Here is a 42111-nt window from a genome sequence, read left to right on the forward strand (position 1 = left end):
CTTAGCCAATACCTAGGCCAAGAATGCCAAGCCGCCTGCGGAATGCAAGTACAGAAATCTGCTCATCAGACGGAATCTCGATAAAACCTCGCAGTTCCCATGTCTTGGCCCATTTTTCCTGACCACCTTCCGGAATCACTGGGTTTCGCGGGCAGGAGCGCGCGCCTCCCCCACCGCAGGAACGTGGTGCAATGCATTTAGCGTGCTGCTGCCCGGCGCGGGCACACCCATCTACTGGCCAGCGTAATAAGCGTCAACCTTCGCGGCGACATCCTTGTATCCGATATCGATCTCGTAGATTTGCTTGAAATGCTCCACAGCCTCGTCGCGCTTGCCCATGCTTTCGAGCATGCAACCGAGTTGGTAAATCAAATCCTTCTTCTCGTCGTCGAACCCCGGTTTTTCTTTGATGGCGTTCTGCAACGTGCGCGCGCCAAGGTCATACATCTTCCGTTTGCCAAAGCACTGCGCCAGGTAGTTCATCGCGGCAATGCGCTTGTGCGGGTTCTGTTGCGCCTTTTGAAATTCCTGGATGGCCTCCCCAATCTTTCCCGCCTGAAAATACAGAACACCCATTTCAAAACGAATGGCCAGATCCGTTGGAAATCGTTCCACGCGGCGCTGGCACTCCGTAACCTGGTAATTCAACTTCTCCGCCTGGATCGCCGCCACTTTGTCCGGGTAATCCGCTGCGTGCTGATCCAACAAAGCGATGTCATTATCGAATCGCCGCACGGTGGTCTCGGCTATCGCGCGGTCGACGCTGGAATCGCCCGAGCCGGCATCGGTCGCCTTGATCTTTTGGTAGTAGCCCAACGCCTTTTCGAACAATCCCTTCTGCGTGTAAAGTTCCGCGAGGGTTCGGAGGATCTTGAGGTTGTTGGGTTCCTGCTTCAGCCGCGCCTCGTTCTCGGCGATCAGCCGCTCGGCAACATCCTCGGTCTTTTGGACGCGATTCTCCTGCTCCAGCGACACCGCCTCGCCTTCATTGCGAAGCATGTCGCGATAGGAACCTTCGCCCGACGCAGCCGCCTTATACCCGCCTTCGTTTAATGTCTTGCGCGCGGAAACATCCTTCAGCGCCTGGGCGATGTCCGGGTCGCGGGGAAAATTCCGCTCGAATTCCAGCAATGCTCTTTCGGCGCGTTCGGGTTCGCCGATGTTGCTCAATGCCTCGGCAAACTGGATCGCGACGTGTTTGTCCTTGGGAGAATTGCGATGCAGAATATCCAGCGACAACACTGCGGTCCGCGGCATTTCGAGTGCCGCTGACGCATCGACAACAATGCGGTGCGCGCCGGAATTATGGGGATCGTTGTTGAGCACCTGTTCCGCCATTGCAAGGGCTTCGGCCGGGTTGTTGCGAACGGTCATTTGCCCGCGCGCTACGAGCGGTGACGAGCTGGCGCTGCCCCATGCGCGCTTGAAAAATCCACCGCCAGCCGCGGCGGCCTTCTTATTCTGGGCCAATCGCAGCGCCTTGCGCGCATCGAACAGCGTGGGCTCCTTCTGCAGCACCTGATTGAACAAATCGACCGCGTAATCAAAATTATCCCGTTGCAGGGCATCGTGACCTTTCTGATAGAGGAGGCGCACGTCCCTTGTAATCTCACTGAGACTTTTCTCTGCCATGACGAAGCATAGTATCCCGCCGCGAAAAAAATCCATAGGAAAGGATTACGGTGTGCTGGAGCGCCGAGTTGCAATCGGTTTGGAATGCCACCCGGAGACCGCGTTTTCGTGGCTATACCTCTTCCCGTGGCCAAGCAATAACCTCACGCGAAGGACGCGAAGAAAGAAAGTTTGAACAGGAGGACGCACGGATAACACAGAGAGTCGGGACGCGATTTCCCGCTTTCCGGCAGCGCGGGTTTTCCGCGTTTTGACACGGGGCGGCGTCCGCCTAAATTGGTTTGTGCCCCAGTTCCACATCGAGTTTCAGCGCGGTGCCGTTCACCTGCCTGAGCTTGGCTTGTGGCTCGATGCGCACGAGCCGCGGCTTGGTCCCGAGCGCGTCTTCATCAGCCACGCCCATTCCGATCACGTAGCGGCGCATCGCGAAACCATCCTCAGCGAACCGACGGCGAAGCTGATGCACGCCCGCATGGGAGGCGAGCGATTCGAACATCGACTATCGTTCGGTCAAACGGCCACTTTCCAAAACGATGGCGGGGAATTTGACATCACTCTGTTTCCTGCCGGCCATATTTTCGGAAGCGCAATGGCGTTGGTTGAGAAGGACGGGGCGCGGCTGCTTTACACAGGCGACTTCAAATTGCGCCGCGGTTTGTCGGCGGAACCGTGCGAGCCGCAACCTGCCGACGTCCTGATCATGGAAACCACGTTTGGACGTCCGCACTACGTCTTCCCGCCGACCGAAGCCGTCATGAAGAGTGTGTTGCGATTCTGCCGTGAAGCGCTCGACAATGACGAAACACCCGTGCTGCTTGGCTATTCACTGGGCAAGAGCCAGGAAATTTTGTGCAGCCTGGGAGAGGCGGGAATGCCGATCATGCTGCATGGCGCGGTTCACAAGCTGACACAGGTGTATGAACAGTTCGGCCATTGCTTTCCCCAATACGAATTGTATCACGCTGCATCCGCGCGCGGCAAAGTCCTGATCTGTCCGCCAAACGCCGCCAACTCGGCGATGCTTCGGAAGTTGGGCGCAACGCGCACGGCGATACTTACGGGTTGGGCCGTGGACCCGAATTGCCGCTATCGGTATCAATGCGACGCCGCATTTGCGCTGAGCGACCACGCCGATTTTCCCGATCTCCTGGAGTTCGTGAAACGGGTTCAACCGAAGAAGGTTTACACGCTTCACGGGTTCGCTGCTGACTTCGCGCAAACGCTGCGAGGAATGGGATTTGACGCGCAGGCATTGAGCGAGGACGAGCAGCTGGCGCTGCGATTGGAAGGGAGCGCCGGAATCGGGCGGGTTTTAAGATCGAAGCGCCGAGCGATGGATTCGCCAACGATCAACGACAGTCCGTCCATTGCGAGCCGTGAAGCATCAACGGGGACAACAAATGCATTCGCTCGGTTCGCCGGCGTGAGCGCCGCGATTTGTGAGACAAGCAGCAAACTTGAAAAGATCCGGCGGCTTGCCGAGTATCTCAAATCGCTGGATGCGGTTTCGGCTGGAATTGCGGCAACATGGTTTTCAGGGCGCCCATTCGCATCGAGCCAGAACAAGGTGATGCAACTTGGTTGGGCCGTGTTGCGCGATGCGCTCTGCGAAACGGCAGGCATCGATGAGATCACTTTTCATCAGGTTTATCTCAAGCACAGCGATCTCGGCGAAACGGCATCTGAGGTTCTCCAATCGCGACCCGGTGCGTTCGGAGGCACCTTCACTGTCGCTGACATCGATGGTTTCTTTCATCAGCTTCACGCGGCGCGGGGTCCCTCGGGGAAACGTCCGGTGTTGAGCCGCGTCCTTGCGGGGTGCTCCCCAACGGAGGGCAAATATCTCGTCAAGATCATCACAGGGGATCTGCGAATCGGGCTCAAGGAAGGGCTGGTGGAGGAGGCGATTGCGAGCGCGTTTGAATGCAGCGCAGACGAGGTGCGGCGGGCAAATCTGCTCCTGGGCGACATAGGCGAAACCGCGCAACTCGCGGCGCGGCGTCAATTGGATCAGGCCTCACTGGTTCCGTTCCGGCCCATCAAGGTGATGCTTGCGTCGCCAGAGGAAACGGCGGCTGATATTTGGGAACGCATCCAGGGGCGGGCGAAACGAGTCGACACGGCTGTTACAGCGGAGGACGCGACGCCTTTGGAAGCAGTGTGGATCGAGGACAAATACGACGGGATTCGATGCCAGCTGCACAAGGTCGGGCAGCGTGGCGCGATGTATTCGCGTGACTTTAAGGACATCACGGGAACATTTCCCGAGCTTGCCCAGGCGGCCGCGCAAATGCCTGGCGATTTCATGCTCGATGGAGAGATCGTTGCAATGCGTGGCGAAACGGTGCTGGAGTTTTCCGAACTGCAGAAGCGGCTGGGCCGTCGCGAACACGACCTGTTCATGCATGAAGAAGTGCCCGTGCGGTTTGTCGCGTTTGATCTCCTTTGGCACAACGGCGCGACGCTCCTGAATGAGCCGCTTCGATCGAGGCGCAAAAAATTGGAGCAGCTCGCGTTGTCGTCAGCGCTCGACCTCGCGCGGATCACGGAGGCGCATTCGGCTGCTGAGATTGACGGAGCATTCACTGCGGCCCGGGAGCGCGGCAACGAGGGTCTGATGGTGAAGGATCCGGAAAGTGTTTATGTGCCTGGCCGCCGCGGCCTCGCGTGGCTGAAGCTGAAGAAGGCGCTCGCCACACTCGATTGCGTGGTCGTTGGTGCCGAGTATGGGCATGGAAAGAGAAGCAAGGTGCTGAGTGATTACACGTTTGCCGTGCGCGACGAGAAATCGGGAGAATTGAAAGTGATCGGCAAAGCTTACAGCGGATTGACGGATGTCGAGATCGCCGCGCTGACGGAGCATTTCCTCGCGCGGGCGATTCGCCAGCACGGAAGATATTTTGAAGTGCCCCCGGACACGGTTCTTGAAATCGCGTTCGACAAATTGCAGCCAAGCCAGCGCCACGACAGCGGCCTGGCCATGCGCTTTCCGCGGATAGCCCGCATTCGAACGGACAAGACTGTCGCAGACATTGATACCCTCGAGACTGCACGACGGTTGGTGAAGGGCGGCGCGGTCCCAGCGCGCGCGTGATCCAGCCAGGTTACGCTTCCGGCAAAATTTCCGATCACCGCACCATTGATGTCCGCGAAGAACAGAAATAAGTCGCCCCGAAATCCCTGCGGCAAGGCCTCAGGGGTTAATGCCCATGCGGTGAGGGTGTAACTTCGGCCCGGGGTCGTTCCGACGAACTGAACAGCCGGGGCATTAAAGAGGCCACTCTTGTACGGACTGAGCATGGCGATTCCACCCGAGCGCGTGTGCATCTGCGAGAATTCTGCATTGATCAAGTGGCATCCTCCCACCGGGCAGCCGCAGGAGTCGCGCTCTCGAACCTGCATCCGAAAGGAGGTTGGGGGAATAATATACATCCGCACGTGAGATCGCCGCTGGAACAAGCGTAACTCAGCCGGGGGTGTTTCGTGTTCAGTATAATTCGCTACGGCTGGAGGGCGCTTCTGCAGTTGACTGCCGAAACGGTTTTCGACGATAAAGCCAGAGCCAAAGAAACAAATCAGGAGCACCATGAAAACCCTAACACTTCTATCCGTGGCTGCCGTCGCGCTGACGATTCCATCGGCATCCGCTGCAACACTTTATCAACAAAACTTCGAAGGATCGGCCGCAGGCTCCAGTGCCAGCACGCCTGGATCTTACACCGCGATCAGCGATATTCAGGGCACGGGATGGCAGATCCAGGGCGGTACGGGCAGCGGTTCGGTCTCGTTTGCTGCGGGCGTGAATAACAGCGGTGTCGGCGGCAGCCAGGCGCTGTTTGGAACGTGGGATTTATCCGGCGGCGTGGATTACACATGGAACCAGTACACGTTCTACGGAGTCGGCGGAGCCGGCGCAGCGGCGGGGATGGGCGACATTCTCGTGGCACTTGACATATTGATCAACGGTTCGGACAACAACAGTCCCCTGAGCGTTTCCGTCCTCCAGAACGGCGGCGCCATTGAGCGCATTTTCACTCCCACACTGGCGAACGGCCAATACACACACGTGGAGTTCACCTTGGACCAGACAACTGGACCGGCTACCTTTGATCCCACGGCTGGTTTCTGGTTTCGCCTGAGCCATGGCAACGGCGGGTTCGGATTCGATGCCAACAACACCGTCCAAGTGGATAACATAATGATCTCGGTTGTGCCGGAACCCGCGACAGGCGCATTGCTGGCGTTGGGAGCGGCTGGCCTGGCGGCGTTTCGCCGCCGCGCTTGATCGCATCAGAGTTGCCACTGCAGCGGCTGCAGAAATCCAGCCGCTTTTTGTTTCAATGCCATGCAGGCACATACCTGCGTGCCTGCAGCTGTTTTCTACGGGCGCTCCGGTCACGACTCCGCGCGCATGATGACTTTTCTTCTTCCATACGGGATCGCGACAGCCTCGGCGTTTCTGTGGGTCTCGCGGCGAGCTGGAAAGATGCATCCTGCAACGGGGACTCCGAACTAACATTTAGCGAAGGAACCCGGCGGCAACAGACTGGCAGCACCGCTCGTACGACCGAACCTCATTCTTGCGCTGTGCGATGATGCGTTTGGTTGCGAACGTTGCTGCGGCCCAGAGTGCGGCACTCCTCACAACCACTGGGCAGCCCGTTTCTTTCCTTTGCAGCAGGGTCAGGCAGTTCTAGGTTCGCATGCATGCAAACGATTTCCATCGGCGTCAGTTCGCTTAAGGCAAGCCGGCTCGCGTATGGCTGCTGGCGCATCGCGGGAACGTCGGACAAATCCGCAGCTGAAAACGAAACGAATGGTCGCGCCGCAGTAAGGGCGGCATTTGACGCGGGCTACACGTTTTTCGACAACGCAAATATCTACGGCCGCGGTGAGGCGGAACGCATCCTCGGTGACGTGGTTCGCGACACCCCGGGAATGCGCGACCAGATCGTTGTCACCACCAAGTGCGGTGTTCGGCACGCGGGCGATCCCGAGCCCTCTTCGCCGCATCGCTGGGATTTCTCGGGCGATTACATTGTCGAACAATGCGAAGCCTCATTGAAGCGGCTGCGCATGGAGGCAATCGATATTTTCATGCTGCACCGGCCCGATTACCTCGCGGATCCGCAGGAGATTGCGAGTGCCTTCACCCGTTTGCGCGACGCTGGAAAGGTGCGCTGGTTCGGCGTCAGCAACTTTCGCCCAACTCTGGTTACCGCGTTACAGGTCGTGTGTCCGATGCCCTTGATCGTGCACCAGGTGGAAATCAGCCTGGCGCGATTGAATGTGTTCGACGATGGCACACTGGATCAATGCCTCGTCGAGAAGATCACGCCAATGGCGTGGAGTCCGCTGGCGGGTGGGTTGATCGGCGGCGGCGCGAGACGGCTGCTTTCGTGGCAGAAACAGTATCAACCCGACAAGTTCCTGCCCGTGCTGGAGGAGGTCGCGTCAGCCCGCGGCGTCAGCCGAACTGTGATTGCGCTTGCGTGGCTGCTGCGGCATCCCAGCGGGATCGTGCCGATTGTAGGTTCCAACAATCCCGAGCGGATCCGTGACGCCGCGCGCGCCGTCGAGATTACGCTCACGCGCGAGGAATGGTATCGACTGCTTACCGCGGCCCGTGGCGAGCCTTTGCCATGAGTGGAGGAGCGGGCATGGAGTCGCTTCCGAATGCATGGCGATTATTCGTTGCAATTGCATTGCCTGAGGCAGTGAAGATTGAATTGCAACACGCCCAGGAGGAGTTGCGCGCGGCTGTTTCAGATCCCCGTGCAGTTCGGTGGACGCGGCCGGAGCAATTTCACATCACCCTCAAGTTTCTCGGCAATGTGGATTCGACCACTGCTGGCGCGGTGGCGGCGGCCTTGCGCCGCGGCGTCGACGGTTGGTGTGCGATGCGGTTGGCGGCAGAAAAGATTGGCTTTTTTCCGCATCCGCGATTTCCACATGTGATCTGGGCGGGCATTCGTGACGACCAACGGCAACTGGAAGGCCTGCAAGCAAAGGTGCAATCGGCCGTCGGATTGTTTGCATCGGAAGACCGTGCCGAACCCTTCACGGGCCACGTCACGCTGGGACGTTGTCAGGGAATTCGCCGGGCGGGAGCGGAGGCATTGTTTCAGGCGGCGAAAGGAATGGAGGGCCGGAGTTTTGGCGAATGGGAAGCCAATGAGGTTGAGTTGATTCGCAGTGAATTGGGCTCGGGCGGAGCGCGTTATACGGCGGTGGCCACGATCGCCTTGGGTTGATCCGGATGCATAAAAGGAGCGCGTGCCTTTAGGCTGCTTGGACGTGGACGCGGATCGAGCATGGAAACTGCACGCGCGAGCGGAACATTTCACGTTGAAGCGGGCTGAAGCCCGCGGACCTGCAGCAGGGAACATTGCCGCTATACACGTTTCGGAGCCTTTGCTAGGTTGCCGCCACTATGGCACTGGACGAAATTCTCCTTGAGGCGGAAGAGAAGATGATCAAGACCGAACAGGTCGTCATCAACGACTTCGCGGGCGTTCGCACTGGCAAAGCGTCGGCGGGCCTGGTGGAAAATATCATGGTGGATGTGTACGGCTCGAACATGCGCATCCGCGAGCTGGCCGGCATCACAACTCCCGAGCCGCGCACACTAGCCATCCAGCCTTGGGACGCCAATTCACTGCACCCGATCGAGAAGGCGATCCAGAAGAGCAATCTCGGCCTTTCTGCGGCAGTCCAGGGCCGCACCATCCGCATTTTTTTTCCGGAGCTGAGCCAGGAACGCCGCCTTGAGTTCGTGAAGATCATCAAGAAAATGGCGGAGGATGGTCGTGTGGCTGTGCGTCACGTGCGCCGCGACGCAATGGAACAACTGAAAAAGCACGGCCATGACAGTGGTGTGACGGAGGACGAAGTGGAGAAGGCGGAAAAGGAGCTTCAGCGGTTGACTGATGAATACGTTGCGAAGATCGACTCGCATGTTGCGGCGAAGGAGAAGGAGATCCTGACGGTCTGAGCAGACTTGGAAGTTTGCGCTACGACAATGGGATTTTGAATCCCGCTTTTGGAGTTGCTCCCAAGCGCCGCAATCCTCTTTCCGCTTTTCTGGGGGATATCCGATAGGTTGCTGTGCATTTAATTCATGGGCGCACAAGCGGTGCATGCCTAGCCTCTGCGAGTCCTATGCGATACGATCCGATCGACCCGCAGCTGTTTGTGGAAAACCGAAAGCGCCTTGCTGCTTTGCTTCCACGAAACGCGCTGGCGGTCGTCAATGCGAATGACATCTGCCCGACGAACGCTGACGGCACCCAATGCACGATCGTCAATTCCGACCTGTTCTACCTGACGGGTGTTGAACAGGAGCAGACGGTCCTCGTGTTGTATCCGGACGCCGACGAAGGCAAGCATCGCGAGTTGTTGTTTCTCCGCGAGGCAACCCCGGAAAATGAACTTTGGGAGGGGCACAAGCTGACGAAGGACGAGGCGCGCGCGTTGACCGGCATCCAGAACATTCATGGCCTGGCTGAATTTCCGCGCTTGTTCCATCGGCTTGTCTGTGAGTCGCAGTATGTCTTCCTGAACAGCAACGAACACAAGCGCGCGATCATTGAAGTGGAAAGCCGTGATGCGCGGTTTATTGCGGACATGAAGCGAAGATATCCGCTGCATCAGTATCGACGGCTTGCACCGCTGTTGCACCGGTTGCGCGCGGTGAAATCGGAATGGGAACTCGCGCTGATGCGGCGCGCTGTTGAAATCACGGCCGCGGGATTTCATCGCGTGTTGAGGATGACGGGGCCGGGCGTTCTCGAGCGCGAGATTGAAGCAGAGTTCGCGCATGAATTCATTCGTCAAGGCGCACGGTTTTCCTATTTGCCGATCATTGCGTCGGGCTCCAGCGGCTGCTGCCTTCATTACGTTGCCAATGCGCGCCGCTGCGAAAAGGGCGAATTGCTGCTGCTTGACGTGGCGGCGGCCTACGGCAATTACAATTCCGACCTGACTCGCACAATTCCGGTGAGCGGCAAATTCACGCGCCGCCAGCGCACGGTTTACAACGCAGTTCTCCGCGTGCTGCGTCAATGCATCGCGGGATTGAAGCCGGGCCGCAAGATCAAGGATTGGCAGGCTGATGCGGAAGCCGCCGTTCAGGAGGAACTTCTCCAGCTTGGGTTGATAACGTCTCGAGAAATCCGGCAGCAGCACCCCGACTCGCCCGCGTTCAAGCGATACTTCATGCACGGGGTCGGACATCCTATCGGCCTGGATGTTCATGACGTGGGCATCACGACTGAGCCCATCCAGGAAGGGTGGGTGATGACTGTGGAGCCGGGGATTTACATTGCCGAGGAAGGACTGGCCGTGCGGCTGGAGAATGATGTTCTTGTAACGCAGAGCGGTCCAGTCGACCTGATGTCCAACATCCCGATCGAAGCCGATGAAATCGAGGCGCTGATGAATGTGCCCGTTAAATCCTCCAACGGCAGCAACGGACATCATCCCGTTGTCACCCGCCGCCGGGCTCCGGCCCTGGCGATGCGCTGATTCCCTAAGCCGCATTTGCTGTAACCGCGGCAGTGCCGTTTGGTTCACATTTCACATGACTCCAGGCAACCGTTTCGTTGGGGGGCGCCATCGCGCCGTTTCGCCGTTCAGCCAATCCCTGGCAATCGTCGAATTACTCGTCGTGTGGCTTTGCTGCTGGGCCGGCGGCCTGTCGCAGGCCGCGGCCGGGGAAGCTCCGCCCATTCAACGGTTGCAGCCGGCGGAACGGGATTTCTTTTCGAAACAGATCGTTTGTCGCGGCATTCCCATCAAGGCGCATGAGGTGGTTGCCGACGAAGCCTTGCGGGAAGCTTTTCGCCGCCTCGATAAGATGCTTTCCCACCAGCCGAACCTTGTTGCCAACCTGATCACGAATCGCGTCGCCTTGCACATCATCGGCCGCGGCCAGGTCACGACGGATCTTCCCGAATGGCGCCATGACAAGGGCAAGCCATTGCCCGAATACGGCGGGCTGACGCGCGATGAGCGCACGCGCGGCATGGGCGGGCGGCTCGCCTCGTGCGGCGAGGAAAACCTGTTGCGGCTTCCGAACGACAAATACCACGGCCGCGATATCTGCGTTCACGAATTCGCCCACGCCGTCCGGAATCTTGGGATGAGCCGTGATGTCCGCGAACGATTTGATGAGCAATATCAGCAATCAATCGGGAAAGGACTTTGGACGAAGGGCTATGCCGCGGTGAACGCCGATGAATTCTTCTCGGAGCTCTCCATGTGGTACTTCGGCACGCATGGCGACATGAACATGACGGAACCGAAGCCTGAAAGCGGTCCCGAGGGCTTGCGGAAATACGATCCCGCTGCGTACGCGTTGTTGGACGATTTCTACAGCGGCAGGCTGCAGGTTTCACTCGTCGAGCCGCGGCCGGTTCGACGCAGGGCGATCATCGATGTGGACGTCCGCGGCGCCGGTCCGGCCGTGAATCCGCGGATGTATGGAATCTTCCTTGAAGAAATTAATCACGGTGTCGACGGCGGATTGTATGCCGAGATGATTCGCAATCGTGGGTTCGAAGATTCGCGGCCGCCGGAAGGGTACGCGTTTCGCAATGGCCGCTGGCGTGATGAACACGGTTTTGATTCCGGGTTTTCGCGTTACGGTTACACGACGAATGGGGTTCCCTTCTGGACGCTGTTGCAGCGAGGCGACGCGGCGGCATCGATGCACCTGCAAACCGCGGGAGGCGTGACGGAAGCTTCGGGATATTGCGTGCGCCTGGACGTGGAGCGGGTGGATGGCGGGCACGTCGGACTCGTGAATGAAGGATTTTTCGGGATTGGAATTCGGGAAGGGCAAAACTACCAGGTTTCGCTTTACGCACGCGCGGGAACCAATTTTTCGGGGGCGCTTTGGGTACGGTTTGAAGATGCGGAAGGAAATGCTTGTTCGGACGCGGTGCAGTTCGATGTGACGACCCGCGACTGGAAACGGTATTCCGGAAGAATCACCGCACGCACCAATTCAGCGGAGGCGCGTTTCGTTGTGGGCGCTGCCTTCAAGGGATCCGTGTGGCTGGACTTCGTCTCGGTGTTCCCCGAACAGACCTGGCGCTCGCGTTCGAACGGTTTGCGTCCGGACCTCGCGCAATTGATCGCGGATCTCAAGCCGGGGTTTGTGCGTTTTCCTGGAGGCTGCGTTGTCGATGCCGGGACCGTGGAAACTGCTTACGATTGGAAATTGACCGTTGGGCCGCTGGAACAGCGACAGGAAAGATGGGGCCCGTGGAATTATCGGCGCACTCAAGGAATGGGACTCTTTGAGTATTTCCAATTCTGCGAGGACCTTGGCGCCGAACCGCTTTGGGTGGGATTTGCCGGCCAGACCTGCATCCATCGGGAACGCGAACATGTCCCGATGTCGGAGATGGGCCGCATCCGCGACAACTTTCTAGACGTGATGGAATATGCGAACGGCGCTGCGGATTCGCAGTGGGGCCGCTTGCGCGCGGACGCGGGACACAGCGGCCCGTTCAATTTGCGCATGGTCGAAATTGGAAACGAAAACCAGGGACGCGAATACGGCGAGCGCTATCGTTTCATTCACGACGCGATGAAAGCGCGTCATCCTGATATCCAGTATCTGGCAGATCTTTCCTGGACGAGCCGCGAATCAATGGGCGGCGCCAGGTTCGAAATTGAGGATCGGCATTACTACAGCTCAACCGCGTGGTTTGCGGGGCGGTTCAAGGAATACGACGGGCGGGATCGGGCGCTGCCGCCGCTGTATTTGGGAGAGGTAGCCGTAACGTCGGGCGATGCTGGGAACACCCGGGGAAACCTCCGCGCCGCTTTGGCGGAAGGCATCTTCCTGCTGGGTTGCGAGAGGAATGCGGACACCGTGCAGATGGTTTCGTACGCGCCTCTGCTGGGGCACGTTGAAGGACGAACCGAACTCACGGGGGCGCCGCCGCCATGGCACGCCATGATCTATTTCGATGGCACGCGATCGTTCGGAACGGCTTCCTATTACTTGTGGAAAATGTTCGGGAAGAATGTTCCAGCGCGCACGGTGCCGACGGAGGTGAACGTTCCGTCACTCGCGGATTTTCGGATCGCGGGGCAGATCGGCGTGGGAACGTGGAACACCAGCGCGGAGTTCAAGGACGTGCGGGTCGAGAAAAATGGCGAGACGTTGTATTCGTCCGATTTTTCGGAGGGGAGCGAGGGATGGATCGATGAGCAGCGTCGTGGCGGACAATGGACAATTCATGAGGGAGCATTTCGCCAGGGGCAACCCGGCCGCAGTTCCCGTTTTTACGGCGACCCGGAGTGGAGCGATTACACGCTGAGCCTCAAGGCGCGCAAACTCGCCGGGGGCGAAGGGTTTCTTGTGCAATTTGGGCGCAAAGGCGGCGAAACATACTGGTGGAATCTGGGCGGCTGGGGCAACACGCAGCACGCAGTCGAGTTCAGCTCGCAAGGTAACCAGAACGTCATCGGCATTCCCGCGCGCGGACGGATCGAAACGAATCGCTGGTATGACATCCGCATTCAACTCGCCGGGAAGAACATTCGCTGCTACCTGGACGGCGAGCGGGTTCATGATGTCACGGCGGAGCCAACCCCGCCCGTTTATGCCGTGGCGGGGCGCGATGAGAAGGCCGGCGAACTCGTGCTAAAGGTGATCAATTCCTCCAGCGAGGCGTATCCTGCGCATTTTCGTTTTGGGTCGGCGCGATTTGAATCAGAGGTCTGGACAAGCACGCTGACATCCGCCGATCCAGCGGACAACAATTCGCTCGAGACGGCGGAAAAGGTGACTCCACGAAATGGCACAACGCAGATGGCAGGTGGGGCGTTACGGCACGAACTCCCGCCGCATTCGTTCACGATCTTTCGGCTGAAGGAGCATGCCGAATAGCAGCGGGTGCATTTCGAACATGGGTTTTCCCGCAGGGTTCCCGTTGAATTCAACGGTTCACCATGAGATCGATTCGAATCCTCTTTCTTGCGTTCCTTGCTGTCCATTACGGTTGCGGCTGCCTTTCCCATTCTGCGAAGGAGACGAGGCTCGACACGGGCGCCAACCACATCCGCGTTGTCCCTCCGCCTGAGTCATTCTTCGAGATCGTCCGCGATCGCGACCGCGATGCGGCACGCCAGTTCTACGGCAAGCATGTGAACGTGTCGGGCATCCCCGTCGTGGCTTCATCCGTTGTCGCGGACGCAGCATTGCAACGCACACATTGGCTCGTGACTCATCTCCTGGCTGGACGTCCGGACATCGCGGCGGCGATGGTATCGAACGGCATGTATCTGATCATTATTGGAAAGGACCAGGTCTACACCGACATGCCCGAGTATCGAAACAACGCCAACCCCGAATACCTGAACGAGCGCGTGCGGGGAACGGGCGGGAAGCCGACAAGCTTTGGCGAGGAGAACCTGCTGTGCCTGCCGCTGGACCGTTACGACGACGAAAGCATTGGGCTGCATGAATTTTGTCACACGATCGATGGCGCGTTGAGGGCGATGGATCCCGCCTGGAACCAGCGCAAGAACGCCGCCTTCCGCGAGGCCCGCGACAAGGGTTTGTGGCAGAATGTTTACGCGGGTTCCAGCGCGGGGGAATATTGGGCGGAGATTTGCCAGGCTTACTTTGACTGCAATCGCGTGAACAATTGGAATCACAATCACATCGGGACGCGCGAGCAGTTAAAGGAGTATGACCCGGCTGGATACGAGCTGGTGCGCTCTACGTTCAACCTGAGCGGGAGCAATGATTGGCGTTACACCTTCCTGCAGCGACAGCCCAGCATCAGCGCCCCGCCGGCGCAGTTCGCGATCGAGCCCTATTACACGAAGTTTACCTGGGCGCGGGAATTTCCGGTGGTTGGCCGGGGCGCAAGTGACGAGGCGATGCTTCGGGCGAACGATACCATTCGCAAAATGTTTGCGTATCGGCATGACATTTTGAAGGCGTTGATCGCGGCGGACCTAAAACTCGTGGTGCTTGGCCGCCGCGAATCGCTGGACGACCTTCCCGAATTTGCGCGCCTTGCGGGCGACGCCAGGGTGGCAGGTGATGCGCGTGGGTTTGATTACGTGCCTGAGGCCAGGCTCATTGTGGTGGGGGAGGAGAACATCGTTGGTGAACGCGGCGGACGCTTGACCAACGATTGCGAGGTCATCCGGCAGTTCGCGCGCGCCCTCTACTTTCACACTGCGCTTCGGCCCGTCGACCCCAACTGGAACAATCGCGGCCGCAACGTGCAGCAGTATGAACTTCGAGTGAAACGACTGGACGAGGAGTTTGATGCGCGGTTGCGCAAGATCCATGGCGACGCCGTAGCGAAGGGCTTGTGGAAGGGTTCGCGTTCAGAGCGCAGCGCCGTGGATTATTGGGCCGGCGGTGTGACGGCCTATTTTGATGCTGCCTCCAACGAAAGTCGTTCCCCCGGTGCGCCGTCCATTGCAACGCGCGAGGCTTTGCGGAACTACGACGCGGATCTCTACGAGCTCGTGCATGAAACGATGGCGTATGAAGGCCGCCAGGATTGGCGTTACTCTCCCGGCCGCCAGTCTGTTTCGATGCGATAGAACGGTGCTCGAATGGTGGATTCGGCGGGGCCGTGAAGCTTACGCGCCGCTCAGTGTCAGGTCGGCCTGCATCACTGTCGTGCCATTCACGGTGACGCTGGTTTGGGCCTGGACGAGGTTGCCAAGGCGGCCAGTGATTTTCGCATCGATGTGCAACACTTCGCCGGGCCGCGCTGTTCCGAGCACTTTAACCGCCCGCATCGCGGTAAGCTTCAATCCATTCAGCGGGGGGATTTCCGGATCACATTGCGCGACCGTTCCCGCAACCTGCGCCGCGGCTTCGACGAGCAACACTCCCGGGAAAATCGGCTCGCCTGGAAAATGTCCGCGCAGGAACGGTTCATCGCCACGGACAAGATATTCTCCAACGCCTGTCCGGCCGGGTTCAAGGGCTACGAGGCGATCCACAAAACGGAACTCGGAGCCGTGCGGAAGCTGGCGCAGCGCGTCGTCCAGGTGCGCCCTCATCGTTTTCCGTCCCGCGTTGGATCCGTCACTTTGAAATCATTTCCTACGCTGGGCTTGAAGAGTTCGGGATCGAGCGGCGGGTTCATCGCGGAACGGGTGAACGTGTTTCGCATGGTGGAGCCGTCTGCAAACTGCAGTTCGGTGGCTCGCAGCGTGAAGTCATTTGTGCCGAAGAGGATCGTGATGCGCGGGATCATGCGGCGCGCGGATGCTAACCTGGGCTGCAGGTCGAGGGCGCAGATCCCGTTCGTGACGGTTTGTGATTGGACCATGAATTTGCTTTCCAAATCGGCCTGGCTCTGGGGAAAACCTGCCTCGAGCAAGGCCAGCGTGTCGCGCCACGGTCCCGCTGCAGTGCCCGTCAGGGGGTAACGTTCAGCGCGTTTCAAGCGCGGGTAAATCACCCACAGCTCGGGGCCGGTGCGCAAAGCAATGGTCGGCGAAGGGTGTGTGATTTCCCATCGAAAGCGATCGGGCGCCGCGAATGACAGCTGGCCCGAGGCTTGCACGGGCTCGGACAGCGATTTGAACGAGCGTGTCTGCACGAAATCGGCCGACCATGTTTTCAGGTTCGACTGCGCCGCCAGCCAGTCGGACACGAGCGAGTTCGTTGCGGCAGCGCGCGCGGACGCGACCATTGCTGGAACCAGGAATAGTGCAACGATCGCAAGCGCAACGCGCGCCCGGGCTACTGCTTGTTTCGTGGCCATACAGGTATGAAATGAAACCATTGGTCCAGGTGTTGACGAATGGCGGGCTCAAAAATTCGCATGATCTGTTGCGTGAGCTTCTGCCGGTTCGCCCGTTCGCGCAAGGCCGGCCGATCATACTCAATGGCCGGAAGGATGTGTGCGGCGTAGGCGTTGTTTTCGTAAGGGATGTAAACCGGCAGCAGCACGCAGCCGGAAGCACGCGCGAGTTCTGCCGCGGCGACGGAGGCCGGGAACGGTTTTCCGAACAATTCCACTTCGACAGCTGTTGCCGGCGGCGGCCGATCGACGAGCAACGCTACGGTTGCCCCCGCTTCGAGGCGCTTGATGATCTCGAGAAAGCCAAACGGATCATCGCCGACCACGAGCGTTTCAATGTTCCATCGCGCGCGCGAAGCCTGGCGGAGTTTCGTGAAGTCACGCCCTGGCTCGGCAACCGTCAGGACGAGCAGCTTCACGTTTTTGTAGTTCATCCAGGGACCGCCGAACTCCCAGTTGCCCAGGTGTGGTGTGAGCAGCAGGACACCGCGTCCGCTGGCCTGGGCTTGCGCGAAGTGATCCCATCCACTGGCGTTGCCCAGCATGTTTTCAATGGGCAGGCCGGCCTCATATCGCCAGAGATCAACGAGCTTTATGGCGAACTTGCGGAACAATTCCTTTGCGCTCGCAGTGGCGGCGGAGCGATTTGCCATGACGGGCACGAGATTGTCGATGACGACCTCGCGCCGCGCCGAGGCGAGATGCCAGTACGTGCGGGCAAGAAGTTGTCCCAGCGCGATGCAGACGTTGCGCGGAAGAAATCGGGCAAGCGCGAGGCCCAGGCGCCAGATTCCGGCCGTGTAAAGCGAGGAAGGCGCGGTGGGTTCGCCGTTCGCGAAGCGTGCCTCTGGACTAGTCTTCTCCCTCTCCTCGCCCAAAGGAGGAGAGGGCCGGGGAGAGGAGGCACGAACAGTGTCGAGCTGCGCCGGTTCCGGGGCTGCGGGTGGCGTCGGGTTTCTCCACGCAAAGGTGCGCCACCACGCGGGCAGCAGAAAACACGAAGTGAAATACGCCAGCGCCACGCCCGCGGCGCATACGATTCCAAGGCTGGCGAGGCCGAGATTGCTGGACCAGGCGTTGGATCCGAACCCCGCAACCGTGGTCGCTGCGCAGAGCATCAACGCTTTGCCTATGGTGCGGCGCGTTTCAGCAACGTTCCCACGATGGCGGCGCAAGCCGAGTTGCATGTGGATTCCATAATCCACTCCAGCGCCCAGCATGAGCGGCAGCGCAAGGATGTTCAACAGGTTCAACGACCAGCCCAGGGCGCCCATCACTGCCGCGAGGCAAAGGCCGCTGAACGCCAGCGCTGCAAAGCTCAACAGCACTTCCACAGCGTTGCGAAACGCCAGGAAGAGAGAGATGACGAGCAGCAGCACGATGGGAACAAGCACGCGCCAGAGATCGCGCTTCACCAATTGCAGCAGGTCCGAACCAAGCCGTTCCCAGCCTGCAACCCAGACGCCATCGTGCGGAAGTTCAGCCGCCCAGGCAAGCGGCACGCGGTCGTCGCGCTTGCCGGATTGGATCAGCCCGAGCGCATAGAAGCGGCCGTCGTCGCGCGCGATCACCTTGTCGAAGATCCATCGGCTTAGCGCGTTCGTGGGCGAAAGGAGCTCATTGCTTGCGGCGGAAAGCTTCCATGTGTTCAGGACCGATTCCGTGAAGGCAGTGGACGCGCCCGTGAATCCCGCCGCTTGCGCGGCCTGCCTGACGGCTGAAGCCTGATCTGCGAGGCGGCCTGCCACCGCATGATTTGCTCGCTGCGCCGCGGGGTTCGGAAGCAGCGCCATTGGAAGGGTGTAGTTTTCAACGGCACCATTCGAGACAGCCTTCCTGAGAACAGCATCGACATCCTGAAGTTTTTCAATCAACTGCTGCGGATCGGCCGCTTCGGCAAGAAGCCAGTCGGCGGATTCCGAACGGCTCAGCTTCGACTGGATTTTTTCCATCTCGACATAGGCGGGGCTGCTTCTGGGACGCAATGAATTGGTGCTGTAATCGAGCTGCGGCGGTTTCACCAGGACCAGAATCAACGCCGTGGCGGCGATGATTGCGGTGGCAATCCACGCTGCTGTGCCCTTCGAGGGGGTTTGAGCCGAGGCAGCAGGGTGTGACAGGTCGTCGCCTTCCGCTGCAGAGCGTTTGCGCAGGAGCGGCGGGAGGAAAAAGGTGAGCATGATGGCTGCGGCGAGCACGATGCCGATGGCCACGAGGGATCCCAGCTGCGCCAGCCCTGGAAGATCGCCAAGGTTCAAAACGAGGAAGGCGCCGCAGGTCGTCAACGCGGACCACAGAATGCCCGGCGCGAGCATGCGCCGCAGGGCGCCGATCGAGAGATGCGGCGCGTGCAACGCTTCCTGGTACAACACGAGCGCGTAATCTGCGGAGAGCCCAAGCAGAATGGCGGCGAAGCCGACGCTCACGACATTGACCGTCCCGAAAAGCAATCCGCCCACTGCAAGCGTTCCTCCGAGGACGAGCGCAAACAGCGCGAGCATCCACAGCAAGGGCAGGATGCGCCGGTGCACCAGCAGAAAAAGGACGAAGATGACAAGGACCGCGCCTCCGACCGACTTCGTTAGGTCGGATTCCATGCCGCCAGAAATTTCTGAGACAAATGCAGGACCTCCCGTGAATCCGATACGAACATCCGGAGCGATTTCCTGTTCGGGGCGAGCCCGGTCGATCTCAGCCTGTAGGGCTCCGTACCAGGTTGCGTTGTCGCGATAGGATCGGAGGTCGCCCGCCGCATGCACAAACATCACGCGAAAAGTCCCCTCGGCGGAGCTGAAGAGTTCCTGGCCTTCACCAAACGATGGAGCCGCGCTGCTGGCAGCGGCGGGTAATTGCGTGAGCCCGATGGGATCGTAGCTGAGCCGGCCGATGTCACCGGGCGACATGGATGTTGCCAGCTGCTCGCGCGCAGCGGTGAAGGCGCGTGCCAGGGCATCGGGCGCGAATTGGTTTGTGAGGCGCGCGAATTCATCCGGAGGCTGATTGAGCCAGAGATACGCAATCAGCTCGGCAGCCTGGTCGGGATGCTCGAGCCATGGCGGCTGCCACGTGGCGTCTGCCACGAGGTTCGTTTGCAAACGCAAGTGGCCGGCAAGAAGACGCGCTGCGTTCTCGGCCGCGTTTGCATCGGGCGCCTCAATGGTCAGGACGAGTTCGCGCGCATTGGCGAAATGTTCCTGGTAAATTTTCAATCCCTGAACGGCTGGCAGTTTTGCAGGGAGCAGATTCAACACTTCCGCGTCAAACCGCAGGCGCCAAAAACCCAGCACCGCGATGACAAGCAGGGCGATCGAGAACCAGAATCGAAAACGGCGAATCATTGGGAGCCGCGCGGCGCCTTGGCGGCGGGTTCGAGGAAGCCTTCAAGGTGTTCCCCCGTCGAGCGGTTTTCCACGCGCAGTTCGTCGCCATTCTTGCGCCAGGACCACGGCTCAGGCGGCTTTTCGCCTGCAGAAGATTGAAGGAGTTCAGGCAGATGAAACCAGAGCACGCGCCTGGGCGGGGCGCCGTTGCGGGCGAAGCGGCGGTTCTCCACGGGCGCCTCGATCTGCCATGCATTTGCGGTGGTTTGCGCGATCACGAGCGGGAAGGGTGTTTTGGAAAACTGCACAAGCGTGCGGCCGTCATTGTGGAAAGCAACCACCAGTTCGCCTGCAATTTCGGGCGCCTCGTGTTCGCTACGCCAGAGCGCCTGGCCCTGGAATACTGTCCAACCCGGAGCCGCGAGGTCCGCGCGCGGCAATGGCGGCAGGCTTCTGCAGCCTGCTGTCAGGAACACCGCGAGCAATGCAACGCGCGCAACCGATGAAAAATCTTTGAACATTTGTTCCGAAATTTGTCAAAAAAACCAAATTGCGCGGCAGTGTAGAAAATGGCCCGGCCAAACACAATGTTGCCAAAAACCATTTACAAGCGCAGCGCGTCTGGATATTTGAAACGCTCGTTTCACTCTGGTTAAAAATCGATTGCTATGATCAAAGTCGACAATCTGGTCAAAGTCTTCGGCGCCAAGCGCGCCGTCGATGGGATCTCCTTTTCCGTCGAACGCGGCGAGGTCCTGGGTTTTCTCGGCCCCAATGGGGCTGGCAAGTCCACCACGATGCGCATGATCACCGGGTTTATTCCTCCGACCGAGGGCAAGGTGAGCGTGGGCGGGCATGACATGGTGGAGAATCCCATTCCCGCCAAACGCCTGATTGGCTACCTGCCTGAAAATGCCCCTGCGTATGCGGACATGACCGTGGGCGGGTTTCTGAATTTCGCGGCAGAGATTCGCGGGCTGCGCGGCGACGCCAAAAAGAAAGCGATTCATCGCGCGGCGGAACTCTGTTTTCTTGAAACCGTCCTGCATCAGAGCGTTGACACGCTGTCCAAAGGCTATCGCCACCGAACCTGTTTCGCGCAATCAATCATCCATGACCCTGACGTGCTCGTGCTGGACGAGCCGACCGACGGATTGGATCCCAACCAGAAGCACGAGGTGCGGCAGTTGATCCGCCGCATGGGCGAAAAGAAGGCGATCATTTTCTCCACCCACATTCTTGAGGAAGTGGATGCTGTGTGTTCGCGTGCGATCATCATCGACCGCGGACGCATCGTGGCGAACGGCACGCCGCTGCAGTTGCGGCAGAAATCGGAACTCGCCGGCGCGGTGACGCTGCGGGTCAGCGGCGTGAATGCGGCGGCGCTGAGTCAGCGGCTCAAACAGCTCGCGACCGTGAAGCGAACCGCAATTCTGCGGGAGGAGGCGACGAGTGTCACGGCGCGGGTCTTCCCGAACGGCAACATCAATGGCGCGCTGGCGCAGAGCATTGCCGACGCCGCGCAAGGCTGGCGCATTGAGGAACTGCACACCGAGGAGGGCCGGCTGGACGAAGTCTTCCGCAGTATCACCATGTCCGACACGGCGAAAGTGGAGGCATCGAAATGAACACCTGGGCAAACATTAAAACCATCGCAAAGCGCGAACTCGCGGCGTACTTCTCATCGCCGCTTGCGTACGTCTTTATCATCATCTTCCTGCTGCTCTGCGGATTCTTCACATTCCTCGTCGGAGGATTCTTCGAGCTCGGCCAGGCGTCACTCGATCGGCCGTTCTTCCTCTGGCATCCATGGTTTTACCTGTTCCTGGTGCCTGCTGTGGGAATGCGGTTGTGGGCGGAGGAACGGCGCGTGGGGACACTTGAATTGCTGCTCACGATGCCGATCACCCCGTGGCAGGCGATTGTCGGCAAATTCCTGGCATCGTGGATCTTTCTGGGACTGGCGCTTGCACTGACGTTCCCAATCGTCATAACGGTGAACTACCTGGGCGAACCCGACAATGGCGTTATCTTTGCGGGATACCTCGGAAGCTGGCTGATGGCGGGATCGTATCTCGCGGTGAGTTGCATCACGTCGGCAATGACGCGCAACCAGGTGGTGAGCTTTATTGTCGCGGTGGTTGCCTGCCTGTTCCTGATCCTCGCCGGGTTTCCGCCCGTGGTGCGGCTGATCTCGGGCGTGTTGTCGCCGTTGTGGGTGGACCTGATCACGTCGATCAGTGTGATCACGCATTTCGATGGATTCCAACGCGGCATTCTCGACACCCGAGACATTGTATTCTTTGTGTCCCTGATCGGTTTCTGTCTCTTCACAACGAGCGTAATCCTGCGCGGGCATCGCGCGGGTTGAACAAGGATTTTTATGCAGAAGAAAACTGTTGAAACGATTCTGTATTCGACGATTGGCGTGCTAGTCATGGCCGCCATTTTGGTGGCGGTCAATGTCATCACGGGTGCCGTGCGAGCCCGTGTGGATCTCACCAAGGAAAAGGCCTATACGCTTTCTGAAGGCACGCGCCAGATTCTCTCGAAGCTTGATACACCCGTGCGCATCCGCTTTTACTGCACTCAGACTGACGCCGCGACGCCTTACACCGTGATGTTGAACTCGCACGCGCGGAAGGTTGAAGACCTGCTCGCTGAGTATCGCCAGGTTTCAAAGGGCAAGTTGATCATCGAGAAGTTCAATCCAGAGCCGGATTCGGATGCTGAAGACTCCGCGCGGCTGGACGGATTGGAGGAACAGCCGTTGCCCGGCGGCGATCGCTTCTACCTTGGGCTGGCTGTCAGCCAATTGGACGCCAAGGAAGCGATTCCATTTCTGTCACCTGAGCGGGAGCGGCAGCTGGAGTATGACATTTCCCGCGCGATTACACGCGTCGTCACGCCGGAGAAACCTGTGGTGGGCGTGATGTCCGGCCTTCCCGTGTTTGGAGCACCTGCCAATCCCATGATGATGCAGATGGGCCAGCGCGGACAGGAACCGTGGGCAATTATCAGCGAACTCCAGAATGATTTCACAGTTCGCAATGTCGCCGTCGATGTGGAAATAATTGAAGACGATGTCGATGTGCTGTTCCTAATTCATCCGAAGGGAATTTCCGAGCAGGCGCAGTTTGCGATCGACCAGTTCGTGCTGCGCGGAGGGCGTTTGGTGGCCTTCCTGGATTCGCAATCGCTGGTGGACAGCCAGAATCAGAATCCGATGATGCGCCAGATGCCGGGCGCGGGATCGTCGCTGGAACGCCTTCTCGCGGGCTGGGGCCTGCAGTACGACACCGCGAAAGTCGTGGCGGATCGGACCTACAACATGGAGCTTGGCGAGGCGGGGGATCGCACCCAACGCCGCCCTGCGTGGCTGACCCTTGCGAGCGAGGCGATCAATCCTGAAGACCTGGCGACCGCGACGCTGGACAGTGTCTGGTATTTTTCCGGCGGTGCATTCACTGGCACGCCCGCGGCGGGGTTGAAGCAGAGCGTGCTGCTGAAGAGCAGCAAGGACGCGCAGTTGGTGGACGGGATGATGTCGAACTTCGGAGCGGAGGGAATCCTTCGCGACTTCAAGCCGGCTGGCGTGGAATACGCGCTGGCGGTTCGCCTGACAGGAAAATTCAAGACCGCGTTTCCGAACGGAAAGCCCTCCGACCAGGACGCGGGCAACTCCGACACAAATGCGGTTGCCACATCGGACACTGCCTTGAAGGAAGGGAAACGGGAGACCAGCGTGGTGTTGATTGGCGACGCGGACATGATAAACGACGGGTTTTCCATTCGTCGCATGAACACGCCGTTCGGCCAGATGGCGGCGCCGCTGAATGGGAACCTCAATTTCGCATTGAACCTCGTCGAGCAGCTTTCGGGCGACAGCAACCTCATCGCGGTTCGCAGCCGGACCGTGATGAATCGTCCGTTCACGCGCGTGAAGGCGATGCAAAAGGACGCGGAGGAGCGTTACATGGCGGAAATACGCAACCTGCAGGAAAGCCAGCAGCAGACTGTCGCGCGGCTGAATGAATTGCAGCAGCACAAGGATTCGTCGCAGCGTTTTCGGATGTCGCCGGAGCAGCAGGCTGAAATCGAGAACCTGCGCAAGAAAGAGGGCGAAATCGGGAAGAAGTTGCGGCAGGTGGAGAAAGACTTGAAACGCGAAGTCACTGCGCTGCAACGCCGCATTCAGTGGTATAACATCCTGACGATCCCCATCGCGGTTGGCCTCGTGGGAATTGCCCTTGCCGTTTTCAAACACAAACGCACTTCAGCAAAATGAATCGGAAACAACTTGGCATTCTGCTCGTCCTTGTCGTGGTGCTCGGCGGCGCCGGGCTGGTGATATTCAACAAGCAAAAGCAGGCGCGATCCGCTGGCAATTCAAGCCTCGGCAAGAAGCTGCTCGCGGACCTGCCCGTCGATAATGTTGCACAGGTGCGCATCCATCAGGGAACCAATGGCGTGACGCTTGTAATGAAAGACGGAACGTGGCGCGTCGATGAGCGCAATGATTATCCCGCCAATTTTTCGCAGCTGCGCGAATTTGTGATCAAGGCGTCGGAGCTTCAGGCAGTGCAATCGGAGGAAGTCGGTGCTTCGCAACTCGCGCGAATGCAGCTGGCGACAGGTTCGGGCACGAACGCCGCGACGGTGGTGGAATTCAAGTCGGCGGAGGGCAAGGCGCTGGGAACGTTGTTGCTCGGCAAGATGCACATGAGCGCGCGGCGGGGAGGGTCGCCAATGGGCGGCATGGATGGCGGAAGCTGGCCCGACGGGCGGTATGTGGCCGTGGGACCGAACCCGGATTCCGTGGCGCTTGTATCCGAGACATTCGATCAAATCGAGGCAAACCCTGCGCAATGGGTGAACAAGGACTTTCTGCGCATTGAGAAACCGCGGACCATTGAGGTGGTGTTCCCCGAAGCCACGAATTCCTGGAAGCTCGTCCGCGCGAGTGAGACAGGAGAATGGGAGCTTGCAAACGCGAAGCCTGAGGAGAAGCTGGACAGCTCGAAAAGTTCCGGCGTGACATATCCATTCAGCTCCGCCTCGTTCAACGATGTCCTTTCTGGCGAGCATGTCACAACGGCGGGCGGAGATCAGCCGACGCTGATCAATATTGAGACGTTCGATGGTTTCGCCTACGCGTTGAAGGTGGGGGGGCAGACGAACGATGCGTATCCCCTCACGGTGAACGTTACTGCCAATCTGCCAGCACAACGCAGCACGGCTGCCGACGAAAAGCCCGAAGACAAGGAACGTCTCGACAAGGAGTTCAAGGAACAGCAGGCGAGGCTTCAGGAGAAACTCAAGCAGGAGCAGGGTCTTGCGAATTGGACCTACCTGGTCTCCACGTGGAGTGTCGAGCCGCTCCTGAAGCCGCGCGGCGAGTTGCTGGAGATCAAAACCGAGGCAGCGGGCGATCCGGAAGGCGCAGGCGCCCTGCCTGGCGCGAATTCGGAGTCAGAGCTTCCCGGCGCGCCAGCCGTGGAGGCTTCGGGCGGCCACTCGCACTGACGCGTTGTCTTCGGCGCTACGGGCGCCGTTTCATAGAGCAGACCTCCGAGTCTGCTTCGGTGTCGAGGTTTCCAACCTGCTTGCGCGTTTACGGCCCGCCGGCTGGGACCCCGCGATACAGCCCGTCCTCCGTAGCGGGCTACTGCGGAGGGCGGACAGATTTGGAAACCTGCGCGACGCCCGCTTGACGTCCGCCGAACCCGACATATTGGTTTGTACATGCAACTGGAACGGCTTACGATTAAATCGCAGGAGGCGTTGCAGGAAGCGCAACGCGTCGCGCAGGGTTATTCGCATCAACAAATCGATGGCGAGCACTTGTTGCTCGCGATGATCAGCCAGACCGACAGCCTGATTCCCGAGTTGCTGGAAAAGGTCGGCGTCCCGGGCGGCAAGCTGAAGCCGGATCTTGAACGCGAGCTGGCGCGGCGCCACAAGGTTCAGGGCGCGGCCGAGGTGTTCATGAGTCCCGGGCTGCGAAAGGCCCTCGATGCGGCCGGCAACGAAGCATCGAAGCTCAAGGATGATTACATCAGCACCGAGCACCTGCTGCTCGGATTGCTTGATGACCCCGATACTTCCCTCAAGAAAATCCTCCAGACACACGGCCTCAAGCGCGATGCGATCCTGCGTGCCCTGGCCGATCTTCGTGGGAACCAGCGCGTGACCGATCAGAATCCAGAGGACAAGTTCCAGGCGCTGGACAAGTACGGTCGGGACCTGACCGCTCTTGCGCGGCAGGGAAAGATCGATCCAGTGATTGGTCGCGATGAGGAAATTCGGCGCGTGATGCAGGTGCTCACGCGCAGAACAAAGAATAATCCCGTGCTCATTGGCGAGCCGGGCGTCGGCAAGACTGCGATTGCCGAGGGGCTCGCGCGGCGCATCGTCAGCGGAGACGTTCCCGAATCGCTGAAGAACAAGAAGCTCGTCGCGATGGATCTTGGGGCGATGATTGCGGGCGCGAAGTATCGCGGTGAGTTTGAGGATCGGCTCAAGGCATTCCTCAAGGAGATTGTCGCAAGCGAAGGACGCATTCTTTTGTTCATCGATGAATTGCACACGCTGGTTGGGGCGGGCGCTGCGGAGGGCGCGACCGACGCGGCGAACATCATGAAGCCGCAGCTCGCGCGCGGCGAGTTGCGTGCGATTGGTGCGACCACGCTGGACGAGTATCGCAAGCACATTGAAAAGGACCCGGCTCTCGAACGGCGATTCCAGCCCGTCACGGTCAACGAACCCACAGTGGAGGCAACGATCGCAATCCTGCGCGGTTTGAAGGAGCGTTATGAAGTGCATCATGGGGTTCGCATCCAGGATGCAGCGCTCGTCTCGGCCGCGACGCTGTCTCATCGATATATCTCCGATCGCTTCCTGCCGGACAAAGCCATTGACCTCGTTGACGAGGCGGCTTCACGCCTGCGAATGGAACTCGATTCGATGCCCGTTGAGATTGATCAGCTTGAGCGGCAGATCATGCAGCTGGAGATCGAGCAGAACGCGTTGAAGCGCGAGAAGGATGAGGCGTCGCGCGAGCGGCTGGGTCGCATCGAGAGGGAGCTCGCGAACTTGAAGGAACAATCGACGAAGCTGAAGGCGCAGTGGCAGAACGAAAAAGCCGCCATCAACGCTGCGAGCATCATCAACGGCCAGATCGAGCAAGCGAAGCTCGACCTTGAGGAAGCCCAGCGGAAAGCGGACCTGAACCTCGCGGCGCAGATTCAATACGGGCGCCTTCCGGAATTGCAGCAGAAACTCACGGCGGCGGAGAAGGCTTTGAAGGAAAAGCCCAGCGAGAACCGGCTGCTTTCAGAGGAAGTCACGGACGAGGACATCGCCAAGGTGGTTGCGTCGTGGACGGGAATCCCCGTGACGCGCATGCTTGAGGGCGAACGCCAGAAGCTGGTTCGCATGGAGGAGCGATTGCAGCAGCGCGTGATTGGGCAAAAGGAAGCCATTGAAGCCGTTGCGAACGCGGTGCGCCGCTCGCGCAGCGGGTTGCAGGAGCCGAATCGTCCCATGGGCTCATTCATTTTCCTCGGACCCACGGGCGTGGGTAAGACTGAAACGGCACGTGCGCTGGCGGAGTTCCTGTTCGATGACGAGAACGCCATGGTGCGCATCGACATGAGCGAATACATGGAGAAGCACACCGTGGCGCGATTGATTGGCGCGCCGCCGGGGTACGTTGGCTACGAGGAAGGCGGGCAGTTGAGCGAGGCAGTTCGACGCAAGCCGTATTCGGTGGTGCTCTTTGACGAGATTGAGAAAGCGCATCACGACGTTTTCAACGTGCTGCTGCAGGTGCTCGATGACGGGCGATTGACGGATGGGCAAGGGCGGACAGTGGATTTCAAAAACTCGATCATCGTCATGACCAGCAATATTGGATCGCCCGTGATCCAGGAATATTACAGCTCGGGCGCGCTGAGCGCCGCGGGCCATGCTGAGATGGAGAACCTCGTTCGCACCGAATTGAAAGCGCATTTTCGCCCGGAGTTTTTGAATCGGGTGGACGACATCATCATCTTCCACAGCCTGGACGAATCGCAGATTGCGAGCATCGTGGACATTCAGCTTCAGCGGCTGGCGAAACGATTGACAGCGCAACAGTTGAGCCTGGAGGTGGATGCATCCGCAAAGCGGCTGATTGCCAGGGAAGGCTTCGATCCGCAGTTCGGAGCGCGGCCTTTGAAACGGGCGATACAGAATCGGCTGCTCGACCCGCTCGCGACGAAGCTGCTCGTGGGCGATTTCAAGCCCGGTGACCGCATCCAGGTGACAGCGCCTGACGGTGAATTGGTGTTTAGCAAGTGATCGTGTCAGGCGCGAACGGTTCTTCGTTTGCCCGGGACGCGGGTTGGGGCGAGAGTGCAGGCATGGACGATGTCATCGTGATCGGGGCCGGAGCGGCTGGTTTGATGGCGGCGAAGGATCTGACGGCGAAAGGATTTTCGACCACGATCGTTGAGGCTCGGGATCGCGTCGGCGGCCGCATCTGGTCTCTTGAGCCATCGTCGGCCGGATTCCCGATCGATGCCGGAGCGGAGTTCATTCACGGTCGCCGCAACGACGTTTGGGAAATGGCCCGCACGGCAGCGCTGTCGACGCACGAGGTGCCTGACAGGCACTGGCGATTCGCACGGAACCGGCTCATTGAAACGCGCTCCTTTTGGGATGATCTCGCAACGGTCCTCGATCGGATCAACCCCTCGCTGGATCCTGAGCAGGATTTTCATTCGTGGCTGAAGCATCAGCGGGGCATTGACAAGAGCTCACGCGAGCGTGCATGGCATTTTGCGGAAGGTTTTCACGCGGCGCCCGCGGATAGAATCAGCCTCTACTCGGTTGCGACAAGTCATCGGGCATCGAAGGAAACCGAGGGCGACGCCGCGTTCCGGATCAATGCCGGCTATGGGGCGCTCGCGGGCTGGTTGCTGGCGCAGGTGCTCGCGCGCGGCGGGCGTTTGCTGCTGGGAACGCGCGTTAAGTCGATTCACTGGCGGCCTGAGTTCGTGGAGATCCACGCGGAAACCTCTGCGGGAATGCGGCAATTACGGGCGCGAGCCGCCGTCGTGACACTTCCGCTCGGCGTGCTGAAATCCGGCGCGGTGCGCTTCGAGCCAGCGCTCGGACCCAAGGCGGATGCCATCGAGAGATTGCAAGCCGGGTCAGTCGTGAAGATTTCGTTGCTGTTCCGCAACCGTTTCTGGCCCGTCGACAACTTCGGATTCATCCATTCGGACGAGGAGTGGCTGCCGACCTGGTGGGCGGATGAACGGGGACTTGCACTCGTGGGCTGGGCCGGCGGGCCGCGCGCGGCACTGCTCGCGCAGGAGGGCGAACGTGCTGTTTTGAACGAAGCGATCCAGGCAATTACGAGGATTTTCTCGGTATCGGAACAGAGCGTTCGCGAGGAATTGATCCAGAGCTTTTGGCACGATTGGGATCACGATCCCTTCACGCTGGGCGCCTACAGCTACATTCCGGCTGGATGTGGCGCGATGCCGCAGTTGCTGGGGGAACCCATTGCGCAGACGCTCTTCTTTGCGGGGGAGGCGACCGATGCGAACGGGCATCAGGGGACAGTGCACGCAGCGCTGGCGAGCGGACGCCGGGCGGCGGCGGAGATCGCCGCACGCGAGCTTCGGAGGTTTGCCGTGCGCTAGAAGCAAAGCGTGGAATGCATCCAGCCTGAACTTCGCTGGTGAAGATGAAATCGAATAGCTGCGGGTGGATTTCGAGCATGGGCGAACACCGGGCTTGCCTGAATCCTCTGCACGCACCCAGAATTCAACGTTATGCTCGATTACCTGCCTGCCTTTGCCGAAGCGTTTTCAAACCGTGGGCTTCATCTGTTTCGAACCGTCGCGTTCCCCGCGTGCCTCCTTGCCGCCGCAATTGCTTCATCACCCGCGCAGCAACCGACGAACAGTTCGATCAACATGGCGGTCGTTGCAAAAGCGTCTGCGTCGTTCAATTCCGGAGACACTTCACCCAACGCCTTGAACGACGGTTTCAACCCGCGCAGTTCGCGCGACGCCCGGCGCGGAACCTATGGGAACTGGCCGCGCACAGGGACTGAATGGGTGCAGTATGAATGGAGCCGCCCGATCAGCACGCGGCAGGTGGAAGTCTATTGGTGGGCAGATGGCCAGGGTGTCGGGGTGCCCAAATCGTGCCGCTTGCTTTACTGGAACGGAACCGAATTTGTTCCAGTGAACCATGCGTCGGGCCTCGGCGTGGCGGCAAACCAGTTCAACACCACGTCGTTCGATGAAGTCACCACGCCGAAGTTGCGGCTGGAAATGGAATCCGACGGACGCCTGTCCACCGGCGTTTTGGAATGGCGCGTTCATGATTCCGGCAAGTCGCCCGAGTTCCCGCCGTCAGTTGCTGCAGGAGTCGATCGCATCGCTGTGATGGGAGGCAAGACTTACCTGTCCGGCCACGTGAAGACACTGAAGCCGTCCGCTGCTGCGGGCGACGTTGTCTGGAGCGTTGAATCGGGCCCCGGGCGCGTGAGGTTTGAAAACTCGAAAGCCGCAGATACCACCGCGACATTTTCGAAGGTTGGCGATTACGTGCTGAAGCTGACGGCGGGGTCGGGCGAACTCCAGGACGAATCCACGCTGCGGGTGCGTGTCACGCCAGCCCCGCCGAGGGAGCGTCTCGATGTTGTTTACACCACGCGCTACAGCATCGACAGCCCGCTTTGGAATTCCCGCGCCAAGGCGCTGATCGTGAACTGGATTCCGCATTGCATCGACATGAACAACCGCACAAACCTGACGCAGGGGCAGGGCGGCATTGATAATTTTGTTGAGGCGGCGAAGAAACTGCGCGGCGAGCCGGCGGCGCGCCACAAGGGTTATGTTTTCGCCAACGCATGGGTGCATCAAACGGTGGAGGCCATGTGCATCGCGCTGATGGTCGATCCCAAGGGCGACCCGGAAATCATCGCGGCGCAGGACAAGATGAAGGCCACGCTCGAGGATTGGATTCCCAAGATTCTTGCGGCGCAGGAACCTGATGGATACCTGCAGACAGCCTACACGCTGGCGGATCGCAGCCGCTGGCCCGAACGCTGGGGGCCGCGCAACCGTGCTGACCACGAGGGTTACGTTGCGGGATATTTCATTGAATCGGCCATCAATCATTACACCCTCACGGGCGGCAAGGACCGCCGCCTTTACGACGCGGCCAAAAAGCTTTCGGATTGCTGGGTTGCCAATATTGGCCCTGGCAAAAAGCAATGGTGGGATGGGCATCAGGAAATGGAGCAGGCGCTGGTGCGATTTGGCCGTTTCGTGAATGACGTGGAAGGCCAGGGCCGCGGCGACAGTTACACCCGGCTCGCCAAGTTCCTGCTCGACTGCCGCGGTGATGGCAGCGAGTACGACCAGAGCCACCTTCCTGTCCAACAACAATACGAAGCAGTCGGCCACGCCGTGCGCGCGGTCTACAGTTACTCGGGCATGGCCGACGTCGCTGCCGAAACTGGGGATCGCGATTACGAAAGCGCAGTGATGTCGCTCTGGGACAACATGGTGAATCGCAAATACTATGTGACGGGCGGCATTGGCAGCGGCGAAACCTCGGAGGGCTTCGGCCCGGATTATTCGCTGCGCAACAATGCCTACTGTGAGTCGTGCTCGAGCTGCGGTCTCATTTTCTTTCAATACAAGCTGAACCTCGCCTATCACGACGCGAAGTACGCCGACCTTTATGAGGAGACGATGTATAACGCGCTGCTCGGCGCCACGGACCTGAACGGCACCGTGTTTAATTACACCAATCCATTGATCGATGGACGCCGCACGGCCTGGCATGCGTGTCCCTGTTGCGTCGGGAACATTCCGCGCACGTTGCTCATGATCCCGACCTGGACTTACGTGAAGGGCCGCGACGGAATCTACGTGAACATGTTTGTTGGGAGCACGATCAACGTCGATCGCATTGCGGGCACCGATGTGCAGATGGTCCAGAAAACTGATTATCCGTGGGACGGCAAGGTTTCGATCACCGTTAATCCCAAGCAGTCGAAGCGCTTCGCGATTCGCGTTCGCGTGCCGGATCGCCAGACGAGTGCGTTGTACGAGCATACTCCCGAGGTTCGCGGATTGACGTCGCTTTCGGTGAATGGCAAGGCGATGAAACCCAAGGTTGAAAAGGGCTATGCGATTATTGAACGACGCTGGTCGGCCGGGGACCGCATCGATTTCGAGGTTCCGCTCCTGCCCCAGCGGATCAAGGCCGACGAGCGGATCGTCGGTAATCGCGGCCGGGTCGCTCTTCGATTTGGTCCGCTGGTTTACAACGTGGAACGCGCTGATCAGGCCAATCTCGACCAGCCCCTCGGCAAGGCTCCGATCAAAGCAGAATGGATGGGTGATCTCCTGGGCGGCGTGACGGTATTGAAAGGCCAGTGGGCAAACGGATCGTCAATGATCGCGATACCGAACTATGCGCGGATGAATCGGGTTGGCCAGGTCGCGGGCGAGGAGACTGAAGTGGTTAATTACGCGCCGGGCGCATCGGCGACGGGCGCCACGACCAATGCCCCATCGGCGCAGCCGCAACGCCGGGGTCCCGGCGGCGGCCCGAACTCGATCGTTTGGATGCGCGACGAGTAGGCACCGAAGGGCGGATTAAGCTGCGTGGCGCCAGGTCTCTCCGACGAGCCGGGACTGTATCGCAGGCTTCCAATCCGGCCGAATGTGCCAGGTGCGGGCGCATTGGAAACCTGTGGTTCAAGGTGGATTTTCCGCGCGGCTGGCCTACCATCCGGCCGTGACTCAATCTCTATCGATTTCAGGACAGACTTCACCCGTCTCCGCTGCACAGGTCGAGACTTTGGTGGCGCAGGCATTGCCGGAGGCGGCCTATCACGGACGGCGCATTCTGATGGTTGTTCCCGACCACACCCGCACGGCACCCGTCGGCCTGCTGTTCAAATCCATTCATCAGCAGATTGGCGGTGTGGCCGCCGAATTGGATGTCATCGTTGCGCTCGGCACTCATCCCGCAATGAGCGAGGAAGCAATCTGCGCGCGGCTTGAGATCACACTCGACGAACGCCGCTCGCGCTACGCAAAGGTGCGCTTCTTCAATCATGAATGGGACAACCCGCAGGCGCTTCGCGAGATCGGATCGCTGACCTCGGCTGAGGTGAGCGAGTTGACGGGCGGATTGTTCTCGATGGATGTTCCCGTTGAAATCAACCGTCTCGTGTTCAATTACGATGAGGTGATGATCGTCGGTCCTGTTTTCCCGCACGAGGTCGTGGGCTTCTCGGGCGGCAACAAATATCTTTTCCCCGGCATCGGCGGTCCGAAAATTCTCAACTTCTTTCACTGGCTGGGCGCCGTTGTCACGAACCCGATGATCATCGGAAACAAATGGACGCCTGTTCGCAAGGTGGTCGATCGCGCAGGCGCTTTGGTGAAGATTGAAAAGCGATGCTTTGCCATGGTGGTCGCGCCCGACAAGTCGCTCGTGGGTCTCGCGTTCGGAACACCTGAAAGCGCATGGGATACTGCCAGCGAGCTCTCGCGGCAGACGCATATCGTCTACAAGGACAAGCCGTTCAAGACGGTGCTGTCGAACATGCCGCCGATGTATGACGACCTCTGGGTGGCTGGCAAGGGGATGTACAAGCTTGAACCTGTCGTTGCTGATGGCGGCGAGCTGATCATTTACGCACCGCACGTTCACGAGATTTCCGTGACGCATGGGCGTGTGATCGAGCAGATTGGCTATCACTGCCGCGACTACTTCCTGAAGCAATGGGACCTCTTCAAAAACTTTCCGTGGGGCATCGTTGCGCACTCAACCCACGTGCGCGGGATCGGAACCTTTGAAGACGGCGTGGAGCGCTGTCGCATCCAGGTCACGCTCGCGACCAGCATTCCTGAGTCGACCTGCCGCAAGATCAACCTTGGCTACCGTGATCCCAAGACGATTCGCCCTGAGGACTTCGCGAACCGTGAAGCGGAGGGAATCCTTTACGTGCCGAAGGCGGGTGAGATGCTGTATCACCTCCGCAACCAACCGAAGTGGGCTGGCGGTAATTGATCGCATCCACCGTGCCGCGGTGGAAATCGATTGCGGCGGTCCCTGTTTCTCCTGCGCGCGCGCCGCACTTGGTGATACGTTGTCCTGCAAAACCCCGCGCTGTCGTTACCTTGATTCGCTGAACGGCGTCAGCCTTGGGACATTGTCTGATGAAAAAAGCCGCTGTAGTGCTGATTCTTGTTTGCTGCGCCATCGCGTTTGGGTGGGTTCTCGTCGACCGCATCCGCAACGCCAAGGCGCCGGTGGCGCAATCCGAGCAGGGCCCCGCGCCCGTGGAGGTCGCTCCGATTGAACGCGGAGCGATCGAATGGCGTCGCGCATTCAGTGGAACGCTTGAATCCTCCGGCGAATTCGTTGTTGCACCCAAGATCTCAGGGCGGATCGAACGCCTGGCTGTCGACCTCGCCGATCCCGTGTCGCGAGGACAGGTGGTGGCGGAGCTCGACGATGACGAATATGTGCAGGAGGTGGCGCAGGCGGAGGCGGAACTCGCGGTGACGCGGGCCAATCTGAAGGAAGCCGTCAGCATGCATGAACTCGCGCAGCGGGAAATCGCGCGCGTGCAAACGCTGACGCAGCAGGGAATCGGATCGGAATCGCAACTGGACATTGCGCTCGCCGACCAGCTGGCGCGGGACGCTGCGGTCCAGGTGGCGCAGGCTCATGTTCTCCGTGCCGAGGCCGCTGTCAGCACGGCGCGCATCCGGCTCGGTTACGCGAAGGTGGCGGCGATCTGGACCGGCGGAAGCGATGAACGTGTCGTGGCCCACCGGCATGTGGAGGAGGGCGACACGGTGGCCGCCAATGCGCCCCTGTTGACCATCGTGGAACTCGATCCCATCAAGGCCGTCATTCACCTGACAGGACGCGACTACGGGCACATGCGAGCGGGGCAGACGGTGGCGCTTTCGTCGGATTCGTATGCAGGAAAAACATTCGCCGGGCGGGTAACGCGCGTTGCTCCCGTGTTTGAAGAGGCTTCGCGACAGGCGCGCGCCGAATTGACCGTTGCGAATCCTGACCTGCAGTTGAAGCCTGGAATGTTCGTGCGGGCTGAAACCATCCTGCAGCGCGTGGAGAACGCCACGATTGTTCCGTTGTCGGCATTGACGACGCGCGATGGGAAAACTGGGGTCTTCGTCGTAAGCGATGCAGGTGACCGCGTCGCATGGCGGCCGGTGGAAGTCGGGATCCGCGAGAACGAGCGTGTGCAGGTGATTGGCGACGGCCTCGCCGGGCGCGTCGTTACCCTTGGGCAACAGCTGCTGGATGACGGTTCGGCGATCACGATTCCCCAGCGCCAATCCAGCCAGGCGCCCACGGCAGAGAACGGATGAGGCTTCCTCAATTCAGCGTTCACAAACCGATCTTTGTCACAATGGTCTGCCTGATCGTGGTGATCCTCGGGGCGGTGTCGCTAAGCCGCGTGCGCATTGACCTCCTGCCCGACATCGAACTGCCCACGATTTCCATCCGCACCGAATACGAGGGCGCCAGTCCCGAGGTCATGGAACGGCTCGTCACGTCGGTCATCGAGGAGATTGTTGCGACGGTTCCGGGCGTGGAGGAGATGACATCGATCTCATCGCACGGAAGCAGCAGCGTGCGGGTGACGTTTGGGTGGGGAACGGACATTGACGCCGCGGCGCTGGATGTCCAGGCGACGCTTGAAGACGAGTTGAACGAGCTGCCTGAGGACATCGTCCGCCCGCGCGTGAGCAAGTTTGATGTCGCGAGTTTTCCGGTCGTGATTCTTGGGGTGGCGAGCACGCTCGATCCTGTTGAGTTGACCGAGTTGATTGATCGCCAGGTGCGCTATCGATTTGCGCGGCTGGCGGGTGTCGCCCAGGTGGATTTGTTCGGCGGTTATAATCGAGAAGTGCGGATCGAGCTGGATCCCGGCCGCATCAAGGCGCTCGGACTTCCACTGGATTCATTGCTCGAATCCATTCGCGACGCGAACCTCGATGTGCCAGCCGGAATGATAGAGCAGGGGAAGTATGAAGTGACCCTGCGCGCGCCTGCCGAGTTTCAGGACATCGACGAGATGCGGGCGACTGTAGTTGCGATGCGCGAGGGTGCGGCGGTGACGCTGGGACAGATCGCTGACGTGCGGGACACGTACGAGAAGCTGACGCGCATTGTGCGGGTGAACGGACGGCTTGGGCTGAGGCTCGGGATTCGCAAACAGGCAAACGCGAATACGGTCGAAGTCGCAAACGCCGTCCTCCGCGAGATCGAGGAGGTAAACCGTGATTTCCCCCAGTTGCAGGTTGTGGCCGTCGTGAACCAGGGCAACTTCATCGAACGCTCCATTGAAAACGTGGCCAACTCGGTCATGTACGGCGGCGTCCTGGCCGTGCTGGTGCTGATGTTTTTTCTCCGAAGCTTTCGCAGCACGGTGATCATCGCGCTCGCGATTCCCATTTCTATCATCGCGACCTTTGCGTTGATTTACTTTGGCGGGTTTACGCTCAACCTCATGACGCTGGGCGGCCTCGCTCTCGGGGTGGGGATGATGGTGGATTGCTCGATCGTGGTGCTGGAGAACATTTACCGGCGCAGGAAGGAAGAGAACGAAACGCCCGAGGCAGCGGCCGTGAATGGCACGAATGAGGTGGGGCCGGCGATCGTTGCCAGCACGCTGACAACGCTGGTGATTTTCCTCGCATTGATCTTCGTCCGCGGAGTTTCCGGAATCCTCTTCAAGGAGCTCGCCTATGTGATCGTGTTCTCGCTTGTTTGCTCGCTGTTCGTCGCGCTCACCATCGTTCCCATGCTCGCGTCCAAGCTCCTGCGCGCGGAGCCATCGAAGGCAGCGCCCGAGACGTGGGTGACACGCTGGAATCGACGGGCCGAAGCTGCATTCAACAGATTGGACACGTCGTATCGCGACTTGTTGCAGCGTGTGCTGATGCGGCGTTGGACGACAGTTATTGCGACGGTCGTCGTGTTCGGGTTCAGCCTGTTGCTGATTCCATTGATCGGGACCGAATTTCTGCCGCCGAGCGATGAAGGGGAGGTCCGCATCACTGGCGAAATGGAGATTGGCACGCGACTGGGAATTGTCGACCAGCAGACGCGCCGAATGGAGGAAGTGGTTTACGCGGCTGTTCCTGAGGCGGTCTCGGCGGTGGCGAGCGTTGGTGCGACTGGCTGGCGGCCGGACAGTGCGAGCCAGGGTGAAATTCAAATGTCATTGACCGGCGCGACCAAGAGGGAACGGTCGAACACGGAAATTGCCGAAGACCTGCGGCGGCGGCTCACGGGGCAAATCCCTGGCATGATTATTCGGACGCGCGCGCCCCAGGGACAGTTCATCCTGGAACGCATTCTGGGCGGTGAACAGTCGTTGATCGTGGAAGTTCGCGGCTTTGAGTTGGACACCCTCGAGTTGCTCGCGGATCAGGTGCGCGAACGTATTGCGGATGTTCCGGGCATTACTGATGTAGAAACGAGCCGCAAGGCTGGTGTTCCGCAGGAAGCACTCACGGTCGATCGCGAAAAGGCGGCGGATTTGGGAATCACGGTGCGCCGTGTTGTCGAGGCAATTGAAACCGCGGTGGCAGGCAGCCGCGCGGGGGAATTCCGTTCGGAGGGCAATTCGTATCGCATCCTGGTGAAGCTCAAGGACGCGGAGCGTGTTCCGCTGGACGAGATTCTGGATCTCACGCTGACGTCGGCAAATGGGCAGCAGGTTGCACTGCGCAACGTGGTTACCACCGAATCGGGGCGCGGCCCGATCCTGATTGATCGCAAGGATCAGCAACGCATTGTCACCGTGGAGGCGAACGTGGCGGGGCGCGATCTTGGTTCCGTTGCGGAGGAAGTCGAACAGCGGCTGCAAAGTATTGTCCGGCCCGTCGGCTATGAAGTTGGAGTGGCGGGAACCTACGAGGAGCAGCAGGAATCGTTTCGCGAGCTGATGGTCAGTCTAGTCCTTGCCCTCGTCCTGGTTTACATGGTGATGGCTTGCCAGTATGAAGCGTTGCGGGATCCGCTGATCGTAATGGCCTCCGTTCCGCTCGCGGCGATCGGTGTGTTGTTGATTCTCTTTCTTACGGGCACAACCCTCAATGTTCAGTCCTACATTGGCTGCATCATGCTGGGCGGAATCGTGGTGAACAATGCGATCCTCCTCGTGGATCAGTCGGGACATTTGCGCAAAAGCCCTGGATGGACGACGCGGGCTGCGGTTGCGGAAGCTGGCCGCCGGCGCCTGCGGCCCATTTTGATGACGACACTTACCACGATGCTCGGCCTGCTGCCGCTCGCGTTCGGAATCGGGGAGGGTGCAGATGCGCAGGCACCGCTCGCGCGGGTGGTGATCGGCGGACTTGCGGCGTCAACGATCATCACGCTGGTTTTGATTCCGGCGATCTATTCGCTCGTGTATCGGGACCGATAGCCCTGTGGTGGCGGGCATCCTTGCCTGCCGTGGAGGCGGGCTTCCAGCCCGGTGGAAGGAACCTCAAACCAAAGCTGAGCGCACGGAAAGGATCTGAGTGTCTCGCGCGCTTAACGGTTTTTCCAGGCGGCAAGGATGCACGCCCTCTATGTCAGGCAGGATGCCTGACGCCACCGCCGTTCGGCTTTTCGCTGCGGGCGGCGGGGAGGCGCGGAAAAAATTGGCTGGAGTTTCGCGGGCGCAACTGACAAAGGGCTGGGGTGATTCACATGAGAAGGCAGATTGGCAGCGCCATGCGTTTCCTCGGCGGGCGAGCGAACGGCCGATTTTGGCTGCGCGGCAAGCGAAAACATTTGCACGCGATCGCTCCTCGAACAGGGATGCCCGCCGCAATCCATGATCAAACCCCGGCAATTTTCACGAAGTAGCGGAGTTTCCGTTTCTATATCACCTTTCGCCCATGATCTGGCTGAAACAGATGGCAGAGCACCAACCCATCGCCTGGGCGGTGCTGGTTCTGATGCTTGTGGCGGTGCTTGGACTGGCATTGTCCAGTTTTAAGGTAAAGGGTGTTGGCCTTGGAATAGCAGGCGTGCTCTTTGCGGGAATTGTCCTTGGCCACTTCGGCTTTCACATTGAGGAAAAGATCCTGGAGTTTGTGCGTGAATTCGGCCTCATCCTTTTCGTCTTCACGATCGGGCTGCAGCTCGGGCCGGGCTTCTTCGCGTCGCTGCGCAAATCGGGTTTGAAGCTGAACGTGCTCGCCGCCGCCGTCGTGGTGATGGGTGCGCTCATCGCAGTCGGAGTCGCATACTTGAGCGGCGTGGATATTGTCGCGGCGCTGGGACTCTTCTCGGGCGCGACGACCAACACGCCTTCGCTGGGCGCGACACAGACCATGTTGCGGACGTTCCAGGAACCGTATGCCAGCCAGGCAGGCATTCCCGCGCTGGCGTACGCTGTGGCCTACCCGGGCGGCATCGTCGGCATCATCACTGTGCTGCTTCTGTTGCGCGGATTCTTTCGGGTCAATCCGGAGAAGGAGGCCGAAATGTTTCGCGCGGAGGAGAAGAGCGGCGTGGAGCCCTTGGAACGCATGAACCTCGTGGTCGAAAACGCGAACGTCGAGAACCTGCCGCTCGGCAGCGTGCCGGCGCGCGACGAAGTGGTGGTGTCGCGAATCAAGCGTTCGGGACATCCTGAGGTGGAGACCGCAACGGACCAGACGGTTTTGCACAAGGGCGATATCCTGCTTGCTGTGGGGACGCGCAAGGCGCTCGATCAGTTCCGCGTTGTCATTGGCCGCGAAAGCGAGATCAACCTCTTCAAACTTCCGAGCCGCGTAGAATGGCGCCGTGTCATTGTCACGCGCAAGGAGGTGCTGGGCAAGACGCTCGCACAGCTCAACCTGGTCTACACCTACAACGTGGCCATCACGCGCGTTCAGCGCGCGGACATCGAAATGACCGCCGTCCCCGAATTGAAGCTGCAGTTTGGCGACACCGTGCAGGTGGTGGGCGACGAGCAGGCGATGGCGAAGGTGAGCGATGTGCTTGGCAATTCGGTCCGCTCCCTCAATGAAACCCACTTCATCCCGATCTTCATTGGCATCGCTCTGGGCGTGCTGGTCGGCACGATGCCGATCGCAATTCCGAACATGCCCGTGCCCGTGCGGCTCGGCATTGCGGGCGGACCCTTGATCCTGGCGATTCTGCTGAGCCGCCTGGGCCGCATTGGGCCGCTGTTATGGTACATGCCGGCGAATGCAAACCTGGCGTTCCGCGAGTTGGGAATCGTCCTCTTCCTGGCATGCGTCGGATTGAAGGCAGGCGAGAAGTTTTTTGGAACAGTGTTCACGGCGCAGGGATTGCATTGGCTGATCGGCGGCTTCGCAATCACGGTGATCCCGATCCTGATCGTGGGATTGTTTGCGCGTCTTGTGTTCAAACTGAACTTCACGGTGATCAGCGGCTTGCTTGCTGGAAGCATGACCGACCCGCCCGCCCTGGCGTTTGCAAATGCCGTCAGCCGCTCGGATGCCCCGTCCGTCGCTTACGCCACCGTGTATCCATTGACGATGCTGTTGCGCATCGTTGCGGTGCAGGTGCTGGTGCTGATCTTCTGCAGGTGAGGGTCCGGCGCTCCGTGTGCCATTACCGTCACAACGCGCTTAACCGGGCATTCGCGTTCGCGATCACACGCAGCGTGGAACGATCAGAATTGAAAACCGAGTTGAGCCCCTGCGGTTCGCAAAACGGGTCACCCATGAGCGTTTCCGCGCTGTAGGATCCACCCGCCGCGGTTCGGCCTTCACCGCCCCACGCCCAGAAATTCGCTCCCTGGAGAGAGCCGTATTCGCGAGCGGAAACCGCAACCTGGTCGAACATGCGACGGAAATATTCATCGCGCGCCGTTGTGGGTGCGGCGGGTTCGTAACGTTCGTGATCGCGCGGAAGCCCGAATTCCTCAAGGACGAGCGGCTTGCGGAGCGTGTTGGTTGCGATACGCGTGTGCATCGCCACATGATCGCGCGCACGCTCAGCGGCGCGCTCGAAGGCTTCGCCGAGTTGAGGCGTCTCAAGCCAGCCCCAATTCTTCAGCCACATGTGGACGGTGACATAATCCACAGCGGGCGATTCGTGAATGCGCACAAAGGCGTCTTCACGTTGGAGCGAACCCCACACTCCTTCGGAACCGGTGCAGACGAGTTGCTCGGGCGCGAGTTCGTGAATGAAGCGCGACGTGCGATCCACCCACGCGGCAAAGAGGGAGACCTGGCCGGCGGCGTCATCCGTGCCGGGACGCGGCTCATTGGCGAGTTCCCACGTCATGATCGTGGGATCTTCGCGATAGACCCGGCCGTTCACAGAATTTTTGCGATGTATCAACCGCGAAGTGTAGCCGCGGTATAACTCATCCGCTCCTGGTGTTGAGTAGAGCTGCGCCGACATCCGCATGAACGCGCTCCAATCTCCCGCAGCGACGCGGGGTTTGTCGGATCGGGAATTGCCGCGCCCGTCGCCCAGTTGACGTATTGGGCGAAGCCGCCGGACCATTGCCAGAAATTGGAGAGGAACAGGATTGCCTTCATGTCGCGGCGTGCCATTTCGTCGAGGCAAAAGTCCAGCCCGCGAAGCAGTTCCTCGTCGTAATCTCCCGGATTTCGTGTGATGCCGCGGGCGATTGCACCCGCGAGCTGCGACGTCTCCGAGCCCGCGAGCAAACGGATGTTGGTGACGCCAATCTGTTGCAGTTGGTCGAGTTCGCGCACCAGCCGCGTTCGTCCGCCCCGCAGCGCTGCGTCTCCGAGGTAGCAGCCAAACCACATGTTGGCCCCTACAAAGCGATACGGCTTTCCCCGAAGCACAAACTGGCCGTTCTTCACCCGCACGAAGTCGCCTGTCCGCGTGCGTGCGCCGAGGCCGTGGCATCCTGCGAGCAGCGGCAGGCTGAGCGCGGTGGAGGTGAGAAACCGACGACGCGAGTAGGGTTGGGATGGCATAAGGCGGTTGCGCGATTGGATGATGCGCGGAGCAGTGTATCGGGTGCGCGGCTCGAGCCCCTGTCGCGAGTTTTATCGACGTGTGCGCAACGGCATTCGGGGGGGTGCATTCTGACACTGCCCCAGATCACGGGTTCAGCAACTCATCCCAATGATCATTGTAGCGGGCTTCCATGAGGGAGCCGAGATGGCGCATGCCTGAAGGGGTCCAACTTTGTCCGGGACGTTTGAATCGGCACTGTCTCTTGCGACACGCGGATTCAACTGGGCCGGAACCGATGGGCCAGCCGCGCCGGTTGATCCTGTGGTAATTCATTCGTCGCGCATGTCCGGCAAAGTATT

27 protein-coding genes are annotated in these 42111 nt (G+C 59.8%); 19 read left to right on the forward strand and 8 right to left on the reverse strand.

The genetic code is table 11. The features are described from left to right. Positions 1–231: 231 nt before the first annotated feature. Entirely contained in the window at positions 232–1632 is a 1401-nt protein-coding gene (locus VEH04_12135; protein ID HYG23525.1) for a hypothetical protein, read from the reverse strand. 283 nt (positions 1633–1915) lie between these two features. Here VEH04_12135 and VEH04_12140 point away from each other — a divergent pair, with 283 nt between their 5' ends. The 8 genes from VEH04_12140 to VEH04_12175 all read left to right on the forward strand — a co-directional run bounded on the left by VEH04_12140 (position 1916) and on the right by VEH04_12175 (position 15219). Next, positions 1916–4726: an ATP-dependent DNA ligase gene (locus VEH04_12140; GenBank protein ID HYG23526.1), complete on the forward strand. Its 2811-nt coding sequence runs from the start codon at positions 1916–1918 to the stop codon at positions 4724–4726. Positions 4727–5218: 492 nt separating this feature from the next. Continuing rightward, the gene (locus VEH04_12145) at positions 5219–5917 is read left to right on the forward strand and encodes a PEP-CTERM sorting domain-containing protein (GenBank protein ID HYG23527.1); all 699 of its coding nucleotides are present in this window, start codon (positions 5219–5221) and stop codon (positions 5915–5917) included. Between the two features lie 422 nt (positions 5918–6339). Next, positions 6340–7278, forward strand: a complete 939-nt coding sequence (locus tag VEH04_12150; protein ID HYG23528.1) for an aldo/keto reductase — start codon at positions 6340–6342, stop codon at positions 7276–7278. Beyond that, positions 7275–7886 (forward strand): RNA 2',3'-cyclic phosphodiesterase, encoded by a 612-nt coding sequence (thpR, locus tag VEH04_12155; GenBank protein HYG23529.1) that lies wholly within the window; start codon positions 7275–7277, stop codon positions 7884–7886. Before VEH04_12150 ends, thpR begins: the two co-directional genes overlap by 4 nt. A 179-nt stretch (positions 7887–8065) precedes the next feature. Next, positions 8066–8626 carry a ribosome recycling factor gene (gene frr / locus VEH04_12160; GenBank protein ID HYG23530.1) on the forward strand — a complete coding sequence of 187 codons (561 nt, stop codon included), beginning with the start codon at positions 8066–8068 and terminating at the stop codon, positions 8624–8626. A gap of 167 nt (positions 8627–8793) precedes the next feature. Continuing rightward, complete coding sequence (locus VEH04_12165; protein ID HYG23531.1) at positions 8794–10158, forward strand: aminopeptidase P family protein; 1365 nt, start codon at positions 8794–8796, stop codon at positions 10156–10158. Between the two features lie 55 nt (positions 10159–10213). Then, positions 10214–13540: an alpha-L-arabinofuranosidase C-terminal domain-containing protein gene (locus VEH04_12170; protein HYG23532.1), complete on the forward strand. Its 3327-nt coding sequence runs from the start codon at positions 10214–10216 to the stop codon at positions 13538–13540. A 62-nt stretch (positions 13541–13602) separates the two neighbouring features. Further along, positions 13603–15219: a hypothetical protein gene (locus VEH04_12175; GenBank protein ID HYG23533.1), complete on the forward strand. Its 1617-nt coding sequence runs from the start codon at positions 13603–13605 to the stop codon at positions 15217–15219. A 39-nt stretch (positions 15220–15258) separates the two neighbouring features. Here VEH04_12175 and VEH04_12180 read toward each other — a convergent pair whose 3' ends face one another. Genes VEH04_12180 through VEH04_12195 form a run of 4 tightly spaced genes read right to left on the reverse strand, consistent with a single transcriptional unit; the run spans position 15259 to position 20277 of the window. Further along, positions 15259–15687, reverse strand: a complete 429-nt coding sequence (locus VEH04_12180) for a 3-hydroxyacyl-ACP dehydratase FabZ family protein (GenBank protein ID HYG23534.1) — start codon at positions 15685–15687, stop codon at positions 15259–15261. Then, on the reverse strand, positions 15684–16397 hold the full coding sequence (locus VEH04_12185; protein ID HYG23535.1) for an outer membrane lipoprotein carrier protein LolA: 714 nt from the start codon (positions 16395–16397) through the stop codon (positions 15684–15686). The genes VEH04_12180 and VEH04_12185 overlap by 4 nt, the downstream gene beginning before the upstream one ends. Next, positions 16376–19774, reverse strand: coding sequence for an MMPL family transporter (locus VEH04_12190; GenBank protein HYG23536.1), 3399 nt, complete (start codon positions 19772–19774; stop codon positions 16376–16378). Before VEH04_12190 ends, VEH04_12185 begins: the two co-directional genes overlap by 22 nt. Beyond that, on the reverse strand, positions 19771–20277 hold the full coding sequence (locus tag VEH04_12195; GenBank protein ID HYG23537.1) for a hypothetical protein: 507 nt from the start codon (positions 20275–20277) through the stop codon (positions 19771–19773). The genes VEH04_12190 and VEH04_12195 overlap by 4 nt, the downstream gene beginning before the upstream one ends. Positions 20278–20424: 147 nt before the next feature. Between VEH04_12195 and VEH04_12200 the strand changes: the two genes are divergently transcribed. The 11 genes from VEH04_12200 (at position 20425) to VEH04_12250 (ending at position 40398) form a co-directional block, all read left to right on the forward strand. Next, positions 20425–21384: an ATP-binding cassette domain-containing protein gene (locus tag VEH04_12200; protein HYG23538.1), complete on the forward strand. Its 960-nt coding sequence runs from the start codon at positions 20425–20427 to the stop codon at positions 21382–21384. After that, positions 21381–22127: an ABC transporter permease gene (locus VEH04_12205; GenBank protein HYG23539.1), complete on the forward strand. Its 747-nt coding sequence runs from the start codon at positions 21381–21383 to the stop codon at positions 22125–22127. The genes VEH04_12200 and VEH04_12205 overlap by 4 nt, the downstream gene beginning before the upstream one ends. A 12-nt stretch (positions 22128–22139) precedes the next feature. Further along, on the forward strand, positions 22140–24044 hold the full coding sequence (locus VEH04_12210) for a Gldg family protein (GenBank protein ID HYG23540.1): 1905 nt from the start codon (positions 22140–22142) through the stop codon (positions 24042–24044). Further along, on the forward strand, positions 24041–25282 hold the full coding sequence (locus tag VEH04_12215; protein HYG23541.1) for a DUF4340 domain-containing protein: 1242 nt from the start codon (positions 24041–24043) through the stop codon (positions 25280–25282). Before VEH04_12210 ends, VEH04_12215 begins: the two co-directional genes overlap by 4 nt. A 219-nt stretch (positions 25283–25501) precedes the next feature. Further along, positions 25502–28099 carry an ATP-dependent chaperone ClpB gene (clpB, locus tag VEH04_12220; GenBank protein HYG23542.1) on the forward strand — a complete coding sequence of 866 codons (2598 nt, stop codon included), beginning with the start codon at positions 25502–25504 and terminating at the stop codon, positions 28097–28099. A 2-nt stretch (positions 28100–28101) separates the two neighbouring features. Beyond that, a complete protein-coding gene (locus VEH04_12225) occupies positions 28102–29451 on the forward strand; it encodes an NAD(P)/FAD-dependent oxidoreductase (GenBank protein ID HYG23543.1) in 1350 nt (449 codons plus the stop codon). A 132-nt stretch (positions 29452–29583) separates the two neighbouring features. After that, positions 29584–32418 (forward strand): beta-L-arabinofuranosidase domain-containing protein, encoded by a 2835-nt coding sequence (locus tag VEH04_12230; GenBank protein HYG23544.1) that lies wholly within the window; start codon positions 29584–29586, stop codon positions 32416–32418. A gap of 157 nt (positions 32419–32575) precedes the next feature. After that, the gene (locus VEH04_12235; GenBank protein ID HYG23545.1) at positions 32576–33859 is read left to right on the forward strand and encodes a lactate racemase domain-containing protein; all 1284 of its coding nucleotides are present in this window, start codon (positions 32576–32578) and stop codon (positions 33857–33859) included. Positions 33860–34008: 149 nt separating this feature from the next. Beyond that, positions 34009–35196, forward strand: coding sequence for an efflux RND transporter periplasmic adaptor subunit (locus tag VEH04_12240; GenBank protein HYG23546.1), 1188 nt, complete (start codon positions 34009–34011; stop codon positions 35194–35196). Then, positions 35193–38267, forward strand: coding sequence for an efflux RND transporter permease subunit (locus VEH04_12245; protein HYG23547.1), 3075 nt, complete (start codon positions 35193–35195; stop codon positions 38265–38267). The genes VEH04_12240 and VEH04_12245 overlap by 4 nt, the downstream gene beginning before the upstream one ends. 460 nt (positions 38268–38727) lie before the next feature. Further along, complete coding sequence (locus VEH04_12250; GenBank protein HYG23548.1) at positions 38728–40398, forward strand: putative transporter; 1671 nt, start codon at positions 38728–38730, stop codon at positions 40396–40398. A 28-nt stretch (positions 40399–40426) separates the two neighbouring features. Here VEH04_12250 and VEH04_12255 read toward each other — a convergent pair whose 3' ends face one another. The 3 genes from VEH04_12255 to VEH04_12265 all read right to left on the reverse strand — a co-directional run. Next, positions 40427–41134 carry a hypothetical protein gene (locus tag VEH04_12255; GenBank protein ID HYG23549.1) on the reverse strand — a complete coding sequence of 236 codons (708 nt, stop codon included), beginning with the start codon at positions 41132–41134 and terminating at the stop codon, positions 40427–40429. Between the two features lie 17 nt (positions 41135–41151). Continuing rightward, on the reverse strand, positions 41152–41769 hold the full coding sequence (locus VEH04_12260) for a hypothetical protein (GenBank protein HYG23550.1): 618 nt from the start codon (positions 41767–41769) through the stop codon (positions 41152–41154). Positions 41770–41896: 127 nt separating this feature from the next. Continuing rightward, a partial coding sequence (locus VEH04_12265; protein HYG23551.1) for an ISKra4 family transposase occupies positions 41897–42111 on the reverse strand: 215 nt, incomplete at its 5' end.

The sequence above is a fragment of the Verrucomicrobiia bacterium genome (assembly GCA_035629175.1).
In the GTDB taxonomy this organism is placed as follows: Bacteria; Verrucomicrobiota; Verrucomicrobiia; order Limisphaerales; family DASXHY01; genus DASXHY01.

Excerpts from the sequence above, each read along its gene's own strand:
- VEH04_12135 (HYG23525.1), bottom strand. The coding sequence starts at position 1,632 with ATGGCAGAGAAAAGTCTCAGTGAGATTACAAGGGACGTGCGCCTCCTC.
- VEH04_12145 (HYG23527.1), top strand. The coding sequence starts at position 5,219 with ATGAAAACCCTAACACTTCTATCCGTGGCTGCCGTCGCGCTGACGATT.
- VEH04_12150 (HYG23528.1), top strand. The coding sequence starts at position 6,340 with ATGCAAACGATTTCCATCGGCGTCAGTTCGCTTAAGGCAAGCCGGCTC.
- thpR (HYG23529.1), top strand. The coding sequence starts at position 7,275 with ATGAGTGGAGGAGCGGGCATGGAGTCGCTTCCGAATGCATGGCGATTA.
- frr (HYG23530.1), top strand. The coding sequence starts at position 8,066 with ATGGCACTGGACGAAATTCTCCTTGAGGCGGAAGAGAAGATGATCAAG.
- VEH04_12165 (HYG23531.1), top strand. The coding sequence starts at position 8,794 with ATGCGATACGATCCGATCGACCCGCAGCTGTTTGTGGAAAACCGAAAG.
- VEH04_12170 (HYG23532.1), top strand. The coding sequence starts at position 10,214 with ATGACTCCAGGCAACCGTTTCGTTGGGGGGCGCCATCGCGCCGTTTCG.
- VEH04_12175 (HYG23533.1), top strand. The coding sequence starts at position 13,603 with ATGAGATCGATTCGAATCCTCTTTCTTGCGTTCCTTGCTGTCCATTAC.
- VEH04_12180 (HYG23534.1), bottom strand. The coding sequence starts at position 15,687 with ATGAGGGCGCACCTGGACGACGCGCTGCGCCAGCTTCCGCACGGCTCC.
- VEH04_12185 (HYG23535.1), bottom strand. The coding sequence starts at position 16,397 with ATGGCCACGAAACAAGCAGTAGCCCGGGCGCGCGTTGCGCTTGCGATC.
- VEH04_12190 (HYG23536.1), bottom strand. The coding sequence starts at position 19,774 with ATGATTCGCCGTTTTCGATTCTGGTTCTCGATCGCCCTGCTTGTCATC.
- VEH04_12195 (HYG23537.1), bottom strand. The coding sequence starts at position 20,277 with ATGTTCAAAGATTTTTCATCGGTTGCGCGCGTTGCATTGCTCGCGGTG.
- VEH04_12200 (HYG23538.1), top strand. The coding sequence starts at position 20,425 with ATGATCAAAGTCGACAATCTGGTCAAAGTCTTCGGCGCCAAGCGCGCC.
- VEH04_12205 (HYG23539.1), top strand. The coding sequence starts at position 21,381 with ATGAACACCTGGGCAAACATTAAAACCATCGCAAAGCGCGAACTCGCG.
- VEH04_12210 (HYG23540.1), top strand. The coding sequence starts at position 22,140 with ATGCAGAAGAAAACTGTTGAAACGATTCTGTATTCGACGATTGGCGTG.
- VEH04_12215 (HYG23541.1), top strand. The coding sequence starts at position 24,041 with ATGAATCGGAAACAACTTGGCATTCTGCTCGTCCTTGTCGTGGTGCTC.
- clpB (HYG23542.1), top strand. The coding sequence starts at position 25,502 with ATGCAACTGGAACGGCTTACGATTAAATCGCAGGAGGCGTTGCAGGAA.
- VEH04_12230 (HYG23544.1), top strand. The coding sequence starts at position 29,584 with ATGCTCGATTACCTGCCTGCCTTTGCCGAAGCGTTTTCAAACCGTGGG.
- VEH04_12240 (HYG23546.1), top strand. The coding sequence starts at position 34,009 with ATGAAAAAAGCCGCTGTAGTGCTGATTCTTGTTTGCTGCGCCATCGCG.
- VEH04_12245 (HYG23547.1), top strand. The coding sequence starts at position 35,193 with ATGAGGCTTCCTCAATTCAGCGTTCACAAACCGATCTTTGTCACAATG.
- VEH04_12250 (HYG23548.1), top strand. The coding sequence starts at position 38,728 with ATGATCTGGCTGAAACAGATGGCAGAGCACCAACCCATCGCCTGGGCG.
- VEH04_12260 (HYG23550.1), bottom strand. The coding sequence starts at position 41,769 with ATGCCATCCCAACCCTACTCGCGTCGTCGGTTTCTCACCTCCACCGCG.